51 protein-coding genes, 1 tRNA gene, 1 pseudogene and 1 riboswitch (2 of these 54 running past the window's edge) are annotated in these 56,671 nt (G+C 63.0%); of the genes and pseudogenes, 29 read left to right on the forward strand and 24 right to left on the reverse strand.

The features are described 5' to 3' along the window. From AC1DJB_RS07215 to AC1DJB_RS07275, 13 genes and pseudogenes are all read left to right on the forward strand, one after another. A protein-coding gene (locus AC1DJB_RS07215; RefSeq protein WP_476910105.1) for an FAD-binding and (Fe-S)-binding domain-containing protein crosses the window boundary here: on the forward strand, nucleotides 1-572 show its end. The gene continues 2,383 nt to the left of window position 1, outside the view; the window shows 572 of its 2,955 coding nt (coding positions 2,384-2,955); the start codon falls outside the window, past its left edge; its stop codon occupies nucleotides 570-572. Continuing rightward, nucleotides 572-772 carry a hypothetical protein gene (locus tag AC1DJB_RS07220; RefSeq protein ID WP_476910106.1) on the forward strand — a complete coding sequence of 67 codons (201 nt, stop codon included), beginning with the start codon at nucleotides 572-574 and terminating at the stop codon, nucleotides 770-772. Before AC1DJB_RS07215 ends, AC1DJB_RS07220 begins: the two co-directional genes overlap by 1 nt. A gap of 421 nt (nucleotides 773-1,193) precedes the next feature. Then, a complete protein-coding gene (locus AC1DJB_RS07225; RefSeq protein ID WP_476910107.1) occupies nucleotides 1,194-1,937 on the forward strand; it encodes a TetR/AcrR family transcriptional regulator in 744 nt (247 codons plus the stop codon). A gap of 32 nt (nucleotides 1,938-1,969) precedes the next feature. Beyond that, a complete protein-coding gene (locus AC1DJB_RS07230; RefSeq protein WP_476910108.1) occupies nucleotides 1,970-3,433 on the forward strand; it encodes an APC family permease in 1,464 nt (487 codons plus the stop codon). A gap of 221 nt (nucleotides 3,434-3,654) precedes the next feature. After that, on the forward strand, nucleotides 3,655-4,866 hold the full coding sequence (locus tag AC1DJB_RS07235; protein ID WP_476910109.1) for a D-arabinono-1,4-lactone oxidase: 1,212 nt from the start codon (nucleotides 3,655-3,657) through the stop codon (nucleotides 4,864-4,866). Nucleotides 4,867-5,694: 828 nt separating this feature from the next. Then, nucleotides 5,695-6,720, forward strand: a complete 1,026-nt coding sequence (iolG, locus tag AC1DJB_RS07240) for an inositol 2-dehydrogenase (RefSeq protein WP_476910110.1) — start codon at nucleotides 5,695-5,697, stop codon at nucleotides 6,718-6,720. Nucleotides 6,721-7,033: 313 nt separating this feature from the next. Next, nucleotides 7,034-7,529 (forward strand): annotated as a pseudogene (locus tag AC1DJB_RS07245) (PALP domain-containing protein); the annotation flags it as partial. Nucleotides 7,530-8,136: 607 nt separating this feature from the next. After that, nucleotides 8,137-9,711, forward strand: coding sequence for an APC family permease (locus AC1DJB_RS07250; RefSeq protein ID WP_476910111.1), 1,575 nt, complete (start codon nucleotides 8,137-8,139; stop codon nucleotides 9,709-9,711). Nucleotides 9,712-10,127: 416 nt separating this feature from the next. Further along, a complete protein-coding gene (locus AC1DJB_RS07255; protein WP_476910112.1) occupies nucleotides 10,128-11,012 on the forward strand; it encodes an ATP-binding cassette domain-containing protein in 885 nt (294 codons plus the stop codon). Then, entirely contained in the window at nucleotides 11,009-11,998 is a 990-nt protein-coding gene (locus AC1DJB_RS07260; protein ID WP_441429387.1) for an ABC transporter permease, read from the forward strand. Before AC1DJB_RS07255 ends, AC1DJB_RS07260 begins: the two co-directional genes overlap by 4 nt. 86 nt (nucleotides 11,999-12,084) lie before the next feature. Beyond that, nucleotides 12,085-13,053 carry a sugar ABC transporter substrate-binding protein gene (locus AC1DJB_RS07265; protein ID WP_476910113.1) on the forward strand — a complete coding sequence of 323 codons (969 nt, stop codon included), beginning with the start codon at nucleotides 12,085-12,087 and terminating at the stop codon, nucleotides 13,051-13,053. Nucleotides 13,054-13,228: 175 nt separating this feature from the next. Further along, nucleotides 13,229-13,519: a hypothetical protein gene (locus tag AC1DJB_RS07270; RefSeq protein WP_476910114.1), complete on the forward strand. Its 291-nt coding sequence runs from the start codon at nucleotides 13,229-13,231 to the stop codon at nucleotides 13,517-13,519. 29 nt (nucleotides 13,520-13,548) lie between these two features. After that, nucleotides 13,549-13,680, forward strand: a complete 132-nt coding sequence (locus AC1DJB_RS07275) for a hypothetical protein (RefSeq protein ID WP_476910115.1) — start codon at nucleotides 13,549-13,551, stop codon at nucleotides 13,678-13,680. 741 nt (nucleotides 13,681-14,421) lie between these two features. On the opposite strand, the gene AC1DJB_RS07280 is transcribed toward AC1DJB_RS07275, so the two are convergent. After that, nucleotides 14,422-14,661: a hypothetical protein gene (locus tag AC1DJB_RS07280; RefSeq protein ID WP_476910116.1), complete on the reverse strand. Its 240-nt coding sequence runs from the start codon at nucleotides 14,659-14,661 to the stop codon at nucleotides 14,422-14,424. A gap of 1,136 nt (nucleotides 14,662-15,797) precedes the next feature. Between AC1DJB_RS07280 and AC1DJB_RS07285 the strand changes: the two genes are divergently transcribed. Further along, entirely contained in the window at nucleotides 15,798-17,945 is a 2,148-nt protein-coding gene (locus tag AC1DJB_RS07285; protein ID WP_476910117.1) for an amylo-alpha-1,6-glucosidase, read from the forward strand. Between the two features lie 43 nt (nucleotides 17,946-17,988). Next, nucleotides 17,989-18,372 (forward strand): hypothetical protein, encoded by a 384-nt coding sequence (locus AC1DJB_RS07290; RefSeq protein ID WP_476910118.1) that lies wholly within the window; start codon nucleotides 17,989-17,991, stop codon nucleotides 18,370-18,372. Nucleotides 18,373-18,684: 312 nt separating this feature from the next. Here the strand turns inward: AC1DJB_RS07290 and AC1DJB_RS07295 are convergent, their stop codons facing one another. After that, nucleotides 18,685-22,332, reverse strand: coding sequence for a YobI family P-loop NTPase (locus tag AC1DJB_RS07295; protein ID WP_476910119.1), 3,648 nt, complete (start codon nucleotides 22,330-22,332; stop codon nucleotides 18,685-18,687). A 102-nt stretch (nucleotides 22,333-22,434) separates the two neighbouring features. On the opposite strand from AC1DJB_RS07295, the gene AC1DJB_RS07300 reads away from it, so the two are divergent. Next, nucleotides 22,435-22,638 (forward strand): hypothetical protein, encoded by a 204-nt coding sequence (locus AC1DJB_RS07300; protein ID WP_476910120.1) that lies wholly within the window; start codon nucleotides 22,435-22,437, stop codon nucleotides 22,636-22,638. Between the two features lie 617 nt (nucleotides 22,639-23,255). Here AC1DJB_RS07300 and AC1DJB_RS07305 read toward each other — a convergent pair. Continuing rightward, a complete protein-coding gene (locus AC1DJB_RS07305) occupies nucleotides 23,256-23,459 on the reverse strand; it encodes a helix-turn-helix transcriptional regulator (RefSeq protein WP_306962584.1) in 204 nt (67 codons plus the stop codon). Between the two features lie 92 nt (nucleotides 23,460-23,551). On the opposite strand from AC1DJB_RS07305, the gene AC1DJB_RS07310 reads away from it, so the two are divergent. Together AC1DJB_RS07310 and AC1DJB_RS07315 are read left to right on the forward strand one after the other, a co-directional pair. Then, entirely contained in the window at nucleotides 23,552-24,082 is a 531-nt protein-coding gene (locus tag AC1DJB_RS07310) for a helix-turn-helix domain-containing protein (RefSeq protein WP_476910121.1), read from the forward strand. Further along, the gene (locus tag AC1DJB_RS07315) at nucleotides 24,069-25,202 is read left to right on the forward strand and encodes a tyrosine-type recombinase/integrase (protein WP_476910122.1); all 1,134 of its coding nucleotides are present in this window, start codon (nucleotides 24,069-24,071) and stop codon (nucleotides 25,200-25,202) included. Before AC1DJB_RS07310 ends, AC1DJB_RS07315 begins: the two co-directional genes overlap by 14 nt. A 61-nt stretch (nucleotides 25,203-25,263) precedes the next feature. Here AC1DJB_RS07315 and AC1DJB_RS07320 read toward each other — a convergent pair. Further along, a tRNA-Ser gene (locus AC1DJB_RS07320) sits at nucleotides 25,264-25,353 on the reverse strand. A gap of 116 nt (nucleotides 25,354-25,469) precedes the next feature. Between AC1DJB_RS07320 and AC1DJB_RS07325 the strand changes: the two genes are divergently transcribed. The 3 genes from AC1DJB_RS07325 to AC1DJB_RS07335 are packed head-to-tail and all read left to right on the forward strand — an operon-like array spanning nucleotide 25,470 to nucleotide 28,181. Further along, a complete protein-coding gene (locus AC1DJB_RS07325) occupies nucleotides 25,470-26,522 on the forward strand; it encodes a zinc-dependent alcohol dehydrogenase (protein ID WP_441437586.1) in 1,053 nt (350 codons plus the stop codon). A gap of 2 nt (nucleotides 26,523-26,524) precedes the next feature. After that, entirely contained in the window at nucleotides 26,525-26,920 is a 396-nt protein-coding gene (locus AC1DJB_RS07330; protein ID WP_441437587.1) for a 6-pyruvoyl trahydropterin synthase family protein, read from the forward strand. A gap of 49 nt (nucleotides 26,921-26,969) precedes the next feature. Further along, nucleotides 26,970-28,181: a DNA glycosylase AlkZ-like family protein gene (locus tag AC1DJB_RS07335; RefSeq protein WP_441437588.1), complete on the forward strand. Its 1,212-nt coding sequence runs from the start codon at nucleotides 26,970-26,972 to the stop codon at nucleotides 28,179-28,181. Nucleotides 28,182-28,210: 29 nt separating this feature from the next. Here AC1DJB_RS07335 and AC1DJB_RS07340 read toward each other — a convergent pair whose 3' ends face one another. From AC1DJB_RS07340 to tadA, 3 genes are all read right to left on the reverse strand, one after another. After that, complete coding sequence (locus AC1DJB_RS07340) at nucleotides 28,211-28,489, reverse strand: acylphosphatase (RefSeq protein ID WP_441437589.1); 279 nt, start codon at nucleotides 28,487-28,489, stop codon at nucleotides 28,211-28,213. Then, the gene (locus AC1DJB_RS07345) at nucleotides 28,486-28,872 is read right to left on the reverse strand and encodes a VOC family protein (RefSeq protein ID WP_441437590.1); all 387 of its coding nucleotides are present in this window, start codon (nucleotides 28,870-28,872) and stop codon (nucleotides 28,486-28,488) included. Before AC1DJB_RS07345 ends, AC1DJB_RS07340 begins: the two co-directional genes overlap by 4 nt. Before the next feature lie 80 nt (nucleotides 28,873-28,952). Further along, on the reverse strand, nucleotides 28,953-29,462 hold the full coding sequence (gene tadA / locus AC1DJB_RS07350) for a tRNA adenosine(34) deaminase TadA (protein WP_284988734.1): 510 nt from the start codon (nucleotides 29,460-29,462) through the stop codon (nucleotides 28,953-28,955). 23 nt (nucleotides 29,463-29,485) lie between these two features. On the opposite strand from tadA, the gene upp reads away from it, so the two are divergent. Continuing rightward, complete coding sequence (gene upp / locus AC1DJB_RS07355) at nucleotides 29,486-30,121, forward strand: uracil phosphoribosyltransferase (RefSeq protein WP_059388604.1); 636 nt, start codon at nucleotides 29,486-29,488, stop codon at nucleotides 30,119-30,121. A gap of 16 nt (nucleotides 30,122-30,137) precedes the next feature. On the opposite strand, the gene AC1DJB_RS07360 is transcribed toward upp, so the two are convergent. After that, nucleotides 30,138-30,845, reverse strand: coding sequence for a TetR/AcrR family transcriptional regulator (locus tag AC1DJB_RS07360; protein WP_441437591.1), 708 nt, complete (start codon nucleotides 30,843-30,845; stop codon nucleotides 30,138-30,140). A gap of 100 nt (nucleotides 30,846-30,945) precedes the next feature. Here AC1DJB_RS07360 and AC1DJB_RS07365 point away from each other — a divergent pair, with 100 nt between their 5' ends. The 3 genes from AC1DJB_RS07365 to AC1DJB_RS07375 all read left to right on the forward strand — a co-directional run bounded on the left by AC1DJB_RS07365 (nucleotide 30,946) and on the right by AC1DJB_RS07375 (nucleotide 33,595). Continuing rightward, a complete protein-coding gene (locus AC1DJB_RS07365; protein WP_441437592.1) occupies nucleotides 30,946-32,424 on the forward strand; it encodes an MFS transporter in 1,479 nt (492 codons plus the stop codon). 61 nt (nucleotides 32,425-32,485) lie between these two features. After that, nucleotides 32,486-32,863, forward strand: a complete 378-nt coding sequence (locus AC1DJB_RS07370) for a VOC family protein (protein ID WP_441437593.1) — start codon at nucleotides 32,486-32,488, stop codon at nucleotides 32,861-32,863. Nucleotides 32,864-32,917: 54 nt separating this feature from the next. After that, complete coding sequence (locus tag AC1DJB_RS07375; protein ID WP_306962603.1) at nucleotides 32,918-33,595, forward strand: HAD-IA family hydrolase; 678 nt, start codon at nucleotides 32,918-32,920, stop codon at nucleotides 33,593-33,595. Here AC1DJB_RS07375 and AC1DJB_RS07380 read toward each other — a convergent pair. From AC1DJB_RS07380 to AC1DJB_RS07440, 13 genes are all read right to left on the reverse strand, one after another. After that, the gene (locus AC1DJB_RS07380) at nucleotides 33,530-34,597 is read right to left on the reverse strand and encodes a LacI family DNA-binding transcriptional regulator (RefSeq protein ID WP_284988738.1); all 1,068 of its coding nucleotides are present in this window, start codon (nucleotides 34,595-34,597) and stop codon (nucleotides 33,530-33,532) included. The genes AC1DJB_RS07375 and AC1DJB_RS07380 overlap by 66 nt on opposite strands. Continuing rightward, nucleotides 34,594-35,871, reverse strand: coding sequence for a neutral/alkaline non-lysosomal ceramidase N-terminal domain-containing protein (locus AC1DJB_RS07385; protein WP_441437594.1), 1,278 nt, complete (start codon nucleotides 35,869-35,871; stop codon nucleotides 34,594-34,596). The genes AC1DJB_RS07380 and AC1DJB_RS07385 overlap by 4 nt, the downstream gene beginning before the upstream one ends. Further along, entirely contained in the window at nucleotides 35,868-37,031 is a 1,164-nt protein-coding gene (locus tag AC1DJB_RS07390) for an N-acetylglucosamine-6-phosphate deacetylase (protein WP_441437595.1), read from the reverse strand. Before AC1DJB_RS07390 ends, AC1DJB_RS07385 begins: the two co-directional genes overlap by 4 nt. After that, nucleotides 37,028-37,792 carry a sugar isomerase domain-containing protein gene (locus AC1DJB_RS07395; RefSeq protein ID WP_441437596.1) on the reverse strand — a complete coding sequence of 255 codons (765 nt, stop codon included), beginning with the start codon at nucleotides 37,790-37,792 and terminating at the stop codon, nucleotides 37,028-37,030. The genes AC1DJB_RS07390 and AC1DJB_RS07395 overlap by 4 nt, the downstream gene beginning before the upstream one ends. Then, nucleotides 37,789-38,538: a 6-phosphogluconolactonase gene (locus AC1DJB_RS07400; protein ID WP_216363182.1), complete on the reverse strand. Its 750-nt coding sequence runs from the start codon at nucleotides 38,536-38,538 to the stop codon at nucleotides 37,789-37,791. Before AC1DJB_RS07400 ends, AC1DJB_RS07395 begins: the two co-directional genes overlap by 4 nt. After that, on the reverse strand, nucleotides 38,535-39,800 hold the full coding sequence (locus tag AC1DJB_RS07405) for an AGE family epimerase/isomerase (protein WP_441437597.1): 1,266 nt from the start codon (nucleotides 39,798-39,800) through the stop codon (nucleotides 38,535-38,537). The genes AC1DJB_RS07400 and AC1DJB_RS07405 overlap by 4 nt, the downstream gene beginning before the upstream one ends. Continuing rightward, the gene (locus AC1DJB_RS07410) at nucleotides 39,797-41,329 is read right to left on the reverse strand and encodes a sodium:solute symporter family protein (protein WP_059388613.1); all 1,533 of its coding nucleotides are present in this window, start codon (nucleotides 41,327-41,329) and stop codon (nucleotides 39,797-39,799) included. Before AC1DJB_RS07410 ends, AC1DJB_RS07405 begins: the two co-directional genes overlap by 4 nt. Before the next feature lie 198 nt (nucleotides 41,330-41,527). Then, on the reverse strand, nucleotides 41,528-43,621 hold the full coding sequence (locus AC1DJB_RS07415) for an ArnT family glycosyltransferase (RefSeq protein ID WP_441437598.1): 2,094 nt from the start codon (nucleotides 43,619-43,621) through the stop codon (nucleotides 41,528-41,530). Between the two features lie 6 nt (nucleotides 43,622-43,627). Continuing rightward, entirely contained in the window at nucleotides 43,628-45,709 is a 2,082-nt protein-coding gene (locus AC1DJB_RS07420) for a glycosyltransferase family 39 protein (RefSeq protein WP_441437599.1), read from the reverse strand. Next, complete coding sequence (locus AC1DJB_RS07425) at nucleotides 45,706-47,076, reverse strand: bifunctional glycosyltransferase family 2/GtrA family protein (protein WP_476910123.1); 1,371 nt, start codon at nucleotides 47,074-47,076, stop codon at nucleotides 45,706-45,708. The genes AC1DJB_RS07420 and AC1DJB_RS07425 overlap by 4 nt, the downstream gene beginning before the upstream one ends. 160 nt (nucleotides 47,077-47,236) lie before the next feature. Next, on the reverse strand, nucleotides 47,237-47,974 hold the full coding sequence (locus tag AC1DJB_RS07430; RefSeq protein ID WP_441437601.1) for an aggregation-promoting factor C-terminal-like domain-containing protein: 738 nt from the start codon (nucleotides 47,972-47,974) through the stop codon (nucleotides 47,237-47,239). 2 nt (nucleotides 47,975-47,976) lie between these two features. Continuing rightward, nucleotides 47,977-48,150, reverse strand: a riboswitch (cyclic di-AMP (ydaO/yuaA leader). Between the two features lie 164 nt (nucleotides 48,151-48,314). Beyond that, on the reverse strand, nucleotides 48,315-49,793 hold the full coding sequence (locus AC1DJB_RS07435; protein WP_284988748.1) for a sensor histidine kinase: 1,479 nt from the start codon (nucleotides 49,791-49,793) through the stop codon (nucleotides 48,315-48,317). A 12-nt stretch (nucleotides 49,794-49,805) separates the two neighbouring features. After that, nucleotides 49,806-50,546 carry a response regulator transcription factor gene (locus AC1DJB_RS07440; protein ID WP_078106594.1) on the reverse strand — a complete coding sequence of 247 codons (741 nt, stop codon included), beginning with the start codon at nucleotides 50,544-50,546 and terminating at the stop codon, nucleotides 49,806-49,808. A 215-nt stretch (nucleotides 50,547-50,761) separates the two neighbouring features. Here AC1DJB_RS07440 and AC1DJB_RS07445 point away from each other — a divergent pair, with 215 nt between their 5' ends. The 3 genes from AC1DJB_RS07445 (at nucleotide 50,762) to AC1DJB_RS07455 (ending at nucleotide 53,811) form a co-directional block, all read left to right on the forward strand. Further along, complete coding sequence (locus AC1DJB_RS07445; RefSeq protein ID WP_332602387.1) at nucleotides 50,762-51,544, forward strand: hypothetical protein; 783 nt, start codon at nucleotides 50,762-50,764, stop codon at nucleotides 51,542-51,544. 720 nt (nucleotides 51,545-52,264) lie between these two features. Next, nucleotides 52,265-53,134 carry a winged helix-turn-helix domain-containing protein gene (locus AC1DJB_RS07450; RefSeq protein WP_059388617.1) on the forward strand — a complete coding sequence of 290 codons (870 nt, stop codon included), beginning with the start codon at nucleotides 52,265-52,267 and terminating at the stop codon, nucleotides 53,132-53,134. Between the two features lie 146 nt (nucleotides 53,135-53,280). Continuing rightward, nucleotides 53,281-53,811: a SixA phosphatase family protein gene (locus AC1DJB_RS07455; protein ID WP_059388618.1), complete on the forward strand. Its 531-nt coding sequence runs from the start codon at nucleotides 53,281-53,283 to the stop codon at nucleotides 53,809-53,811. 82 nt (nucleotides 53,812-53,893) lie between these two features. Here the strand turns inward: AC1DJB_RS07455 and AC1DJB_RS07460 are convergent, their stop codons facing one another. Continuing rightward, on the reverse strand, nucleotides 53,894-54,853 hold the full coding sequence (locus tag AC1DJB_RS07460; protein WP_441437603.1) for a LysR family transcriptional regulator: 960 nt from the start codon (nucleotides 54,851-54,853) through the stop codon (nucleotides 53,894-53,896). 72 nt (nucleotides 54,854-54,925) lie between these two features. Here AC1DJB_RS07460 and AC1DJB_RS07465 point away from each other — a divergent pair, with 72 nt between their 5' ends. Further along, nucleotides 54,926-55,867 carry an EamA family transporter gene (locus AC1DJB_RS07465; protein WP_441437604.1) on the forward strand — a complete coding sequence of 314 codons (942 nt, stop codon included), beginning with the start codon at nucleotides 54,926-54,928 and terminating at the stop codon, nucleotides 55,865-55,867. Here AC1DJB_RS07465 and AC1DJB_RS07470 read toward each other — a convergent pair. Next, entirely contained in the window at nucleotides 55,840-56,430 is a 591-nt protein-coding gene (locus AC1DJB_RS07470) for a hypothetical protein (RefSeq protein ID WP_441437605.1), read from the reverse strand. The genes AC1DJB_RS07465 and AC1DJB_RS07470 overlap by 28 nt on opposite strands. Before the next feature lie 62 nt (nucleotides 56,431-56,492). Next, on the reverse strand, nucleotides 56,493-56,671 hold the 3' portion of the coding sequence (locus AC1DJB_RS07475) for a TetR/AcrR family transcriptional regulator (RefSeq protein WP_284988753.1). Its footprint extends 454 nt past the window's final position; only the last 179 of its 633 coding nucleotides appear in the window; its start codon lies beyond the right edge, outside the window; it ends in the stop codon at nucleotides 56,493-56,495.

A 56,671-nucleotide genomic window follows, 5' to 3' on the forward strand; every position in this document is an offset into this window, starting at 1 on the left:
GGCAGCGCGACGGTGCCCGACGACGGCTGGCCCGGTTGATCAGCAAGCTCGATGACGGCACGGACCGGGACATCGTCGTCCTCGAACCGAGTTGCGCGGCGACCATCCGGGACGAGGGCCCGAAGCTCGTGGGCGGCGCAGCCGCCGCCCGGGTCGCGGCAAGGGTCCGGTCGTTCTCGGTGGCCGTAGACGAAGCCATGCAACGCGGATGGAAGCCAAAGACCCTGCCGCCGGAAACAGCAGTGCTGCAAACCCACTGCCACGAGCACGCCGTTTTCGGTTCCGGCGCACAGAAACGCATCCTGGAGACCTGGGGCGTCCCGAACCTTGTGGAATCGTCCTCATGCTGCGGAGTGGCCGGCAACTTCGGCTTCGAGGCGGAGCATTTCGACATGTCGATGAAGGTCGCCAAACACTCCGTCATACCCGCCTTGGCGAAGGGTGATTCAGACGCCCTGGTCCTCACCGACGGCTTCAGCTGCGCCATGCAGGTCTCACAGATCGACCCGGAGCGCTCCGGCAAACACCTGGCTCTGGCGCTGGACCCGCACAATGCTCGTTGGGTGGATTAATGGAGTACGTCGGCCTCTTCTTGATCCTGGTGGCGGCCGGGTTGCGCCTGTTGGGCCGCCACTTCTTCGCCAGGGCCGGACGTCAGCCGCGAAGCCAGGGCACATTCTACGGAATCTACGCGGTTTCCCCGGGCGCCGCCGCCTTTTTGGTGGCCGCCGCCGGGGTTTTCATCTTCTTCACAAGCATCGGCACACGGTGAACCCCATTCCGGTGCGACCGTGTCCCGAACTGGCACGGTTGGTTTCGCGTCACGGGACGGACGCTGGAAGGGACCGAACAACCCGAATATTTTTGAGAGTTGATCTCGATGATGAACAGGAAGCTCGCACAAGGACGGCATGTCGAATGGCTGCGGGCGTCAGAAACCTTCAGTGAGACCGATCTTGGCAAACGCACCAACGTTCCGCTCAGGCGATCCGGGAAGCTCGTTCACCGACTCCTTCAGGACATGGCAGAAGGCCGCGACACACGCGACCCGTCGCCGTGGCCAACACGGGGAACATAGCCAGTCCCTAAACCGCCGCCGACGCGATTGAGCTCCTCCAGGGGAAGCTGCTTGCCATCCGGGCGGCTCCGGCTGGCTGCCCGCGACCAGTACTGCTTTGGGTGGATCACAACTGATGACTTACGAACGGTCGTTAGCTATTCTTGTGTTGATGGATAACGGGGGTGACGTTGGAATGATTCAGGTGCCGCGCGAGCAAGCGACCGCGTCAATCGCCGCCTTCTTGTTCAGTCGCGACCGACCTCCCCACACTCCTGCGCAGCAACGCATCTTGGCTGCATTCTTGCGGCTGGCCACCAGCGGCGGACTCGAATCGGTAACGATGAGGACCTTGGGGCGAGAGCTTGGAATGAAGGCTCCGAGTCTTTATTCAAGCTTTCCGCAAGGAAAGGGCGAAATTGTCGCCGCGTCACTCCTGTCGTTCACTTACGACTTCGCCCACGGTCTGCTCGCCGCAGCCAGGGATGCCGGATCAGCCGAGGAATATTGGGCGGCCCTGGTGCGCTTCCACCTTTCACATCAACTGCTGCAACCCGAGTCTGAGCTATGGGACCTCCTGATCGCCACAGATCGCGTCACGCATTTTCTCAGCGACGAGGTCCGGGATGAAGTCGGGGCGTTGGTTGGCTTCCACGAAGGCATGTTTGCCGCCGCGGCAGCAGAGATGGGCTACAGCCTCACAACCGAGACAACACGGGTGATTTTTACCCTTCTGGATGGGGTCAAGCGATGGGGTGGCCGAACGGCTGGGCAAGTGAAACTCGCAGAAGTGCTGGACCGTGCCGTCACGCTGACCCGATCGATCCTCGAACTGCCCCAGACTGGCACACCCCTGCCGGTCCAGCTGTCGATACTGTGAGTCGGCACTCATACTCTAGTGACGAGGATTACGTGAGCAATACAACAATCGACAAACCAAAGGCGACGAGCTCCGCTCCCAAAAGCCGGCTCAATGGCAACATGGGGGTGGGCGAACTAGTGATGAACGTGCTCGCCTTCTCTTCGCCGCTGGCCACGGTAGCCGGAACCCTTCCCGTCCTGCTGATGTTCAGCGGTCAGACGGCTCCGGCTATCTACGTACTGGTCACCCTCATGCTGCTGATCTTCTCCGTTGGTTTCGTGAAGATGAGCGGCAGCGTCCAGTCGCCAGGGGGTTTCTACTCGTTTGTCACAGCCGGACTCGGCAAACCAGCCGGCCTCGGCGGCGCCTTCCTTGCGCTCTTCGGCTACATCTTCATAGGATTCTTCGCTCCTTCATTCTTCGGAGTGACGCTGCAAGGGTTCGTAGTGAGCAGCTTGAACGGTCCGGAAATCCCTTGGTACTGGTACGCGCTGGCCATCACCGCAGTCACAACGGCCCTTGCCTACAACCGCATCGACCTTTCCGCGAAACTGCTCACCGCAGTAATGCTCCTTGAGGTAGCCATCGTTGTTGTCTTCGATGTGGCCTCGTTCTCAGCCAAAGGACTCGACGCGGTACAGAGCGCAGGATTCGCCCCGTCATCGGTAACCAATGCGACCGTGGGTTTGGCATTGCTGTTCGCTGTCGGCAACTTCTTCGGTTTCGAAGCCACTGTCATCTATCGTGACGAGGTCAAGAATCCGGACAAGACAATCTCCCGTGCCACATACCTCTCTGTCGCCGGAATCGGCCTCTTCTACGCCGTCGCCGCGTCGGCCTTCATCGCCTTTTTCGGCCCGGACAACGTACAGGCGGCAGCGTCAAGCGACACCGTGAATCTGTTCAACGACGCCGTAGGAGTCCTTGTGGGAAAGATCTTCGCGGATATTACAACGATTCTCCTCATTACATCCGTACTGGCATGCATGTTGTCCATCCAGAACATCGCAGCACGCTACGGCTTCTCCCTTGCAGCCGATCACGCCGTTCCCGCGTTCTTTGGACGCGTACACCCCCGGCATAAGTCACCCTATGTTGCCGCAATCGCTATCGGTCTCATCTGGGCGGTGGCGACAGTAATCTTCACGGTGTTGGATGTCTCCCCGGATGCCCTGTATCCGATTGCCAGCGGCAGCGGAACCTTCGCTGTGCTCTTGCTGATGTTCATCACCAGTTTCGCCGTCCTCGTGTACTTCCTGCGTCGCCGCAGCTTCGCCCCGGAGTCAGTATGGAAAACAATCGTTGCCCCGCTCATCAGTGTGGTCTTCCTCGGGGCCGTCACCTGCTTGGCAATCGCAAACTACCCCGAACTCATTGGCGGCTCAGCCGAGATGACGGGCATTTTTATGAGCTTCACCTTCGCGTTGTTTTTCGGAGGCGTTGTCTATGCATTCTTCCTGCGCTCCCGGCGACCGGACATCTACGTTCGGCTCGGCCGGCAAAAGATCGACTGATCCGGGCCGACCGAACTTCCTTAGCTTGGGGCGACCCTGACAGACGAACACTCGGTCGTCTTTTGACCTTTTGGAGACAGCATCAGGAAGAAGCTGCGCTAGGTGTAGAGGGGTGCCCCGGATTGTGGCTCGGGCCAACTGTCGAAGCATGAGGCGTTTCAGCAATGAACCATTCCCAAAAGCGACCGGGCTATGCGTCGCAGGACCGGAGATTGAACAACATGAGCATTCAAACGACATGGAGTAACTGGGCCGGCACTCAGGGCTGCTCGCCCGAGGCGGTCGTCAAGGCCGTTTCGGTTGAGCACGTGAGCGAGATAGTGGCCGACGCGACCAAACGGGGGATCTCGGTCCGTCCGGTGGGGTCCGGCCATTCGTTTGCCCCGCTCGTTCCCACCGATGGAATCGTCCTTGACATCTCGGCCCTATCGGGAATTGTCGACATTGACCAAACCGCGAATCGGGCATGCATCCAGGCCGGTACGAAAATCTCTGAGATCGGCGAGCCCCTGTGGGACGCAGGCTTGTCCCTGAAGAACCAGGGCGCGATTGATCTCCAGACAATCGCAGGCGCTGTCAGCACCTCAACCCACGGGTCGGGACTGCAACTCACCGCAATGTCCGGGGCAGTCGTCGGCGCAGAGCTGATAACGGCATCCGGCGAACTGGAGCGAATAGGCCCCGACGATCCACGGCTGCCGGCTCTCCGAGCCTCATCGGGGATGCTTGGGATCCTCGTCAGCATCGATCTGCAGCTTGAGCCAGCGTTCAAATTAAGAGAATCGCTGACCTTCCAGCCCTTTGCACAAGTCCTGGCCGAATGGGATGAAGCGAACCGTAGGCACCGGCACTTCAGCTTCGTTCGTGGACCGATGTACGACATGTCGGCGGTCCTGCCATCGCTGCCGGACAGCATGGATGACCCGACCTTAGTGCGCATCTACGACACAGTCCCCGCCGATGCGGAGGATGATTACACGCCGGCTGCGCGCCTCAACCGTCCGTACAGGATTTACCCTGACCACTATCCGACGCCGTGGGAAGAAGTGGAGTACTTCGTTCCCTACGAGAGGGCTCACGATGCCTTCGCAGCAGTCCTGCCCGTGATGGACCACTTCCCCGACGAATTTCCAATGGAAGCACGGACTGTGGCGCGGGACGAATCCTGGCTGTCGCCCATGTACGGCCGGGATTCCATGGCGATCGGATTCTGCCGAACGAAGGGCGGAGACAATTTGCCCTTTTTCCACACCATCGACCTCGTACTTTCCGAGTTCGATGCGCGGCCGCATTGGGGCAAACAACAGTACTTCCTTGCTCCGGACATCCTCCGGGAGCGCTACCCTCGGTGGGACGATTTCATCGGGGTCCGGAGGAAGCTCGATCCCACCGGTACGTTCCTGAACGCTCCACTGCGCACGCTGTTCGAGTAGCAGCTGGAGCGCCAGCTACTCAAGTTGAGGTTCGTCTCTGACCCGGGCCAGTCCGGTGCCGATCCACACCCAAGGGGCGCCGTCGAAACCGCCCATCTGCTGACCTAGTACCAGTTTTCAGGCAAGGACAAACGAATTGGAGTCTATTCCCGCAGCATCCGTCGCCCCCGCTCGAACGTCGACGAGAAGCTGATTCTTGACCTCGGCCACCATCGCTGGCTCGCGCAGAATCCACATGCAGTGAGCCGGGAGGACTTCGCGGCAGCCCATCGGGCTCTGCTCGGGCACCTTCACTGGGCCGCCTCCGGAGCCCGCGTGCCTCGGAGTCCTGCCAGAGCCGGACATGTCGGAGAACTCATCGCAACCCTGATGAACTACCCTGGAGAGGCGCGGGTGATGGTCGAACACCGAAGGCGCAGAACCTATGCCGGGCGCTGTGGTTCCTACCGAGGGTACCCGTATGAGGTTGCCATCGCGCCGGACAGGCATCACCAGTTGCCGCTACCGCGGTCGCCGATGCAGCCATCGAGGCAACGCGCACCGGCAACCGGCATACGGTCATGCTTGCGACGAAACCCGACTACTACCAGAACTAGCAGCAAGGAGGGGCTCGCGATGGCGCCCGTCCTTCCCGGCTTTGAGTTTCGGGCACTTCCGCGACTGGCTCGCACCCGTATCAAACTGGGACACAAGGTCTCGGTGTTGGGCTGGCAGCCTGATCTCAGTGCGAATCGGCTCGGAATGCCGACGCACCTTTTCGTTTCCCACCAGCATTTCTAAACCCGTCCTGCGGACTTTTGATATTGCGATTCTCGAAGGAGACAATTCATGAGCCACAATCCCATACGCTTCGGACTCATAGGGACCGGCCGCATCGGCCAGGTCCATGCAGCAAACATCGCCGCCAATCCGGCGGCGGAACTGGTCGGGACAGCAGACCCGTTCATCGACGGAGCGAGGTCGGTGGCTTCGCGCTTCGGTGGCACCGCGACTGACTCGCCAGAACAACTTATCCACTCCGGGCAGTTGGACGCCGTGCTCGTCGCGTCCCCAACCCCAACCCACATCGAGCTCATCGAGGCCTGCATCGACGCAGGCCTTCCCGTCTTGTGCGAGAAACCGATCGATCTGGACATCGCCCGGGTAGACGCACTGCGTCCGAAGCTCGAAGCGAGCGGGATCCCCGTAGCGCTGGGCTTCAACCAGCGCTTCGACCCCAGCTTCGCGCGCGTGCACACACGGGTACTGGCCGGGGAGATTGGAAAGCTCGAACACCTCTCGATCGTCAGCCGGGATCCGGGCCCCCCGCCTGCGTCCTACATCGGAGTGTCGGGCGGGATCTTCCGCGACATGACCATCCATGACTTCGACATGGCGCGCTTCTTCGTCGGTGACATCATCGAAGTGAGCGCTACCGGGGCCCAGCTGTTCGATACGGGCGCCCGCGAGCACGGCGACTTCGACACGGCCGTGGTGACCTTGCGTGCCGCCTCCGGCGCGATCGTCACCATCACGAACTCGAGGCACAGCGCCATCGGCTACGATCAGCGCCTCGAGGCGTTCGGGGCGCTCGGCATGTTCCAAGTTGGCAACGTCCAGTCCAGCCTCGTGAGCTATTCCTCAGCCTCATCCGTTGAAGCGAAGGAACCATACATCGAATCCTTCATCGAACGGTACGCGCAGGCATACGCACTCGAACTCGATGAATTCATCAAACTGGTGCGCGGTGAGCAGTCCAGCAGCCCAAGCTTCGAAGACGGACGCGCTGCCCTGATGATTGCCGATGCTGCACAGCGCTCGGCTGAGGAAGGGATCACTGTGTCCATCGCAAGCGGGCTGCCCATAGCCAATTAGCGGAACGCCCCGGGTTCCGGCGCGGCGTATTAGGCGACTGCAGGTGGGACCCCAGGACAAATTCCTCCAGGAGGCCACCGGGAACGCCGGTGCATGACTTGTAAAAGCCGATGTCTGGGGCCAGGCGCTGCCGGCGCGCTATTCCGGGATCCCAGAATCTTGGCTGCATCCGTCTGTGCAAGCGCGCAGGCGGATGCGGCTTGGCCTCGACAAGGAACAGCGAGAGCAGCTGGAGTAAACCTTCGAGAAGGCAAAGACCGACCCGGAATTTTACAGCGCAGGTCGCGGACCTGAACAAGAACTATACCGGCCGCCCGTCACCAACGGTTCGCGAAACCCGAAAGACCGATCACCGAAGCCCTCAGGGATTAGGTCACCAATGCAAGGAGCACCTACTACGTTCTCGGCACAGCCGCAGGTGCCCACCCATTCCCGGCCATGGTCCGCTACTTCCACGAGGTGATCGGCGAGGAGGCACGGGCCCAGATCCTCAATCAGGCCGGGCGTATCCCGGATGCGGTCTGCGCCTGCATTAGCGGCGGGTCGAACGCGATCAGCATCTTCCACGGCTTCCTCGACGATCCCTCTGTCAGGCACTATTGCTTCGAGGCTGGCTGTGAAGGCGTCGAAACCGGCCGCCATGCTGCCGCCATCACCCTCGGACGCCCGGGAGCCCGGCCCTGCCCGATGCAGGACGAGGATGGCCAGACCATCGAGTCGCATTCCATCTCCGCGGGCCTGGACTACCCAGGCGTCGGGCCTGCGCACCCGACATCGGACCCGCCAGCTACGAACCGATCACCGACAGCCTCGATCGACATGCCCATGCTGCGTCCTGGAGGAGACCAGGGAGTCGGTCCCATTGGCGTCCTCCCTCCTCGGCCTCGACGGACCGGCAGTAGAACACCCTGGCACTCTGAGGCTGGGAGGTCGCACCCCGGATCTACTTCATGATGATCGAGGAACCTTCGCCACCAAACAGCCGGGCCATTGACACAGGCGCCTCGGCGGTCAAATTCTGAGGACGCCTTTAAACGCGTTGGTGTGCCTCTCGGAACTTAGATGAATTCCTCGCTATGCAGGGCCTGATGCGAGTGTGCGCACGTTCTGGTTGGCTTGTTGATTACCTGGGTGGTGGCATTTCTGGGTGGTAGGACGTCATTGAGCCTGAAGCCGGGGCGTTCCATTCTGGCACATAGGGGTGCACGTGATGCGGGTCATAGTTGTTGGACGCGGGTGAATCCAGGCCTCCGGAGCTTCTTCCGGCACATCGACCGTAGGGCGTCGTGCTGGATCCAACGAGGAAGTTGGCCGATTTTCGCCGGCCAAATGTGATTCATCCGTTCACCCATGGTCTATCTAGCGAGGACGAAGGATAAAATGACCAAAGCAGCATCAACAGAATCGCGGAACACCATGGATAGGAATTCCGCCACAAACTCTCCGACGCCCGCGGCGGCACAGTCCGCTGAAGACCAGCAGAACCGCCTCACGGGTAACCTTGGGACCGTCTCACTCGTGCTGAGCGTGCTCGCGTTTTCCGCGCCGATCGTCACGGTCGCCGGCTATTTGGCTTTCGCCATCGGCTTCGTCGGCGAAGCCGCGCCACTGGCGTGGATTATCGCGACGATCGTCCTGATGGTCTTTTCAATCGGCTACATGACAATGACCCGCCACATTCCCAGGGCCGGCGCGTTCTACGCGTATATCTCGCTCGGCCTCGGTCGAGTGACCGGCGTCGGGAGCGCCTACCTCGCCACCATCTCCTACCTCGTCAACTGCGCCGGAATCTACGGCTTCGCGGGTGTGACAATCGGATCCCTGGTGACGAGCTTCGGCGGCCCCGCCCTGCCATGGTGGGCATGCGGCGCCGCAGTGTGGATCATCGTCACCACCCTTGGACACTTCCACATCGACCTGTCGGCGAAGGTTCTGGGCACCGTCATGGTTCTTGAGGTAATCCTCGTCGGCATCTTCAACGTCGTCACCCTTGCAAAGGGCGGCTCGGACGGACTGTCCCTTGCACCGCTCAACCCGGCCCACTTCATCAACGGCGGCACCGGCATCGCGCTCCTATTCGCACTCGGCAACTTCTTCGGCTTTGAAGCGACCGCCCTCTACCGGGACGAAGTCCGCAAGCCGAACAGGACGATTCCCCGGGCTACGTACCTCGCAGTCGTCCTCATCGGACTGTTCTACGCGCTGTCCGCGTACACCCTGATCGTAGCGTTCGGATCGAAGGCGCAGGCTGCCGCCACCGACGGCGCCGGCACCATGTTCAATGATGCGCTCACCCGGTTCGTCGGTCCAGGCGTCCTGCAGATCACGATGGTCCTGATTACGACGTCGGCAGTCGCTTCGGTGCTGTCCGTTCACAACGTCTCAGCGCGCTACTTGTACAACCTCAGCGCAGACCACGCTCTCCCGAAGTACCTCTCGGTCGTGCACCCGCGGCACAAGTCCCCGTACCGCGCGTCCTTGACTGCTGCGATCGCGGTTGCAGTCATGCTGGCGCCGTTCGCTATTGCCTCGGTCGATCCGGCCTTCGTGATGGGTGCGGGCAGCGGAATCGGAACTGCGGGCGTGCTTATCCTCATGGTCCTCGTCAGCCTCGCCGTTTTCACGTGGTTCAAGCGGACGGGTGTTCCCGCCGGAGAATCCCCATGGAAAGTGTTCGTTGCGCCGATCGTATCGCTCGTGATCCTTGGTGCGGTGGTGGCCTTCGCGATCGCGCGCTTCGACCTGCTCGTCGGCGGCGAACCAGGCCAGAACCTCTGGATGCTCCTCGTGCTTGTCGCGTTCGTCATCGCCGGTTCCTCGGTTGCGCTCTACTTCAAGCGATTCCGTCCCGCTTGGTATGCCCGTCTTGGCCGGGCCACAGACGCCGAGGTGGAAGCCGCTGCTTCGAGCGCGTCACCGCATGATGCAAGCCTCGCTATCGCTTCTGTCGCTGAGACCGAGAGCGAGATCGAGAACGTACTCGAAGCTTAAGGCGCGCACGGGGTTCTTCGGCGGAATTGTTTACGCATTCTTCCTCCGCTCCAAGCGACCCGATGTGTATGCCCGCCTTGGTCGTCAGAAGATCCGAGCGAGGAGCACCGCTTCTTTGGACTGCTCCCCGGAGCTGGACTGAAAAATCAGTTCGGGCTTCCGGGGAGCAGTTCTGTGTTTAAGCGTTCGTCGCCTGAGGCGCATTCGCCATCGGGGCGAGATGTTCCAAACTGGCACACGCGAGTATGACCGCCGTCACTCATAGTTTCTTACATGAAAGCGGTGAGACTCCGGAGTGCTGGAGCAGACGCTAGGGCGTCGTGCCGTATCTGCACATGCTGAATCGGCTAACCGCTGGCGAATCTGCTTCACCAGTTCAAATTCATGGCCATAGATCTATCAATCACGAGGATGAGATGACCGAAGCACCACCTGTGACCGCTCCTTTGGTCGCACTCAAAGATATACAGAAGACCTTCGGCGCAGTGTCTGCCTTGCGCGGAGTGAGTATCGACGTTCAGCCAGGCGAGACATTTGCACTTCTGGGCGACAACGCCGCGGGCAAGTCAACGCTCATGAAGGTACTCACCGGCGTGTATCAGCCGGATAAGGGCACCATCGAGATGGATGGCAAACCCACTGAGTTCCACACCCCGTCGGCATCCCGAGACAAAGGGATCGAGATGGTGTATCAGGACTTCGCCCTCGCGGACAACCTTGATGTTCGTACGAACATCTTCCTTGGACGCGAGCCGCAGAAGAATATTCTCGGTCCGCTGCTCCGAATCATCGACAGGAAGAAGATGGAGGCCGAGACCAATCGCGTGCTTGCGCGATTGGACATACCGATCAATCCGCGTCTCAAGGTGAAGCGACTGTCGGGTGGGCAACGCCAAGCCGTCGCGATCGGACGCGCCCTCGCCTTCGACGCCCGACTCATCATCATGGATGAACCCACTGCGAACCTTTCAGTCGCCAAGGTGGACAAGCTCATCGAGGTCACCCAGAAGCTCAAGGACCTGGGCATCGCGGTCATCATCATCACCCACCGGCTCGACGAGGCGTTCGCAGTCGCCGACCGGTTTGCGGTCATGCGACAGGGCCAGATTGTCGGTAGGTTCCGCACCGGAGAGATCTCGGAGACACAAGTTGCGCATCTGATCTCACATGGCACACTCGACGGCTACACCGACGTAGAAGTCCCCGTGGAGCGCCGCAAGATCGGGAGCACTTCGCTTGCCGCGGTCAGCGAGCCACCGGCCGATGAGTTCGACTACTCAACGAACAGGAGCGACTCGTGACAAACACGATTGCAGTCATGCTGGGCAAGCCGAAACTGGAGGAAGGCTCACGATCTACCAAGATCAAGCGCTTCATCGGTGACTATGGAATCCTGGTATTTTTCGCCCTCATTCTGGTTTTCCTCGCCATGGCGGCCCCCAACTTCCTGACGCTTAATAACCTGGTCAACGTGGTTCGGCAGTCCTCGATTATCGGACTCATCGCCCTTGGCATGACATTCATCATGATCACTTCAGGCATCGACCTTTCCGTCGGATCGGTCGTCGGTCTGGCCGGAATGGTGTTCGCACTCTTCGCTCCATCAACCGGCGAAGCATTCTGGTGGCCTCTGATCGCGGGACTGGGGGTGGGCGTCCTCGTCGGTTTCCTGAGTGCAGCACTAGTCGTTTGGGGAAAGATCCTTCCTTTCCTCGCGACACTTGCAACAATGGCGATTGCTCGCACCGCGGCCCTCGTCATCACGGGCGGCCAGGTCGTCTCCGGGCTGAGCGGTCCGGCCGAATGGATCGGATCGGGTTTCATCGGCCCGATTCCGGTCCCCGTGGTCATTTTCGTACTTGCCGCCGTCGTGTGCGAGTTCGTGCTGGGCAGGACGAAATTCGGCTCGCACGTTTACGCGGTCGGCGGTAACGAAGAGTCCGCGAAGAAGGTGGGGATCTCGACGAATCGGGTGCTCTTCACGGTGTACGTCATCGGCGGAGTTACTGCCGCCCTCGGCGGCTTGGTGCTCACTGCACGTCTCAACGGTGCGGCGCCGGTCGCCGGAACAGGGTACGAGCTTCAAGTGATTGCCGCCGTCGTGATTGGCGGAACCAGTCTCTTCGGCGGCGTCGGCACGATCCGCGGAACAGTGGTCGGCGTGCTCCTGTTGGGCGTTGTGATGAACGGCATGAACCTGCTCGGCGTCTCCTCGTACTACCAACAGGGCATGCAGGGCATCATCTTGGTGCTTGCGGTGCTTCTCAACCGTTGGAAGTCGGATTAGTTCCCTCATTAACTCACCCTTGCTATCTCCCGAAAATGAACAACTGAATCCCCCACCACAGATTCAAAACAACGAAAGGAACACCTATGAGAATGCAGCGACGATTCTCTGCTGTGGCCGCAATGTTGGCGGCAGGCGCACTCACCCTTACCGCCTGTTCTGGCGGCGCTACTGCAGGTAGCAACAATTCGAGCAGCAAGACCTTCAACATCGGAGTCGTGGTTCTCGACCTGCAGGACCCTGACCTTGCACAAATGACGAAAGCAATGCAACAGACGGCCAAGGATGAAGGCGTCACGCTTCACGTTACCGATGCGAAGAAGGACGTCGGAACTGAGCTCAACCAGGTTGAGGACTTGCTCACTCAGCAGGTCGATGCGATCATCCTGCAGCCCCTCGACGGCGAAGCCAGCCAGACCGCGGCCAAGAGGGTTACCGACGCGAAAATCCCGCTCTTCATCCTCTCGACTGAATTCTCTCAAGGGGCGAAGATCGACTACAAGAGCTACATCGGCGTCGACGATACGCTCGCGGGGGAAATGCAAGCCGAGTACATCAATAAGCTGTTCCCCAACGGCGCCAATATCGTTTTCGCCGCGGGTACTTATGGTGCCTCATGGACGGACCGTCGAAAGAACGGCTACGAAAGCAAGATTGCCAGCAACATCAAGACCGTTGCCGAATTCCAAGCTCAAGGCAGCCGAGACGTGGCGAAGCGAAACATGGAGGACACGCTGTCGCGATTCGGCTCCGGCCAGATCGACGCCGTGGTCGCAAACAATGACGAAATGGCCCTCGGCGCAGCCTCAGCTATTTCAGACGCACACCGCACCGCGGAAATCAAGGCTGTGCTCGGCGTCGATGGTACCGAGCCGGCTTTCGAAGCCATCAAAGCCGGAACCATGACCGCTACCGTTCGCCAGGATTCAGCCGGGCAGGGTGTCAAGGCCGTTCAGGTCGTCACTGACTTCCTCAAGGGCGGGAAGGTCGAGAACCGTTATACCCTCCCGTTCACGCTGATCACGAAGGACAATTTGGCTGATTTCATGAAATAGCGTCGGCGGCCCGGATTCGTGCGGGAGTTCTGCTCTGGCAATCGGACCCACACGAATCCGGGACCAACCTCGGGCACAGCGATATTTAGGTCGCTGTGCCCGAGTCGTTTGGGACAGATCAACGGCGACGGCACCCGCCTAAAATTCCCAAAAATGAAATGAATGAGAACGGAACATGTCGAGTGCCGATGTCGGAGCCGCCGAAATTGCTCAGCTACTTCGGGAGATCCGGGAACGTGGTATCGAGATTGACGACTCGACCCGTCGGCGCTCGGAGTACCCCCGCGACGCATCAAACTATCGGATACGACCAGAGGCAGTCGCATTCCCCAAGACCGTTGGCGACGCCGAGTCCCGAACGGTCTGGGTCGACGCCGGCGTCGTACTCGGCGAACTGTGCTTCTACGATGAGGCGGCGACTTCGGGAGAGCTTACCTTTGCTCCGGATCCTCCATCGCTGACGTGAGCCCACGATCGGCGGGTCCATCAGGAAAGATGCCTGCGGAAACCACTCGGTTGGCCTACGGGCGGATGACCCACCACGTGCGGGAGGTCGAACTCGTCACTGCCGACGGCGCCTACCTTCGGGCCGGTCGCGACGGCATTTGCGCATTTCGGTTGCGGTAAGCGCGGCGCTCGGACGGGGGATGGGTTCCAAAAACCGATGCCCCCGGAAACAGCCGCCTTGCAAACACTGCCACGAGCAGGCGTCCTTGGCTCGGGTTCGCAAATGCAGGTGCTTCAGGCCTGGGAGTGGCAACCATTGTCGAGTCATCGTCGTGCTTCGGTGTCGCTGGGAATTCGGCTCCGAGGCGGATCATTTCGATATGTCGATGACGGTCGCAGGGCGCTCGATTGCTCTCGCGCTGGATAGAGGCGCCGAAGCGAGCCTCGTGCGCACCGATGGCTTCAGTTGTGCGATGCAGGTTTCTCAGATCGGTCCGGACCGTGCGAGCACGAATTTGGCAATCGTACTGGGTCCCGATGCCGCCAGGGCCGGCGACGCGGATCAGTGACGTAAAGACGGTTGCTTGTTATGTTCAATGTAGAGGGTGATCAGATGGTCTACTTCGGTATTTTCCTTGTTCTCATAGCCGCTGGACTGTGGTGGGCAGGCATCCGCTTCGACTCTTTGCGGTCCGCTGCGTCACAGACGGAACCCGGGTCCACACGCTTCATCCCCGTCATTTCTGCGAGCGCGGCTGCGGTCATGGTGGCGGTGGTTGGTATTTTCCTTATCGCGACGAATCTGACTGGCATGTAATGAGAAATTTGTTTCGGCTGGTCTACCGGCGAACAGTCTACTGTTGCGCGTCCTTGCCGCAGTCCTCAGCCAAAGGTCCGCGCTTTCTCGTTGGCGGGTTCCCTTCAAGCTTTGTTGGGCGAGTTTTCTGCGAGGCACTCGTAGATGATTCCGACGGGTATCTCGTCGCTTAGTTCGATGCTGTAGGAAGCTGCGTCATGCCATGTGACTTTGACCCCACGTGATCCGCCGCGTGATGCTTCTGCCTGGACGTGCCACATGGCCTCCGTGGTGACCGACCTTCCCTTGTTTTCGTACTCCGGCGATTGAACCGGGATCCGAGTGGACTGCAACTTAGAAACCATGAGAAATAGCTTCCCTCTTGCATTTGGTCAGGACGTCGAACCTGGAGCCTTCAAAGAGCTGCTGCTGCAAGGCTCCATAGTTCTGCAGCCAGAGCACGGGGTCCTCCCCGGTGACGCCCTTTAAATGGTCGTGACGCGCCGGTCTCCACCGTGTCATGTCTCGATATCGAGGCCTACGAGCGACCCACCATTCGTGGTGGACTTCCATCCCTAGGTTTCCTTCAAGGTAATTGCGCGGGTTTGGGGTTCAATGGTGGAGGCGAGCATCAGCGCCTCCGAACAGAGACACCATCCGACTTGAGGAATGTCTGTGTTTCGGATTCTTCATTGCCGATCCACAAGACGCCGCCGCTCCCGGATACTTCCTCAACGCGACCGTGAGCGATCACTTTTGCGTTCCTCACAATGTTGACGAACTCACCGCTTTGGAGCTCACGCCAATCGGATAGTACAGCGTGCATTCTGCGTTCCTTGACTGCTTCTCGAGCCTTCATTTCCCTTACCTTGCTCTTGCTTTAGGCGACTGCTGCCGCGATGTCCGGCCAGATGCCAGCAACGTTTAGATCTGCAACGGGAGACTTCGAATCGGGCAAACTGCGCAACGATGGGCTGAAACGCGCGCTCGACTCTGAGCTTGGTTTGTCCTGCACCGATTCGCAGTTTGACCGCTCCCCCGGAACTGTTCGTCCGCAATCGGTGATCGCCCGCACCCAATCATCGTGCCGACCGTGCGCGAGCTTCCGGTTCATCATTGCAATCAACTCACTAAACTGAATGGCCTATTCGATCCCTTCCAGAATCGGCCTTAGGCAACGGGACAAAGCGTGTCAGTTTGATACACAGTTGCGAACTGCGTGGCCGTGGATGAATGGACTGCCAACGGTCAGCCGTCACCTTCTCAGCCGCCGGTAGCTCCCGGCCGGACAAGGAATCCTGATCCGATAGTTGTCCTCTGGGGACCGGACGGAACTCGCGACACCTGGTTGGAATTGCCCGGGCACGGGAGTTTCGGTGAGTAGTCACGGGTCTGGAGCCAGCACGCCGAGAAGCGTAGAGTCGGTTGATCCAATGAAGGGGCCCCGTATCGGGGCTTGAATCGTCAGAAGTGACGGTGTAACTCCGCGAAGGAGCCTGATATGGCTGGATGGAACGCAGACACGGCGGCCGCGCCTTTGAGTGCAGCGGTGACGCTAGTGGAAGGTTCAAATTTCTGCATCTCCTCGGCTAACGGGGACATCATCCCGGAATACCCTCACGGCGTCTTTTTCGAGGACACCCGGATCCTGTCCCGGTGGATCCTGACCGTAAACGGTCAACTGGTTGAACCGCTGGCGACCGAGATCAAAGAGCCCTACCGTGCGCTTTTCGCCGGTCGGGTGCCGCGATCCGAAGGCGTTACGGAGAGCCCCCTGATCGTTGAGAGACTGCGGGAGGTCGGTGCGGGCATCCAGGAGCGGATTACGGTTCGCAACTATTCGGGGCAACCGGTCGAATGCATTGTCGGCATAACCGTGGAAACAGATTTCGCCGACCTTTTCGAGGTCAAGGAAGCGCGTATCCAGCGGCGCTGGAACGAAACCCGGGAGTTGGACAGGGATTCACTGGTCATCCGGGGCACGTGGCGGGACGTCAGCAAAGGCGTGGTAATCACGGCTGGCCGCGACGCCGTCGTCACTGAAGCGTTAACCTACAGAACGACAATCGAGCCGCGCGGACATTGGAGTGCGCTGCTCAGCGTGGCGCCTCTCGTGAATGGCGCTGTCGCTCCGGCGCCTCATGCCCGTCCGGAGACCGACGCGCTAACACCGCGTGACCGTCGTCGACGGGAGTGGGTGGCCAAGATCCCAGTCCTGCAAATGGGCAACCGCTCAATCGAGCGGACCCTGCGACGTAGCTACGACGATTTGGGCTCGTTGCGGATTGAGGATCCCGGACACCCGAACCGGGTAGTGGTGGCGGCCGGGGCGCCATGGTTCATGACTCTGTTTGGACGGGATTCGCTGTGGGCTTCGGCGATGGCGCTCCCCGTGGACCCCTCCCTGGCTCTCGGCACGCTGCAGACACTTGGCGACCGTCAAGGAAGAGTAGTGGATCCGATGAGCGAGGAAGAGCCCGGCAAGATTTTGCACGAGGTCAGGCTAGACGTTTCAAGCGCACTGGCTCTCGGTGGTAAATCCACCTACTACGGCAGCATTGACGCCACTCCGTTGTTTCTTATGGTGCTCGGGGAGGTGAGCCGTTGGGGCTTTGCCAAGGAAACCATTGCCGCATTGCAGCCTAACGCGGACCGCGCGTTGGGCTGGATCGTGGACTACGGGGACAAGGACGGGGACGGTTTCGTCGAGTATGAGCGACTTAACGAACGGGGATTGATAAACCAAGGCTGGAAAGACTCCTGGGACGGAATCAATTTCGCTGACGGAACCTTGGCTGAGCCTCCAATCGCTCTTTGCGAGGTGCAGGGGTACGTCTATGGTGCCTTCCTAGCATCTGCCTGGATGGCGTACGAAACCGGTGACTTGGCCAAGGCGGCCGAGCTGCGGGATCGTGCCGCGCGTCTCAAACGACAGTTCAACGAACAGTTTTGGCTGCCGGACAAGGGCTACTACGCAGTCGCGCTGGACAAGGATAAGCGACCGGTCGATGCATGCGCCTCTAACATGGGCCACTGCTTGACAACGGGCATCGTTGATAAGGACAAGGCGCCGTCAGTGGTCGAGCGACTAATGTCCCCGGAGATGTTCAGCGGTTGGGGAGTGCGCACACTTGCTACCGATATGAGGGCCTACCACCCGGCTAGCTACCACAACGGTTCGGTCTGGCCGCATGACAACGCGATCATCCAGGTCGGACTAATGCGCTATGGTTTCGTGGCGGAGGCCCAGCGGATCTCCACGGCGTTGCTTGAAGCGGCGGAATTCTCGGACGGGCGACTTCCCGAATTGTTCTGCGGATTCAGTCGGGAGGACTTCACCGAGCCCGTAGCGTATCCTACGGCGTGCTCACCGCAGGCCTGGGCAGCGACCGCACCGATCATGCTTGTAACAACGTTGATGCGATACGACCCGGACGTATCCCTGCGCGGAATATGGATGGATCCGGTACTCCCGGAGTCCTATGGAGATCTGCACATCACCAACGCACCGGTGGGCGACTCCCGGATCACTATCGACATTTCCGGGTCCGGATTTTCTGTCAAGGGATTGCCAGACGGAATGACAGCTCGCCGAGGTTACCTGCCATGGGTGGGAGATCTTATGGAACAGGGGCGGTCTCAGCTATAGGTTATCTAGCTTGGGCTGCGGGCCCTAGGGTGTTGCGGTGCTAGTGGCGGCGACGGTAGGCCATCTGAACGGCCACGAGCGCTGGAGGGTTAGCCGACTTCACGTCGAGGGCCGGATCCTGATTGCCGCCCTCGCCCGCGAGACCAGCGTCAGTCTCCGCACACTTGAACACTGGCCTCAGCTCGACCGCATTGGCGGCGCCAGCGCACTCAATCCCCATCCACGGGCCGACACCGACGTCTTACGAACCAACGGCGACGGCGCGTTCACGCTCTTTGGGGTGGTAGCCGCGCTTGGCGTGAGGAGGATGCACAACCCGCAGTCCGTGCTTCTCCTCCAGCTCGCACCGACATCTTGGGCGCGCTTAAAATCCTTGTGCTGGCTCCACCGGGTGCCGTCCTCGCGGACCATCGACATAGCAAGGTGAATGTGGTCATTGCCCGACTTGCTGGACCCGTGGTGGATGGCAACCCACCGGCACCGCGGCTTCCCGTCGCTGCCGGTAAATCCCATCTTCTCCGCGAAAGGGTTGTTGCTGCTTCCGAGTCAATCATCAGCGAGCTGGACATTCCCAGGTCTGTCTTCGGTGCGGGCAAGGAGGGCAGTAAGCATGTCTTCCACGTCTCGCTGAGCCGTCCGGCCGGTGAGGGACAGCTCAGCGACGAGACGCGGGGGAAATCGCCTATGATTGCTGCTGGCATGCCGGAGAAAAACCATTCGACTCTCGTCGGCGTGCTGGCTAGCTGTGGAACCGATGGACCCTCCGGCGGCCCCCCTCTTGGGGGTAGCTGCTGACAACTCCGGCGTCTTTCAGGCGCCTGAGAATCGTCAGGTGGGCTGAATCGTCCGGCAAGAGGGGGCGTTCCCTGCCAGGGTCGGCGATGAGGGGGTAGTCTCCGCCCATCCCGCGGAGGAGGTCGCGCATCTCTGCTTCCGTGAGGGCGGGAGAATGAGCCATCAGCCGCACCAAAGTGTTGTCCTCCACCCCAGACCGGGTGGCCAGTTGGATCTGCGGGTAGTCGAGCTGGATATCCTCATACTGTTCCGCATATCGAGCAGCAGCGCGGACCCCTGTGCCGTCATCGCCCACTGCATACTCAACAAGACTTTCGAGTACAGCAGCCTTCACCTTCGGCGAGATCCGGGCACTGGCGAAAAGCGAAGGCAGGTCGGCGGCGGGGAGTATCGCGGGGCTCATGTAATCAGCGAAATGCTCCGAGCCTTCGATCGCGGACTCACGAGTTGACCAGTCGAGCATTAATGCACTGGAGAACGCCGATGGTCCGTCGGCGATGACGCCTCGTTCAAGGAGATGGCCGATCAGTTCTCCTGATTCGGGCTGGATGTTATCTGCCGGGACGTGAAGACTTGGATCGACAAGACTACCCGCGAGCCCTACGCGCAGCTCGGGATCCGAAAGGGCCTTCCGCGACGCCAGCAGCGTGATGGCCAGAGCAATTCGCTTGGAGCCGTCTGTGCCGTCAACCGCGGCAATCGCCATATCCTTTCGAAGAAGGATCGCGAGCCCGGGACCGACTTCGCCCAGATTGTCGATGGAGGCGGTGACGTTCTCGAAAGTTGCCGTGGTCCTGTGATCCCCGGCCAGGGCGTCCCAGGCCGCTGCCGGCACGGTCTTCAAGTCCGGAACGAAGCAGTCTTCCGCGGCACCTTGGATGACTGCCGCGAGAAGGTCCTGGTCTATCTGGGCCGCGTAGACGTCCTGAATGATCTGCGCGAATGCTTCCGGGTGCGAAACGGTCCGATCTCCGTCGTGGACGACTGCGAGGTACTGGTCGAGCTCCTCCAACACGTGTCGGTAGACCTTCTCTGCGGTTTCGCGGAGGCGGTCCAACGCAATGTCCTGACCGCCGGCGAGGAACCGGAGGTTCTCGGCAGTGATCCTGTAGCAACTTAAGTCGGCGGCGACCTCGAGCGCTGCAGGGTTCAGCGCCCTCAGTGATGGCAGTGCGGCTCCGCTCTCAGCGATCAGCGCCATGGCCTTTACGGCGTCTTCCTGTGTTTTGTCGGCGGTGAGGGAGGCGATTTCTGCGGCGTGATCTTCGAAGTAGGAGCGGACTGCTCCACCGAGGTTGTAGGTGAGGCCTGGGCTCCAGTTGCGCAGAGCTTCATCGATCAGGACGGCGGTCAGCTCGCCTTCCTCGGCGACCAGCCATTCGAAGATCGCCGGCACGAGGGGCACTAGCCCCTCGATGAACTTTCGGCGCTGTTGTCCGTGGGCGAGGTATTCGCTACAAAAGGCTTTTTCGGCCTCTCCCCCGGCGGCCATTTGGCCGAACAGATGCTTGACGAGGTTTGGCTTATTCTCGAGAAGGTGGTCCATCACGGAGCAGTTATACATGCTCGGATCGCGGAGGACCCCCTCTCCCTTCTCGGAGATGATGGCATCCACATCATCTCCGAGAAGGACATATACAGGGTCGGCCTGTCCTTTGTCGATGTGCTGGACGATGTAGTTCTGAGCATCGAGGCGTAGGTGCTTGCCGTAGTAGACCGAGACATAGAGGGCGAAGTAGTCGTTGATGTAGCCGTTGGCGACGAGCTGGCGGGCGAGTTCTGATCCGAGCAGCCGCTTGCTGATGCCGCGGAAGGTCTCCCCTTCATTCGAACGGGCGGGAAGAGTAAACTCTGGACGCGCTGCGAGTTCCTGCCACGTGTTGTGGCGGAGGAAGTCAGTTCGTTGAATCGCATCATCTTTGATGCGATTCAACTCGGTCCGGTCCGCTTCGTTCCAGGCTTCAGGGGCGATCTCGATCCCGAGGAAGGAGGAGAGTTGTTCGAAGGGCACGGAGTATGCGGGGTAGCCAGGGTTGAATTGGATCCCCACCGGGCCGCGTTCGGTGATCAGTCTTGTCCATGTTGATCCGTCACGGATGCCGGCGCTGTCTACTACGAGTCCACCCATCGAGACCGTCGCCCGCGCCTCCCCGTTCGGGTGGCGCCGGCCCAACACATGGGCGAGCTGTTCCAGTCGCTCGCCCAACTGTTCGCTCCGAGCAGCAATGGCGTTGAGGGTTTCCAGCCGTGAAGCGGCGTCGCGGGCCGTGCTCGTCTCGTGCGCGATGTTCTCCCTGACCAGCTTCCGCCATTCCCCGTGCAGCATATCGAGTTGACTGTCGCCGAAGCGGATCTTCTCGAAATCGGCCATGTGTACGTTCTTATACACGATCATGGAAAAGAGTCGATCCGCGTCGAGACCGCTGAGGCGCTTGTCCTCAGGGGAGCTCAGGAGCTTGCTGGCGAACACGTCGTATTCGTTGCGCATATTGTGGATGAGGCGCATATCTGCAACGTGCCGCGCAGCCAGGTCGATTAGGTTTCGGGAGACGCCGGTGCCCTTCATGTCATCTGCCATGAGGTCGCGGGCGTTTCGGTGGGTGATGAACGGTACAACGGGTACGACCAGGTCGAAAAACTTCGTCCGGTTGGCCCGCTCGATTTCTTCCCTCGCTTCGTCCGCTTGACCTTCGTCCCCGGAGCTTTCACCGATCTTCTCGAAGACACTGTCCCGCAAAGCGTAGATGAACTTCAGCGGCCGCCGGCGTTTGACCTGCTTTGCGCCGTTAAGGAGAGTGTTCAGCGCCTTGAGTGCTTCGAAGATATGCACATCGTTGAACCTGTCGATGTCCTCGAAGACCACGATGTCTCGCTTGCTCACCTCGAAGTAATAGACGATCTCATCGAGGTACTGGTCAAAATAGCTGGATGATTGAGACGACAGAGAGACCGTGGCTGGCCCTGCGGTGAACTTATCGAGGAACACCCTGTTGTGGGTGAGCCAACGGATGACTACCACCGACCCGGACAGGAGGAGGAAGAGCATGCCGTGGTCGAGCCACAGCAGGGCAGTGTCGGCGCCCGCCATTGTCATGAACGGTTTGTCGAGGCCCGTCAGGAACAGCACACCCAGGGCAAGTAACCCGACCGTCAGCCCGAACACTACTTGCCGTCCCCACTGGAAACGGGTGATACGGCGGAATCTCGACCCCCGGGTCCTGGACGGATCCTCCTTGTAGAGGATCTGCTTCACGATCTCCTTCTCGATCCGGTTTGTCGGTGTTGCGTCCGCTGTTTTCGCAGCATTAGCCGCCGGCGCTCCAGCGGGTTCGTTAGCGGGCTCCTTGACTGGTACCTTGCCAACCGTGGAGAACGAAAGTTCGACAACCCGTTTCGGGTATTTTCTGGCAACCTCGCCCAAGATGCTGCTCTTGCCAGTACCGTATGGGCCGGTCAAAGCGATGTTCCGTACCGCGGGCATTTTCTCGATCGCATCGACCAGCAGATCGACATACAGCTTGTGCTGGTCCTCAAACTCCGGAGCTAGACTCCGCAGTGCTAGCGTCCCATCCGCAAAGGTGTCACTATTCAACTAAATTCCTTCCCCATTCATGGCTGATGCTACCCGGGGTCACGACATACAGCATGAAGAAGCGGCGGACGAGCGGACACGGATCAGGACGGATCGAATGTCTTGCTGCAGGACATTGGCGCCCATGAGTTCCTGCACGCGCTGACGAGCTCGGTCCAAAGCTGTCGTTCCTTCACCGCAGCGCCATCAGCCTCAGCTCGGGCCGCACGCTTTCGGCACGTTCAGCCATCCGCGCGGATCGCCACCCTCGACGAATACGAACGCGAACTCATCACCGAGCGGGTCCACGCCGGCGTCGGGCAGTGAAACAGATCGGCACGCTCTGTGGCCGGCTAGCCTCCGATCCGCTGGTCATCGCGGACAAACTGGCTATCGCGCAGGCCGCTCCGCTCGGATCCGGTTGTACGCCCCGCTAGACCATTTCAGTCTTGCCCGCATCCCGATAAAGGCCGGTTATGTCCGTCCTTGACGCACCGTCAAGGGTGGGCCGTAGGCCCATCACGCAGTGACGCGGACGCGCCCTTGACTGAGCGGCGGGGACGGCGAGCATGGGAGGCCGGGATGCGATACCAACCCAAGGAGGCCTGTTCATCCAGCTAAACGTCGACGACGTGTGTACACGGTGACGCCGTTCGTGGTGGTACCCACACGGGCATTCATGTCCGCATCCATGGCGCGCCCACCGATGGACGGCGCGCGGCGCCAGGATTCTCCGCGTCATTGTCAGTGCTGGTCGAAAGGTGTTCGCGTCAGAATGGATCACTCTTCGACCGTCACCGCCAAGGTCCCGACGAGCCGCATACCAAAGGCGGGGACGGCTAGTTGAGGCCGACTGCGTCCACAGGTAACGGCCGCCTCAGTAGGCACTGAGGGCCGACATGCTGAACGGCCGTTGGTTGAAGATCTGATCAGGAATCCCGGCTCTAGACGCTAGGAAGTACCTGGCCCGTCTGAGAGCGTGTCTGTGCGTCAAGCCATGCCTCTACATCGCTGGCGCGATAGCGGACGCCGCTGCCTAATTTTACGAACTTAGGGCCCATCCCTCTATAGCGCCATTGCGCCAGTGCGGGCGCCGTCTTGTGAAGCTTGGCTGCCAGCTCTGCCGGGGTCAGCAGTTCCGATTCCATGAAGCCTCATTCCCTTCCGTGAACGCCTCGTCATATTAGATGCAAAGTTGCCAATTACGCTTGTTGTCTATATAGCGTGTATCGTTTCTTATATGGTACATAGCGGAGAACGGCTGCGAGGACATGACATTGGCCCAACCGGCAAGACCGTCGCTCGGAACCTGAAGCGTTTGCGGGGTAATGTCACCCTGCGGGAGCTTCAGCAAAGGCTCAGAGGCGTCGGGCACGAAATTTCCGCAAGTGGAATACAGAAGATCGAGGCCGGCGTCAGGCGGGTTGATGTTGATGATCTCGTGGCCCTGGCGGTAGCCCTGGGCGCGAACCCAAACGCACTCCTGTTTCCCAAGTCGCTTGACGAGCCGGTGGCCGTCACCGGAGCCGATCCGGCTGACCTAATACGGGTTTGGGAATGGGCGGATGGCATAACGCCGATCGACGGCGACGTGAGCAGTGATGACTACGTACGGGGGCTGCGCCCCGACTTCATCCCGGCAGGGAATACGAAAATTGGTCCCGTGACATTCGAAGACCTCAATTTACGAGTGGACGAGCTCAGCGCGATTATCAAGACCCTGGTTGATCAGAACGCAGCGAAAGAACAATCCGGCTATGGCAACGATTGAACCCTATGAGACACGGGCCGGGCGCCGGTATCAGGTTCGCTACCGGAAACCTGACCGGGTGCAGACCAAGAAACGTGGATTCAGGACAAAGAGGGATGCCGAGCTTTTCCTCGCCAGCGTTGAGGTATCCAAGGCCCGCGGGGAGTTCATAGATGCGGCAGCCGCAAAGGCCCTGATCGGTCCCCTTGGGGAAGCGTGGTTGTCGCGGCAGACTCATTTGAAACCATCTTCATTGCGCCCCGTGGAGTCGGCTTGGCGTAATCATGTGCTGCCGGTGTGGGGCGGTACGGCAGTCTCTGATATTCGAAAGACCGATGTGCAGCAGTGGGTCTCGGGTTTGACGAAGGGGGATCAGAGTGCTGTCCCGACCCGGAAACCGAAGGGGGCAACGCTTGTAATCCGCGCTTACGGAGTCTTGGCGGCCATCTTGGATGACGCCGTGAGTGACCGTCGAACATTGAGTAATCCAGCTCGGGGCGTAACCTTGCCGCGCAAGATCAAGAAGCCGCACGTCTACCTGAGTCACGAGCAAGTGCATGCACTCGCCGCAGCCAGTAAATATCCGACACTGGTTCTCGTGCTTGCCTACTGCGGGTTGCGATGGGGTGAGGCGACTGGACTGCGAGTCAAACATCTGGACATGTTGCGGCGGCGTTTCGTGATCGAAGAAAACGCGGTCCAGGTCGGTTCGATCATCGAAGTAGGTACGCCCAAGAACCACAAGAAACGAACCGTGCCGTTTCCGCGATTCCTCGTTGAGCCCCTGGCGCAGCAGTGTGAGAACAAGGACAGAAATGATCTGGTGTTTCCTGGCGAGAATGGCCGTCACCTTCGCCTCGCACGCGTGCACGATGACAACATGAGCTGGTTCGCAGGGGCCGTGAAGAGGGCGGGAGTGCCACGAATCACGCCTCATGATCTCAGGCATTCCGCCGCGAGCTTTGCCGTATCGGCCGGTGCGAACGTCAAAGCGGTGCAAAGAATGCTCGGTCACAGCTCGGCGGCGATGACCCTGGACATCTATGCGGACCTGTTTGACGGGGACTTGGACAGCGTTTCGGACGCCCTGGACCTTGCAGTGTCCCTGGCGAATGTGCCCAAAATGTGCCCAAAACCCTGATTTCGCCAAAGCAAAAGGCCCCCGATCCCTTGTAAACAAAGGGATCCAGGGGCCTTTCAAGTGGCGGTGACGGTGGGATTTGAACCCACGTTGGCTTTTACACCAAACAACATTTCGAGTGTTGCACCTTCGGCCGCTCGGACACGTCACCAACTGAAATAGGGTACCGGAGTGGAGGCCCGTTCCCCAAAACGGCCGGGCGACGCCCACTTAGTAAGTAGCCTTCCCTTTCGTAATCGCAGCCGCAGGACTAGATTCGCAAGCACGATGACTCTTCCACGAAACGCACCGCAGAACACGGACACCCAGAACACGCACCCCCAAACGGCCCTGGCCTACTGGACGGTCGGCCCGTGCCAAGGCGAGCTCCGGAGCGAGGACCTTCCGGCGCCGGCGCAGGGCGAGGCTGTGGTCCGTGCTTTGTACTCGGGAATCAGCAGGGGCACAGAGCTCGTGGTCCATGAAGCGCACGTGCCCACACGAACCGCGAAAGCGATGCGGGCCCCCCATCAAACCGGGGACTTTCCCGCGCCGGTCAAGTTCGGTTATCTATCGGTCGGAATAGTTGAACAAGGCCCCGAGGACTGGATCGGCCAGAATGTGTTTTGCCTGCACCCGCATCAAGACCGCTACGTCGTGCCGCTCACCTCACTCACCCGAATACCCGACGGCGTGCCGGAACGCCGCGCTGTGCTCACTGGCATCGCCGAAATCGCCCTCAACGCCCTTTGGGAGGCGGGGCCCCGCCTGGGTGACAGGATCGCCGTCGTCGGCGCCGGATTGGTGGGCGGCATGACCGCGGCGCTCCTGCGCGGTTTCCCGCTGGAGCGCTTGCAACTGGTGGAGACGGACCCGGCGAAGCGCGGGTTCGTGGAATCCCTGGGCGTGGAGTTCGTGCTCCCGGACGACGCGCATCAGGATTGCGACATCGTGTTCCACTGCTCGGCCACGGATGAAGGACTGGCCCGTAGCCTGCAATTAGCCGGGGACGAGGGCGAGATCATTGAGATGTCCTGGTACGGGGACCGGAAGGTCTCCTTGCCGCTGGGGGAGGACTTCCACGCCCGGCGCCTCACCATCCGAGCCAGCCAGGTGGGAGTGGTGGCACGTTCGCGCCGGCATAGCCGTACCTCAAGAGAGCGGCTGGAACTGGCGGTCTCTCTGCTGCGGGACCCCATTTTCGACGCGTTCCTCACGGGGGAGTCGCAATTCGAGGAACTGCCGGAGGTCTTCAATGGCATGGAAAACGGCGAACTGGACGATCTTTGCCGAGTCATCAACTACCCCGGGACCCCGCAGCGGGAAGGAAACGAGGCATAACGATGTTCAGCCTCACCGTCCGCCGGCACTTCATGATCGCCCACAGCCTTCCGCGGGAATCGTTCGGCCCGGCCCAAGGACTCCACGGAGCCACTTTCGTGGCCGAGGTGACATTCCGTCGGGCCAAACTGAACGACGACGCGATCGTCCTGGACATCGGCGCCGCTGGAACCATCGTGGACGAGGTGCTGGCCGGCCTCAACTACAAGAACCTCGACGAACACCCGGACTTCGCCGGACAGCTCACGACGACGGAAGTGCTGGCCCGCTTCATCGCTGAGGCGGTTGCAGCGAAAGTCCGCGAGAGCGACGACGGCGGTGCGCTCGCCGGCGTCGACGTCCTCCTCCGGGAACATCCCGACGCCTGGGCAGGCTTCTCGCTGGATTTCGAGTGGTAGCTCGCGCGGGACCGCCCCGGATGGCGGATAAACGGTGCAGAATGGGGCCATGACGTCCGCCGTGCTTTCCGCTCAAACGCTCACCCCGGAACTCCTCCGCGCCTGGGCGTGGCACAGACAGGGCCTGGACGGTTCCCTCTCCGGCAAGACGTCCGAGGAAGTCCTGGATCGCGCCGGCTGGGCCCGCTCGGTGGGCGGTGCCAACCCCTACCTGACGCTCTTCGCCCGGGCCGGGATCCGGCGCGAACAGGTCGATCGCGACGTCGCCGAGTTGAGGATCCACGAGCTCCCCACGGCCCGCGGTTGCACCTACGTCCTGGGCCGGAACGACTTCGCGTGGGGCCTCCACGTCGGCCGGGACGCCGCGGTGGCGCCGTTCAAGGTCCTGGCCCGCCTCGGCGTCGAACGCGGTGAGATCACCCTCCTCGAAGAGCAAGTACTCCACACCCTCCTGGAATCCAGCGACCCCATGGATCCCAAGCAGCTCAGGGACGAGCTCGGCGAATCCGTCCGCAGCCTCGGCGAAGAAGGCAAGAAGAAAGGTGCGTCAACCACCCTGCCCACGGCGCTAGGGCTCCTCCAAGCCGATGGCCGCATCCGTCGCGTCCCCGTCAACGGCCGCCTCGACCAGCAGCGCTACGCCTACACGTCGTGGGTGCTGCCGCCCAGTGGCCTCGACGACGACGCCGCCCGGGCGCTTTTGATCGAACGGTACCTGCGCTGGACTGGCGGAGCGACGTTCAAGCAGAGCCAATGGCTTACCGGATTCACAGTCGCGCAGAGCAAGGCGGCGCTGGCCGCCGTCGGCGCCGTCGAAGTGACGACGGCGGCAGGCGAGCCGCTCTGGATGCTGCCCGACGACGTCGAGCACCTTTCCGCGTTCACGGCGCCGCAGGAGGAACAGATCCAGCTTCTGGCCGGGACGGATTCTTTGGTACTGCTGCGCAGGAATTCGGCGGACATGCTGGCCGAAGGAGATCGGGGCCGGAAGATCCTGGACACCACGCTGGCACTGCAGGCGGACCTGTCCGACCACCCGATCCTGGACCGGGGACGGATCATCGGGCTGTGGCAATACGATCCGGGCAAGGAACGGATCGCGGCATGGACGTTCGACAAGCCCACTGCGGCCGTCACCCAGCGGATCAGTGAGGTGGAGAGCTGGATCCGCGAGGACCTCGGCGATTTCCGCTCGTTCAGCCTGGACTCGCCGGCATCGCGGCAGAAACGCATCGACGCCCTTGACAGTGCCAATTCATAAGGCGAACGCTGGTCTCAGGTTGGAGTGCTTCAGTCCACCCAGAATCCGGAGAACTCGCCGGTGGCTTGCGTGTAGGTGGCGTCCACGTGTTTTACGCGGCCGGGGGCGTCCCGGGACTGCAGCCATTCCAGCAGGGAATCGACGGCTTCACGGTCACCCTCAGCGATGACCTGCACTGAGCCGTCCAACTGGTTGGCAGCTTCCCCGGTCAATCCCAATAGCCGGGCTTGGTGCATCGTGGAGTACCGGAAACCCACGCCCTGGACGCGGCCGGTCACCATGGCCGTGACGCGCACTGGGGAACTCATGCGGCACCCGATCCATACGGCCTCGTGATCGCCTCGAGGAAATGACCGTCCGGATCGGCGAAGTAGACGCCGCGTCCGCCGTCGTTGTGGTTGATCTGCTGGGGGCGTGAGCGTGCAGGATCGGCCCAGTAGGGGATGCCCTCGGCCTGGATCCGGGCGAAGATCCCGTCGAAGTCGTCCTCGCTGACCAGGAAGGCATAGTGCTGGGGAGAGATGGGCCGGTCCGCCGTGGCGAAATCGAGGGCGACTCCATGGTCAAAGGCCACGGTCATGAAGGACCACACGGCTTGCGGCTTCGGAAGCCCAAACACGCTGGCGAGGAACTCCGCGGATCGGCGTTTGTCCGTTGCGTAGACGATGGTGTGGTTGAACGAGACGGTCATGAGGTCCTCCCCAGCTGTGCTGCCTGAGACCATCTGACGTCCAACACCTCACAATTTCAAGGGCGATCCGGAGGCAGCTGCTATTTCCGGTGGGCTGCGAAGAAATCGCGCAACAGAGCCGAGCATTCCTCTTCGCGCACGCCTGCGTACACCTCCACCCAGTGGTTGAGCCTGCGTTCGCGCAAGATATCGAATACCGATCCGGCGGCACCGGCCTTCTCATCCCAGGCGCCGAAGACCACCCGCGGAATCCGGGCCAGCACAATGGCTCCGGCGCACATCGCGCACGGCTCCAGCGTCACCACAAGGGTGCAGTCCTCGAGGCGCCAGCCGTCTCCGCCTTCGCCGAGCTCAAGGGCGTGGCGTTGCAGGGCTGCGGCCGCCTCGCGGATGGCGACAATCTCGGCGTGCGCCGTCGGGTCGCCGTGCGCTTCCCGTTCGTTCCGCCCGGCACCCAGCACGCCGCCGTCGGGCCCCAGGACGACGGCGCCGATCGGCACGTCCTCCGTATGCAGCGCCCGCCGGGCCTCGTCCAGGGCCAGACCCATCCAGGCCGCGTGCTCTGCGTGATAAGGCTCGTTGGTGCTCATGCCTCAATGATAGTTTTGGAGTCATGCGCACACTCGTCGTGGACCACCCGCTGGTCGCTCACAAGCTCACCGTTCTGCGGGATAAGAACACTCCTTCACCGGTCTTCCGGCAACTCACCGAAGAACTCGTCACTTTGCTGGCCTACGAGGCCACCCGCGAAGTACGGACCGAAGCGGTAGAGATCGAAACCCCCGTCACCAAGGCGATCGGCACTGCCTTCACGAAGCCGACGCCGCTGGTGGTCCCCATCCTGCGCGCAGGCCTCGGCATGCTTGAGGGCATGACCAAGTTGGTCCCCACCGCCGAAGTGGGCTTCCTGGGGATGGCCCGCGACGAAGAGACCCTGGACATCATCACCTACGCCGAACGCCTCCCCGAGGACCTCACCGGCCGCCAGATCTTCGTCCTGGACCCCATGCTCGCCACCGGCGGCACACTGCGCGAAGCCATCAAGTTCCTCTTCAAGCGTGGCGCTTCGGACGTCACGTGCATCTGCTTGCTCGCAGCCCCGGAGGGCCTGGCCAAGCTGGAAGAAGAGCTTTCCGAGGCCAACGTCAAGATCGTCCTGGCATCGATTGACGAGAGGCTGAACGAGAAGGCCTACATCGTTCCGGGCCTGGGCGACGCCGGAGACCGCCTCTACGGCGTGGCCGGCTAGCGAGTCCGGCTAGCTACTAACCCGCGCGGCGCTGGGCCTTGCTTGCCTTGAGCACCATGGGCAGCTTGGACCGAAGGGTGCACTCAAGCAACTCCTCGGCGGTCTCGTCCTGCTCGTAGACTTCCGGCAGGCGGATGCCGATCAGGGTGTTCATGAGCATGCCCTGCGCAAGGAAGTCGCGGGAGGTTTCGGGGGACAGGCCGGCTTCGTCGCGCACCAGGCGGTAAATATCCAGGAATCCTTCCCTGGCGCGTGCCCCGATGGCGGGTTCATGGCCGGCGACGAAGGCCTGCATCAGCATCATGAGAATGCCGCGATCCTCGATCAGGTCGGCGTAGGCGATGGCCATGAGCTGCTTGAGCTGTTCCGGGCGGCCGCTCCCGGCGGCAGGATCGAGGTGCCGCAATTCTTCGGCGAGTTCTCCGGCGTCGTACGCCGCGATGACGTCGCGGAACGCGCGCAGCAGCTTGCCCTGGGCGCGATCCAGGGCCTCCAGGAACAGTGTCTCCTTGGTGCCGAACATCCGCACGACATACGGCTGGCTGATGCCCGCGGCCTTTGCCACTTGGTCCGTGGTGGAACCAGCGTAGCCACGCTCGGCGAACACGCCGGTGGCAGCTTCCAGGATCAGTTCGCGCCGCTGCGCCGCAGGTATGCGTTCGGCAGTTGCCTTGCTGCTTGAGCCCGATTCCCGGGCGCCTGTGCCCCCTGTTTTCTTCGCCACACTTGACATGTTATCAGTCGATAACTAACTTTGGCCCTTAAGTAATCATTCGATTACAACAACCCGATTTAGCGCCACCTCAGCGACCCGTGGAGTCATCATGAAACGCACCATTCCCGTTTGGCTGGCCATTGTGGCGGCCTCTCTCCCCGTCTTCATGGCCACACTGGACAACCTCGTGGTCACCAACGCACTGCCCGTCATGCACAAGGCCCTCGGTGCGAGCGTCGAGGAACTGCAGTGGATCGTCAACGCCTACTCCCTGAGCTTCGCGGCGTTCATGCTCCTCGCTGTCGGCCTGGGGGACCGCTTCGGCCGCCGTCACGTGTTCATTGCGGGCCTTGCCATCTTCACCCTCGCGTCCGCAGCGGCAGCCGTCAGCACGGATCCGGTGCAGCTCATCGCCGCCCGCGCGGTCCAGGGCGTTGGCTCCGCGGCGCTCATGCCGCTATCGCTCACCCTGCTGGTGGGCTCGGTCAGCGACAAGCTGCGCCCGCTCGCCATCGGCATCTGGGGCGGAGTCTCCGGCCTGGGTGTCGCACTGGGGCCGCTGATCGGCGGCGCAGTCGTGGAAGGCTGGAGCTGGGAAGCGATCTTCTGGCTCAACGTGCCCATCGGCATCCTGTCGATTCCTCTGGCGCTCTTCGCGCTGCCGAACAGCTTCGGCGCCCGTGTCCGCGCCGACGTCGTAGGCCTTCTTCTTTCCGGACTTGGCCTCCTGGGGCTCGTCTTCGGCATTGTCCGGGGGAACGACGCCGGCTGGTCCAGTGCCGAAGTCCTCGTAGGCTTGATCGGTGGCGGCGTCCTGCTGCTTGCCTTCGTTCTGTGGGAATCCCGGGTCGCTGCGCCACTGCTTCCGCTCCGGCTGTTCCGCGACCGCAGCTTCACCGTGGCAAACCTGATCGGCTTGACCTTCAGCTTCGGGATCTTCGGGTCTGTCTTCATCCTCATCCAGTTCCTGCAGGTAGTGCAGGGCCACGGACCCCTCGCAGCAGGCGTCATGACGATGCCCTGGACCTTGGCGCCCATGTTCGTGGCACCGCTTGCCGGCCTGTTGGCCCCGCGGCTTGGCACCAAGACCCTGATGATTGCGGGCCTCGTGCTGCTGACAGCGGGCATGTTCTGGCTGGCCGGAGTCCTTTCCGCGACCGTCCCTTATGAAACCCTGGTGCCGGGCTTTGTTGCGGCGGGAATCGGCATGGGGTTGGTTTTCGCCCCGATGTCGACGGCGGTGCTCGCCAACATGCGCGCCGAGGACCACGCGAAGGCGAGCGGGACCAACTCCACTCTCCGGGAGATCGGTGTGGCACTGGGCGTGGCCGTCCTGACGGCAGTCTTCACGGGAGCCGGCGGCAAACTCACTCCCACCGGCTATGTGGACGCAGCCATTCCCGCCGTCTATGTTGGTGCGGCTGTGCTGGTCCTTGCCACGTTGGCGGCGTGGCTCCTTCCGTCCCGAGCCCGAGCCCGCGCGCAAGCTGAAACAGAAGTCGGCGTGGGCACCTGGGGAGGCGCCGCCGTCGAACTCGTCAACGCGGGGTCACTTACGGCCCAATTCGAGCAGCAACATGGGCCGTAAGTGACCCAGCGTTGTGCTCCGCCCCTACCGGTTTTCGGGCTCCGCCGATAGCCTTTGGCGCATGGACTGGAAACTTGAACTTGTGTTTGTCCCCGTGTCCGATGTGGACCGCGCCAAGGATTTCTACGTCAACAAAGTGGGCTTCAACGCCGACTACGACGAGCGGCCCATGGACGGTATTCGCTTCGTCCAACTGACTCCGCCCGGCTCGGCCTGCTCCATCTGCATCGGCGAGGGCCTCAACGACGCCCCTCCAGGCACCGCTCCCAGCCTGCAAATGGTGGTGGGGGATATCCAGGAGGCCCACAGCCAGCTCAAGGCCAACGGCGTGGAAGTCAGCGACATCGACATCCAGGATTGGGGCCACTTTGTGTACTTCACCGATCCGGACGGCAACAAATGGGCCGTTCAGTACATCCCCCACCGGCCCAACGGCTAGGACTCACACCGTAAGAGTTGGGCCGCAGACCGGCTTCAGCGGCAGGATGGATGCATGAACCTGCCTGCTGAAGCCGTGAAAACCCTGACCGTCCGGGCTGTCCTCTTCGATATGGACGGAACCTTGGTGGACTCCACCGCGATCGTGGAGGAAGTCTGGAGCGAATTCGCGGGCCGGTACGGACTGGACATCGAGGAGATCCTGCGGACTTCACACGGTGTCCAAGCCAAGGACACGGTGCGCCGTTTCGCACCCGCCGGAGCTGACATCGACGCGCTCGCGGAGGAACTCGGCGAGATGGAACGGACCCGGACGGACGGGATCGTTGCGTTGCCCGGAGCCGCGGAACTGTTGCGGTCCTTGCCTGCCGACGCCGTCGCCATGGTCACCTCGGCCGATCGGATCCTTGCCGGGGTGCGCATGCAGGCAGCCGGACTCGAGATGCCCGCGACCACTGTTACCTCCGAGGCCGTGACCCGTGGCAAACCGCACCCGGAAGGCTACCTCAGGGCCGCAGCGCTGCTGGGTGCCGAGCCGGCCGACGTCGTCGTCTTCGAAGATGCCCCCGCGGGCATCGCTTCCGCCCGTGCGGCCGGAATGCGGACCGTGGTGGTGGGCGACGCCGGCGGCGAGGCGGCGGATGGGCTGTGGCAGATCGCGGACTATTCAGCTGTCACTGCCACGGCGAGCCTGGACGCTTCCGGTCGATGGGTGATCGAGCTCCGGTTCTAGCGTCAGCGGGCTGGATGCGGGACGGACCGGTCCTGTTGTTCCCCTGAGGACGAGGGTTCCCTCGAAGATGATCCTTGCGCCCGTCAGGCTGGTTGAGCCTGGGTTCTCGGAGAGGGCGGCGACGGCGCGCCGGGCTGCAGCACCGACGTTGACCGCGATCGTCGAAAGGGCAGGAAACGTTTCGGTCGCGAGGGTGTCGTCGCATCCGATGACGCTCAAGTCCTTCGGGACGTCAACGCCCGCGGCAGCGAACCCGCCCATCAAGCCGTGCGCGATCACGTCGTCGAAAGCGATGACTGCGGTGACTCCGGACGCTGCCACCGAATCGCTCAGAGCCTTCGCGGCGTCATAGGTGCCCGGGTCCGCACTGAAGTGCATGACCTCGAGGGCGTGGGCCTTCGAGAAGTTGTCCACGGCCGAGCGGCGCTGCTTGTTTGCCCATGATTGTGGTGGCCCGCCGACGTAGGCGATGCGGCGGTGGCCGAGCCCGGACAGGTGCGTCAGACCGGAGCGGATGGCGGCCGCGGTGTCCAGGAGGATCCGGTACGTCTCCGGAACATCGCGGTTGATGAAGGCTACCCGCTGGGAATCGGCGATTTGCCGGATGCGGGACGAAGCGAGCCGGGAGGATACGACGATCAACCCTTCGACCTGGGGCGCCATCCGTGAGATGAGGCGGTCTTCCCGGGTGGGGTCTTCATCCGTGTCCGCCAAGAAGACGGACAGTCCGAGGTCGCTCGCGTAGTTTTGGGCCGCGCGGACCAGTGGAGGGAAGAACGGGTTGGCGATGTCCGGCACGATGAGTCCGATCGCGCCGGCGCGTCCTGTCGAGAGGGCGCGAGCGTGATGGTTCGGTACGTAGCCGGCGGCTTCGGCAGCCTTTTGAACCATTGCCACCGTCTCGGGCTTGAGCAGGTTTGGCCGGGTAAAGGCCCTGGACACGGTTGAGGGGGCTATGCCGAGTTCGGCCGCCAATTGCGTGATGGTTGGACGGCCCGTCATTGGGGCTCACCCGCGAGCTCCAATGCGGCACGGACCAGGGCTTCCGCGCTGCCAGGCGCGAAGGGGGCAGGCATACCGTAATAGCGGTGCGCGTCCTCCACTTCGTATCCTCCGAAGTCATATTCGTCCGCGCTCGGGAAGTATCCGGGGCACCCGTTGGTGTAGCCCGTGACGAATACGGGCCCTTCGAGCTCGGAGGCGATGGCTTCCGTTGCGGCCAAGAATGGTTCTCCGGGTAGTCCTACGAGGGTCAGGCCCTGCCAGTTGAAGACGCTCACTGGCGCGCGCCAGGACATTTTGTCGTCGGGACCGCGGTCCATCGCCCACTGCATCCACGTGTTGAGAAGGGATCGCCGGCCCGGTTCGGCAGAAACCGCTTCGGCCTCCCACTGCCGGCCCAACGCCGAGGGGGAAACCGCGTCGCGCGCATTCATTGCGACGCCGACGGTCCTCCGGGCCGCCGAGGTCTCCCGGGAACCGAAGACCGGCAATAGCGGGGTCCCCAACGCGGATGCCGCCACATGTTCTCCGATCTTTCGCGCCTGCTCCATCGTCCTGCCGGTTGAGCCGGAAAGCGAGTACGACGCGTCGGCACGATGGCCCGAGTTGATGTCACCGGCGGTCCCGGGCAGGAAAAGGGCCACTGAGCCTGGGGAACGTTCCTCCAGGACGCTCCTGGTGAACGCCGGATAGTCGCCGCTGATGAGCCGGTTTTCCGGACCCAGGACCACCGGGTGGCACGGATAGAGCAGGATCCAGGCAAGCACTTGTCCGGCTTCGTCGCTGAATGTGGCGACTTGGACGGGCGGGTCCACGGCACGTTCGGGATGGCGTCGGTTCCTGGCAATGTCCACTCCGCGCGATTCGCCGTAATGCAAGGTGGCAGGCTGCTGGGAGGCCAACGCGGTCTCGGCGGCCTCGTGGCAAGCCACGACGATCTCCTCCAGGAGACCCGGGTCATGGCCTCCGAGTCGGCCCGGCATAACGCACGGACCTGCGTGGGTATGCGTCGCGGTGATCGCGACACGTTCCGGCATGAAGGGCAGGCCGCGTGCGATGCGGGTGCATGTGTCTTCGTGCAGGCCGCACACATCCACGGTGATCCAGCACGTGTCATCGACAGCCAACGCCCGGACGGTCAGGGGATCGTGGACACCGGTGCTCGGGTTAGTCCTCGCCGCGAATCCGGCCATTGGGGTACCTGCGGGCGGCGAGATCCCGACGACGGCGGCGCCCACCCTCAGGACGCCCTGCTCGGCTTGGGGGGTGCTCATTCCGGTCCGCCGGATACTTTCCGGCCGGACTGGATGACCTCGGTAATGGTCCCGGCTCCGGGTCCCTCCCCGGTGATCAGGACGAAATCTGCCGGGGAACCGACTCGAAGGTGGCCGAGCCCCGGCCGGGTGCCCGGAATCACCCGGGCGGGAGTGGACGTCACCATTTTGAGGGCTTCCGGTAGCTCCAGGCCGACGTTGCGGATCACGTTGCGGAATCCGTCCGGGAGGGTAGCGGCGGCCCCTGCGAGCAGGTCCGTACCCACGTGGGAGAGCCTCCCGCCAGGAGCGAGATCCACGAGGCCGCCCACGGAAGTGCGGTGGCGGCCAGGCGCGCTACCGGCCAGTGCGGTGCTGTCAGACACCAGATAAGCGCGGTCGGGGGTCTTTGCCCTGATCATGACTTTGAGCGTATCGCTGGGCAAGTGGTGGCCGTCCGCTATGAGTCCCGCCGTGAGCCGGTCGTCAGCGAGTTGAGTCCACAGGGCATTCGGATGCCTTGGCAGGGTGGTGGCGATGCCGTTGCCCAGATGGGTGGCCAGACGGGCTCCCGCGGTGATGGCAGCCGTGATTTGTTCAGGACTCGCGTGCGTATGTCCAATGGCCACTTCGACGCCGAGTTCGCGGATCCGGGCGATCTGGGCCGGCGCATCGGGCGTATGTGGGGAGACGGTGACGATGCCGACCATTCCGCTTGCGCGAAGCCAGCGCCGAATCTCATCTGCGTCCAAGGGACGGACGAAGGCCACGTCGTGGACGCCGCGGGGACCGTCCTGGTCCGAGATGAAAGGACCCTCGATGTGCACGCAGGGGATGGCTGCCCTGGTGGTCGGATCAATGTCGCAGGCACGCTTGATCTGTTCGAGCGCGCCGATGATTGCCTCCTCCGACGCTGTCACAATGGTCGGGACCCACGTGGTGACGCCCAGTTTCGCAAGCTCCGCGCTCAGGTTGATGATGGTTTGCGGCGAGACGTCGGCGGAGTTGACGTCCAGGCCGCCGTAACCGTTGACCTGGCCGTCGATAAATCCCGGCGCGATCACGGGCACCCCTTGGTCAGGGCCGATCTCCCGCTCCGACAGGATGGTCGTGTCGTAGGCGATTTCTATGTTGATCCCCCGGTGGGGGTCTTTGCCCACGATCGTTTTGGGGTGTGTCACAGCTTGTGTACCCGTCCTTTGAAACGTGAAATGAACTGCTGGTTGGCTTCGTCCCCGCCTGGAGCATTTCCCGATCGCCACAATGGCGGCTCAATGCCGATTTCGTTCAGCTTGCCGATGGTGGACATCATGAGCCAGTTGAGGGTGAAGGCGTTGGCGAAGGTGGACACTGCGGCCGTTTTTTCCTTTGCCCCGGGGACCTCCATGACGGCGTCTCCGACCGGAACCTTCGTGTCGATGTGGTGGTCGACGACGTCGTGCAGGTTCAGTTTTTGCGGATGCCGTGCGGGGTGGTCACCGGCTGTTTCCTCCGCGTGCTCGCGCGAGGAAACGCCGATGGTCGTGACCGATAGTTCGCATGCCGTCAGCGCCGCGTCAATGAGCGCGCTATTGATGCCGTAGGCGTTGACCAGGATGAGGACATCCCCGGGTCCGAGGCCCGCGTCTTCGATGACGATCCGGCCGTAACCCGGAGTCCGTTCCATGGCCATAGAGCGGAGGGCGCCGCCGGAGAGCAAGGTGCCTTCGTCCAAAATGGCCGAGACGTGCATCAACCCGCCTGCCCGGAAGAACACTTCCTGGCTTGCCAGGTTCGAATGACCGCCCGGGCCGTAGATGTGTACCAGTTCGTCCTTGGCTACCTGGGCCGCGAGAATGTCCGCGGCGACTCTGATGTTTTCGGCTTCCTCCAGGCGGATCCGCCCGAGGAGCTCGGTGATTTTTCCAAGGTAGTCGCCCGAGAGCTGCTCATTTGAGTTCATCGCGGATCGGATTCGGCGTCGAGGTAGATGGTGACGTTGGGGTGCGTGCGCAGCGCAGTACCCGGATGGTCTCCGCTGATCGGCTGGTTCAGGGTGTTGTGGACGGCAGTCCTTTTGGCACGGCCTGGCACGGAGGCGATGATTTCGGAGGCATGCAGCAAACGCGGGATGGAGACGGTGATGGCGCGCTGCGGAACGTCGTCGAAACCGGCGAAATGCCCTTCGTCCACCTGTTGCTGGCGGCTTACTTGGTCCAGGTTGATGACGCGGGCGGGCAGCGGGTCGGCGAGGTCGGCCGGGGGATCGTTGAAGGCAAGATGGCCGTTGACCCCCAATCCGAGCAAGACGAGGTCAAAGGGATCTTGGCCCATCAACGTGCCATAGCGCTCCGCTTCGTCTTGGGCAGGGTTCCCCGGGTTGATGCGGTGAAAGGTGGTGGGCGGAAGGAAGCTGAAGAACGTACGTTGCAGCCAGTTTCCGAATCCTTGGGGTGCGTCCGGCTCGAGCGCGAGGTAGTCGTCCATGTGGAAACACGTTATGCGGCTCCAATCGATGCCGGGCTCCTGGACGAGCGCCTGAAGCGTTGCCTCCTGGCTGGGAGCTGCTGCGAGCATCAGCCGGACCTCCCGCTGGTTCCGGAGCGCCTTGCGCAGCGTTTCCGCTGCATGCGCGCCGGCGTGTTCCCCCAGTGCGGCCCGGTCCGGGTGTGTGGAAACGACAGGGCTGTAAGTGGTCAGTGCTGTCACGTGTGTGTCCTTCGGGTTTCTAGTTCAGTAGTCAGGAGGAGGGATCGGGCTATATGGAAGGGGTCCTTGACGGGCAGCGCCACCACCTTGTCGAGGGGCTTCCCCTCGCGGTCGCGGATTTGCAGCCACTCCTGGCCGGAGGGATCCGGAAAGGTGCCGAGGGTGTAGGACCAGATCCGCTCATGCCACTCCAGGAGGTCGGGCCGCCCGAAACGCTCGGCGAGCAGCCTGGTTGCGTAGAGGGCCTCAACCTGGACCCACCACAGCTTGGTGTCCCACGTTTGGGTCACCAACGTTTCGTAGGGGTCGTTGCCGAAAAGCCTGCCCCGCGGTTCATCCCCGGTGCTGTCGACGTATCGGAAGATGCCGCCATGCTGGTCATCCCAACCCGCTTCCAGGGCACGGATGGCAAGGTCCGGTAGCCAATCCGGAATACGTGGTGCAAGTCCGGGCACTATTTCGGCGGCTTCCATGACCATCCAGAGCATCTCCAACAAGTGGCCGGGGGTGCGGTGGCGGGCCAGGAGCGTGTCCAGGTCATCGCTACTGTCAGGCCGGTATTCCCACCAGGTGTCGGCCTTCCACATGCCTTCGGCGGATCCGTCGCCGAGCAGCTGGGAAAGCGCGGCACCGGCTGTTTCGGCGCTTTCAACAGAGCCGCAGGCCAAATGGAGTTGGGCGCCCACATTCAGAAGCAGCATCAGCCCGGCCGCGTCCTTGAATCCGGCGCGGACGGGGTAGGGCTCGGACGGAGCCTTCCGGGCCTCGATTCTTTCTTCGGCGTGGGCGAGAAGCGCATGGGCTGATTGGAGCCACTCGCCACGTTCGCGGCCAGCCGCTTCGGGAAGCCGGGCTGCACCCGCCAGGCCCAAGGCCGCAAAGAGGTCGGCCAGTACGCTGACGGCGATCTCGCCTTGCGGTCCGGACGGTAGCGCCTGCCCCTCAGCCGATGTGCGGTATGCCGTCACGCTGCCGTCCAAGATGGCGTGTTCTTGGATGAACCTGGCCGTTTCAATCGACAAGGCAGCCCACAACTGGGGATTTTCCGCGATGATCCCGTCCCCGCTGTCAAGCGCAATCCTTGAACAGAGCCAAGCCCAGCGGCCTTGGGACCACGTATATTTCTCGTTCGAAAGCAACCGCCCTGCGTTGGAAAAGCAGGTGAAAACCCCTCCGTTTTCCCTGTCCACCCCGTTCTCGAGCCACCAGGGGAGGACTCCCTTGAGCAGCTGATCCCGTATTTCGGATCCAGTTGCGCTCATGCCACGGTGCTTTCGACTGGAATCGATGTGGCCGGCTCAAGGTCCCGGTCAAGGGACTCGACAAGGGCGTCGGATGCTTCGTTGTGCCACGGGCGCAGCCAGCCGAAGACGCAATAGACGATCGCCGAGGCAAGCACCGGAGCGGCCACGTTGATTGTCTGCGCACTGGCCGTGCCCAGGCTCGCGATGGGAGCGGCCAGAGCGTACTTTGCGAGTGCGAAAACGAGCAAACCGGTGGCCCAGGAGAACAGGGCTGCCGATGGGCCGCAGCGCCGGAACGGGCGCAACATCCCCAACAGCATGGGAACGGCGATCGGCCCCACCAAGGCACCGAACCAGAGGATGATCAGGCCCAGGACCCCGCCGAATGAATCCGCGCTCAGGGCAATGACCATCGACAATCCGATGAACAGGAACGTGGAAATCCGGCCACCCAGTAGTTCCGCCCGCGACGTCAGGGGCTGCCGGGAACCGCGCAACGCAGGGATGATGTCCCGGATGACGACGGCGGAAATCGCGTTGGCGTCCGAAGACGTCATGGCCATGGTGTGTGAGAACATTCCGGCGACGACCAACCCCACCAGGCCGGCCGGCAGCAGTTGCTGGGTCAGGAGCGCATAAGCCTGATCCGGGTGCGTCAGATTGGGCAGGATCAGCGGCGCGGCCCACATCGGGAAGAAAAGCACCAGAGGCCACACGAGATACAGTGCGCCCGAAAGCAGGACTGATTTGCGGGCCGCTGAGCCGGACGGAGCGGCGATGAAGCGTTGAGCCAGGTTCCAGGTTCCGCCGTTGTAGGAAATAGTGCTGATCAGGCAATAGGCGAGGAAGAATCCGATGGTGTAGTCCCCCGCGAATGGCTGTGAGTGCGAGGCCGGCAGACGGGACCAGATTCCCGCGATCGAGGAAACGCCCCCGAGCTTGGCCACGGCGAAGATAAGCATCGCAATGCCCGCTACGGACTGGATGATGAACTGGCCCATATCCGTCAATGCGTCCGCCCACAAACCGCCAATGGTCGAATAGATGAGCGTGACCCCGCCAACGATCAGGATGCCAACGGCGATCGGAACCCCGGCGAACACGTTCAGCAGGATCGCGCTGGCCGCCCATTTGGCCGCAACATCGAAGACTTTCAATGCGGCACCGGACCAAGCCAGTACTTGCTGCGCGGGCAGGTTGTAGCGCGTAGCCAGGTATTCGAGCGGGGAGATGATTCCCAAACGCTGCCTCAGGCGCGGCCAGCGCGGGGCGAAGAAGACAGCGCCAACAAGGCAGGCGATGGTGATGGTGAGCGCCCACCAGACATACAGTGCGAATCCGGTGGTGTAGGCGATGGCGGCGTAGGCCACGAAGACAGCTGCCGAATAGCCGGACATGTGGTGGGAGATTCCCGCCAGCCACCACGGCATCTTCCCGCCGGCTGTGAAGAAGTCCGCGGCGTTTTTCACTCGGCTCTTGGCCCACCAGCCGATCCCTATCATGACGACGAAGTAGGCCCCTAAAACGAGCCAGTCGGCGAAATACATACATCCTCCTTGATGCAACGAAAGCTTGGAAATGGGATCTGCAGTGGCGTCCACTTTTCTCTGCAAACGTTTGCAAAACAAGGGTCTTTTTGAAAGTTTTCTTGCGGGGCCTGGAGGGCGACAGAAAGGCTGTGGCTGTGACCTCGGATTACTCCGCGGTCACCGCCACAACCCGTTTGGGTGCTTCAGCCAGCCGGCTCACCCCGCCAGTGCGTACACCGTGGTCCCGCCGATGGTCTGTGACTGGAAGTTCGCAGCCACCCATTGCGCGATCTGGGCGGGGGCTTCCGATCCGCTGTTCGCCTGCATGGTCCCGCCGGCGATGAAGTAGTGGATCTTGCCCTGTGCCACGAGCTGCTGGAACTGCTCAAGGGTGGGAGACGGGTCCGTGCCGTTGAAACCGCCCACCGCCATGACCGGCAGTTCGGTGGCCAGCTGGTAGCCGGCGGCGTTGTTCGAGCCCACGACGGCGGCCGCCCACGTGTAGTTCGAGGCGCCGGATTTCAGTGCGGCAACCATTTCCGACGACGGCGTGGTGGCGCCGAGCAGGCCGCCCAGGCCGCCGCCTTGCCGGTTCCCTCCGAAGCCGCCGGCCTGGGCGCCCGGCTGTTGGAGGGTCTGCGGGGGAGTGTTCTGGGCTGCGTTGTTTTGCCCGAAGCCGCCCCGGGCTCCAAAGCCGCCGAAGCCACCGAACGTAGTCGCGGGACCGGCGCTGGGGATTGCGCCACTGTGCGTCACGGAGGCGGTAGAGATCGAGTACGCCAGCGGACCGGCAAGGGAGGCCGCGAGGGCGAGCGCCGCCGTCGTGCGGTGGAGGATGCGGACCGGGAAACGTCCCGAGAGCAGCAAGCCGGCCGCAGCCGCCAATGCGCCCAGCAGCACGGCCCAGCGCAGCAACGGACCATAAGCGGTGGTGCCGCCCAGGAGGCCGAAGGCCGTAAATCCAGCTGCGGCCACTGCCACAGCGAGCACGACCGCGGCGACGAGCTGTGCGCGGTGCTGCCACAAAAGCGCCCCGCCCAGGCCCGCGAGCCCGGCGATGCCCGGGGCCAGCGCCACCGCGTAGTAGGGGTGGATGATGCCTGCCATGAAGCTGAACACGAGCCCGGTGACCAGCACCCACGAGCCCCACACGATCACCGAGGCGCGGACGCTATCCGTGCGCGGGGCACGCCGGCCCAGCCACAGCAGCCCGGCCCCGAGGACCAGCACCGAAGGGAGCAGCCACGCGATCTGGCCGCCGAATTCGTTGTTGAACATCCGGAACAGCCCGGGAACTCCCCAACCGTTGCCGCCCCCCACGCTGCCGGTCTCCTGGCCGCTCAGCCGGCCGAGGCCGTTGTAACCGAGCGTCAGTTCCAGGATCGAGTTGTTCTGTGAGCCGCCGATGTATGGCCGCATGTTCGCCGGAACGAGTTCGACGACGGCGAGCCACCAGCCGGCCGCGACCACCATGGCCGCCCCCGCGCCGAGCAGATGAAGCAGGCGACGCCCCACTCCACCCGGCGCGGCAACCAAGTACGCCACCGCAAATCCAGGAACCACCAGCAGGACCTGGAGTTGCTTGGTGAGGAAGCCGAAGCCAAGGAACACTCCGGCCAGCAGGAGCCAGCGCAGTTTGTTGTCCTGCATGGACCGCAGGGTGGCGTAGCCGGCGGCCGTCATGAGTAGCACCAGCAGGGCGTCCGGGTTGTTGAACCGGAACATGAGGGTGGCTACCGGGGTGATGGCCATGACGACGGCGGCGAGCAGCCCGGCCCGGTGGGCGAGCTGTGGATCGCCGGAAGCGGGGGCCGCGGCTCGCCTGACTGCCAGATACAGCAGCCAGGCCGTGGCCACGCCCATGAGCGCCTGGGGAACCAGGATGCTCCAGGAGCTCAGCCCGAAGATCCGTACCGAGAGGTCCATGATCCAGAGCGACGCCGGCGGCTTGTCCACCGTGATGGAGTTGGCGGCGTCGGACGATCCGAAGAACCATGCGGCCCAATTCTGCGAACCGGCCTGGGCCGCCGCGGAATAGAACGCGTTGGCCCAGCCGGAAGCGCCGAGATTCCAGAGATAAAGGACCGCCGTTGCCAGGAGCACGAAACCGAGCTCCACGCGGTGCCGCAGGGCATGCGGGCCGCGGGTGCGGCGGGGCTGGCGGGACCGGCGGGGCGAACCGGCCCGGGCGCGGCCGCCCCCTCCGTGGGGAACGGCCGCTTCCTGCGGCGCAGTCGGCCCCACCAACAGCGGCGGCGGAGCCGGCTGCCTTGCCTCGGAGTCCGTGCCTGTGGAATAGGAAGTGGTCATCGGAATCTACTTTGTCAGCTTGTAGACCGTGGAGTTGCCCACCGTCTGGGCTTGGAAGTTCGCCTGTACCCAGGAGGCTACCTCGGAATTGCCGCCTTGGCCTCCGAACCCGCCGCCACCCATGCCGCCTCCTGCGATGTAGTAGCCGATCTGTCCCTTGGCCACCATGTCCTGGAACTCTGCCAGCGTGGGGTAGGGATCGCCGCCGTTCCAGCCACCGAGCGCGATCACGTTGGTGTTCGTGGCGAGCTCAAGGCTTGCGGCTTGGGTCGCACCGGAGACGATCGCCGACCACTTCGTGGTGGTGGATTTCAGCAGGGCGGTCAGTCCGGCGTCGGACGTTCCCTCGGAACCGGGCCCTCCCGCCTGACCCGCGCCACCAGCTGCGCCGAACCCACCGGCGCGGTTTCCGAAGCCGCCCATGGCGGAACCGCTGGGTCCCGACGTCGGGATGGAACCGGAGTGTGCTGTAGCCGCCGTCGCGAGCGTCCACGCCGCTGTTCCGAGGCCGCCGGCCAGAAGGGAAACGACGACGACGGCCGCGGCCGCTGCGTTCCGGAACCGCCCCGCCGTGTTTTGGCCGGCAAAGCGCAACGAGTCGAGGCGGAGCAGGATTGCCGCTGCCGCCACCACGCCGAAAACGACGATCACGATGCGCAACCACGGAAGCCAGGAGGCGTCGCGTCCCAGGAGAACCGCGGACCAGGCCGAACTACCGAGGATGACCACGGCCAGGACGATCCTGGCCGGCCAATATCCACGGCCACGCCACAGCTCAACGCTGCCAATGCCTACCAAGGCTGCAATTGCCGGTGCGAGCGCTACCGCGTAGTAGGGGTGGACAATGCCGCTCATGAAGCTGAAGACGCCCGCCGTCACCAGAAGCCAGCCACCCCACAGGATGAGCGCGGCACGGGTGCGGGAAGCCCGCGCTTCCCGGCGGGTGAACCATAGGCCGGCTGCCAGCAGAATCAGTGCAGCAGGGAGAAGCCAGGAGACCTCAGCGCCGAAGCTCGTGCCAAACATGCGGGTGATCCCGGCAGCGCCACCGAATCCGGCGTTGCCGCCGCCACCGCCGCCGCCGCCGAAGGCGCCGAGGCCACCGAGATTGCCTCCAGCAGGGGCGCCCGCTCCGCCGCCGCCGGGCGTGCCTTCGCCCGAACCCGTGATGCGGGACAGCCCGTTGTAGCCAAAGGTCAGCTCGAGGAAGCTGTTGGTTTGCGAACCCGCCATGTAAGGCCGTGCCGATGCCGGGGTCAGCTGGAAGAGGGCGACATAACTGCCGGCTACTACTGCGATTCCGGCCAGCGCGCCGAGCAGGTGCAGCAGCCTCCGCCGCAACGGGGTCGGGGCGGCCCAGAGGTACGCGAGTCCCAGGCCTGGAACAATCAGGAAACCCTGCAGCATCTTGCTCAGGAACGCGAGGCCCACTACAGCGCCGGCAGCGGCGAGCCACTTCCAGCCCGCCCGTTCGATGGCGCGGGTAGTGAAGTAGGCCGCCAGGACCAGGCAGAGAGTCAGCATGGCGTCGGGATTGTTGAAGCGGAACATGAGCGCGGCCACCGGGGTCAGTGCCAATGCCCCACCGGCCAACAAGCCAGCGCCTGGTCCGGAAACCCGCTTGACCGTCAAGTAAAGGAATCCAACGGCGGCCACGCCCATCAGCGCCTCGGGAACCAGCATGCTCAGGGGAGAGAAGCCGAAGATCCGGCCCGCCAAAGCAGGGATCCACAAGGAGGCCGGAGGCTTGTCCACGGTGATGGCGTTGCCGGCGTCGAGTGATCCGAACAGGAACGCCGTCCAGTCCTTGGTGCCGGCTTGAATGGCCGCTGTGTAGAAGGAGTTTCCGTAGCCGGTGGCCGCGAGGTTCCAGAGATACAGGAACGCGGTGGCTACGAGGAGCCCGGCGGCGGACGGCCGTACCCAACGGGGCTGCCGGCCAAAGGCGTATCGGGTCCAGCGGGGCGTGGCGTCCGGGGTTGATGGGCCTGCCGAGTGGCGCGGTGCGTCGGCAATCCCGACGGCGGGGCCGGCGTCAGCATTTCCGGCGGCGGGTCCTGTGCTTGCGGGAGTGATCGTGGAGGTCATGATGCTGCCGTTTCTGTGCGCGTTTTGGCTTGTGTCGTGGGTTCAGCCGACGGCGCCGCAGGCTGCCGGAAGACCCAAAGGCGGAACAACAGGAAGCGGACTGCCGTCGCGGCGAGGTTCGCTGCGACCACGGTGAGGAGCTCGCCCCAGCGGTCCGGCGTCGTCGTACTGTGCACCAAGGCGAGTGCCCCGGAGGTGAGTGCGAGGCCGATCCCGAAGACGATCAACCCCTCGAAGTGGTGCCGAACGGGATTGCCGCCCTGGATGCCGAAGGTGAAGCGACGGTTGGCGCCGGTGTTGGCGATGGCCGTAACGAGCAGCGCCAGGAAGTTCGCCAGCTGCGGGTCCATGAAGCCTCGGCAGAACAGGAAGATGAGCACATAGGCGAGGGTGGACGCAGCCCCAATCGCGGCGAACCGGACCAATTGCCCGAATAGGCTGCTGCGCGGGCTCTGCTCGGCAGTGCGGGACGACGCCGGGAGAGGCCCGCGTGCAAGTGCCGCCCGCAGTTCCGGAATCGGGATGCGTCCCGAGACGAGATCCCGGGTAAGCCGGACCATGCCGCGGATGTCGGCGAGGGCGGTCCGCACCACGTCGACGCTGGAATTGGGATCGTCGATCCAGTCGACGGGAACTTCGTGGACCCGGAGCCCGCAGCGTTCGGCGAGGACCAGGAGTTCGGTGTCGAAGAACCACGAGTTATCCATGGTGTGCGGGAGGATCTGCTGGGCGACGTCTGCCCGGATCGCTTTGAAGCCGCATTGGGCATCGCTGAAGCGGGCACCCATGAACGAGTGCAGCATCAAGTTGTAGCTGCGCGAAATGAACTCGCGTTTGGGGCCGCGGACGACCCGCGAGTTACGGGTCAGTCGGGTGCCGATGGCGAGGTCCGAATGGCCGGAGATCAGCGGCGCCAAAAGGGGCGCCAGTGCGGCGAGGTCAGTGGAAAGGTCAACGTCCATGTAAGCCAGAACGGGCGACGGCGATGCAAGCCACACCTTGCGAAGGGCGTTGCCGCGTCCCTTCTCGTCAAGGTGGACAACCGCGAGCTCAGGCAGTTCCCGGGCTACGCGCTCCGCGATTTTCAACGTGCCGTCCGTGCTCGCGTTGTCCGCCACGGTGATGCGGAAGCCATGCGGGAAGGATTCGCGCAAGTGGCCGTGAAGCCTGCGCAGGCACTCTTCGAGATCGCGTTCCTCGTTGAAGACGGGGATGGTGACGTCGAGGACGGGGATGGCGGTGTGGGTGTCCACGGGGGCGCGCCGCCCCGTGCCGCGCTGGATGGGAGTGCTGGGTTGGATGGGAAGGCCCGGCGGCACCACCGCGGGGTCCTTCAGGGTTCCGGAGGTGGATTCGATGAGCGTCATGTATCCAGAGTGCCGTTGCCGAATATGAAGGCTTTAGGCGGAACCTGTGACGTGGCTGTGGATGTGTGACCAGCGTGGCGCATCACTTGCCTGGCCAAGAAACGGAGAGGCCCGCCCCGGAAGGGACGGACCTCGACGTACTTTGTGGTTGGCTCTTGGCTTAGTACCAGTTGTGGGCCAAGTGGAAGGACCATGCCGCGGACGGCGATCCGTAGCGTTCCTTGATGTAGTTCAGGCCCCAGCGGATTTGCGTCTGGTAGTTGGTCTGCCAGTCGGCGCCTTCGGACGCCATCTTTTCGGCCGGCAGCGACTGCCCAATGCCGTAAGCGCCACTGGAGGCGTTGGTGGCAGTGGTGCGCCAATCCGATTCCTTGTTCCACAAGGTGATCAGGGCCGACATTTCGCCCTGGCCCCAACCGTAGGAGGGAAGGATGCTTGCGGCGTAGGCCTGGGCGCCGGAGGGATCATCGACGGCGACTGGTGCAGCCGGTGCCGCTGGAGCAGGGGGTGCAGCGGGTACGGCCGGTGCGGCAGCCTGGGGCGCGACGGCGGCTGGAGCGGGCGCGGCCGCCTGGCTTGGCGTCGACGCAGCGCTCGGCTTGGGGCTCGCGCTTGCGCTCGCCGACGGCGTGGCGGTGGCCGAAGGCGTGGCTGAGTGATCCACCGTGCGGGATTCGGACGTGCGGCTCATGTCCTGGGCGTTGATGGCTTGTCCGGCGGCCTGGGTGGCAGCGCCTGCGCCTAGGAACACGGCAACGACGCCGGCAACAACTGCCATGCGCTGGCCGGTGCCGAGGTTCGAGGCGGCTCGCCTCAGCGTGGAACGTGACTTGTTTCTCCGGGCAGGTTCGCCGCGGTGGCGCGCAACAGGGCGCGACTGATCCTTGGAATCAGACATGGTGATTGCCTCTCGACGCCTGCGGAGTTAGCTGTCGGATTCGGATGAGGTCATCCGGCCGTGGCCACAGCGGAACGTGGCGGCACGGCTTCACCCCTAGGGCTGGCTCAACATGAGCGCTTGCCCGGAGACCTGGGTCCCCCGTCTCTGCCTGGACTGTTGGGCACCGGGGAGTGGCAGAGCTCGGCGCCTACCCGGCGGTGGCCGGAATGATCCAGCGCACCTATTCGACGGTACAGGAGGATCCAGCTTAAGTCACATTTAGGTAACGGAGATCACGACGCCGGTGCGTCGACTTGCGCGCGCCGGGCACCGGCGTCGTACTCTTCTGGTTCGCCCGTCAGGCCGGGGCAGTCCTGAGCGCCGGGAGCCGCACCGCGAACTCCGTCCGGCCAGGCCGCGACGCCACTTCGACCGTGCCGCCGTGCGCCTGAACGATGGATTCCACAATGGACAAGCCGAGGCCGGAGGTGCCCTCGGAGCCGGACCGGGCGGCGTCGGCACGGGCAAAGCGGGAGAAGATCCTGCCCTGGAATTCAGGCGGGATGCCCGGGCCGTTGTCGGTCACGGTCACCACGGCGCTGCCATCGGCGGAGCGCATCACGCCCGTGACCACGGTGGTTCCCGCCTCGGTGTGCTTGCGGGCGTTGGAGAGCAGATTCGCCAAAACCTGGTGGAGTTGGGTGGTGTCGCCGCGGACCGTGAGGGGCTCATCCGGGAGCTTGAGCTGCCAGATGTGCTCGGGGGCCATGACTTTCTCGTCGCTGACGGTCTCGATCACCAACTGCGTGAGGTCCACATCGGTGAATTCCGGGGCCTTCCCTTCGTCCAACCGGGCCAAGAGAAGGAGGTCCTCCACGAGGGTGGTCATGCGTTCGGACTGGCTCTGCACCCGGCCCAGCGACTTGCGCCCGTCTTCGGTGAACGTCTCGGTCATGCGCAAGAGTTCGGTGTAGCCGCGGATGGCGGTCAGCGGAGTGCGTAGTTCGTGCGACGCATCCGCGACGAACTGGCGCACCTTGGTTTCGCTTTGCTGGCGGGCCTCGAGGGCGCTCGAGACGTTGTCCAGCATCAGGTTCAAAGCATGGCCGACGCTTCCCACTTCGGTGCTCGGATGGGCCGCCGACGCCGGAACACGCACCGCGAGGGCCACTTCACCGGCGTCGAGCGGAAGTTTCGACACCTTGGTGGCGACGTCGGAGAGTTGCTCCAAAGGCCGCATGGTACGGCGGATCAGCACGGTTCCGGCCAGCCCGATCAGGACCAGTCCGCCCAAGGAGACCAGCACCATGGTCCAGACGAGGGAGGCCTCGGTGTCCTCTTTCGAGGCGAGAGGGAGACCTGTGATGACAACATCGCCGTATGGAGTTTCGGTGGCCACCAGCCGGTAGCCGCCAGTGGACAGCGTGCGATCAACCGGGCGGCCATCGGACGGGAGCGCCGACAGGATTCGGGCGTCGCTGGGCGACAACGGCGCACGTGTGGCATCGGAGGACAAGAAGCCGGCATCGCTGCTCACCTGGCCTGCAAGGATGCGTGCATTGAGCGTGCCGATGCTCTGGCCGCGGGGGTCCAGCGGGTCCGGACGGCCGCCAGGGTTGCCTTGCGGCGGGCGGCCGTGGGAGGCCTGCATCAATTGCTGATCGAGCTGCTTCGTGAGGAACACATCCATGGAGGCATAGCTGACCACCCCGACTGCACCGCAGATGGCCACAAGGAGTGCCATGGAGAGAAGGATCAAGCGCGTGCGCAAGTGCCAGGTTGAAGGATTGAACCAGCTATGGTCGGTCTGGCGGGGGATACCCGAGAGTGCGGACATTCGGCGCCCCGGCTATTCGGCAGGCTTGATGACGTAGCCTGCTCCGCGCACCGTGTGGATCATGGGCGGGTGGTTGGCCTCGATCTTCTTGCGCAGGTATGAGATGTAAAGCTCCACGATGTTGGCTTGGCCGCCGAAATCGTAGTCCCACACGCGGTCCAGGATCTGGGCCTTGCTGACCACGCGCTTGGGGTTCTCCATGAGGTAGCGCAGGAGCTCGAACTGGGTCGCCGTGAGCGGGATGTCCTCGCCGCCGCGGGTAACTTCACGCGTGTCGACGTTCAGGGTCAAGTCGCCCACCACCAGCTCGGCGGTGTCCATCGCGGCCACCCCCGAGCGTTGGACCAGACGGTGCAGGCGCAACAGGACTTCCTCCATGCTGAAGGGCTTGGTGACATAATCGTCGCCGCCGGCGGCCAACCCGACGATGCGGTCCTGTACGTCGTCCTTGGCGGTGAGGAAGAGCGCAGGCACCTCCGGCGCAAAGGCGCGGATCCTGCCGAGCAGCTCGACGCCGTCGAACCCTGGAAGCATCACATCCAGCACCAGGACGTCCGGTCGGAAGTCCTTGGCGAGCTTTACCGCGGCGGGACCGTCGCCCGCCACCGCCACCGACCAGCCCGCCATGCGGAGGCCCATGCTCATGAGCTCGGCGAGGCTGGGTTCGTCGTCAACCACAAGGGCACGGATGGGGGAACCGTCCGGGTGGCTGAGTTGCGGAAGGTTGTTGGTCATGGAGTGCGAGGATGCCATGGGACAACTCTCCAATCTGCCGGTTTGCCAGTGCTTTGCCGTTGCTGTGAGCACCCTGTGAGTCCCAGCCTAGCCACCTGTCCGGAGGTTGTGGCGGTTCTGCAGGTCACAGGGAAGCCTTCAGTTCGACACAGCCAACGCACAGCAAAGCGGCTGACGCTGTTTGGGACAAGAACAATCACGACCAAACAGTCTCGATTTCGATGGAGAACACCATGGATCAGCAAAACAACCCCTCCGTACCTGGTTCCGAGCCGGAGAACGGACACCCGCAGCCGGTGATCCGCCCCCTTGATGATTCTGCGCAGGCTGGTGCCGGGCAGCCGGCCGCCGGGTGGGGTGCTCCGCAGCCGCCGGCGAACCAGCAGCCGGCCGCCGGGTGGGGTGCTCCGCAGCAATACAACGCCGGACAGCCCCGACCTTCCTTTTTCAAGAATTGGAGCCTGAAGAAGGGGCTCATTGTTGGCGGCGTCGCGGTGGTGGTCGCTGCTGCGGCAGGAGCCGGTGCATATGCCGCCGGCAACGGGACCGCGGCCGCGGATACCACCAACGCGCAGGGACCTGGGGCCGGGCAGAACGGCCAGGGCGGATTCGGTGGCCCGGGCGGCACGAACGCAGGCCCTGGCGGGCTCGGCGTCGGCATGGGCGGCCTGAACGCCGCGGTCCACTCGGAATACGTGGTCCTCCAGAACGGCAGCTATGTCACCATGGCGGGTCAGTTGGGTACGGTCACCGACATCTCAGCGAGTTCCATGACCGTCAAGAGCGAGGACGGGTTCACGAAAACCTATGCGCTGGGAACGGACGTCGTGGTAGCTGAAGGCCTGCGGCAACGTGGAAGCGGAAGCGGCGGCACCACCCTGACCCTCGCCGATGTGAAATCCGGATCCAGCGTGAGGGTCACTGCGCTCAAGGAATCGGACAAGTACACGGCCCAGTCCATCCAGATCGTTACTGCCACCACATCAAGTACCCAAGGAACCGGCACCACCAACTAGTCCCCACCGCCACCCTCGCCTCGCAAGTCCCCACCGGGTCCCGGCCTTCGCAAGCTCAGGCAGGGACCCTCGCCGGCGTGGCCCCACGGCCAGGGAACCCTAGCGGCGTGGGCCCACGGAGCTGATGTCGTTACGGGCCTTCAAAACGACATCCAGTGCGAGCGCGGCGTGAGGCTAGGGCCATTGCGGGGGTCCTAGCAGACGATTTGCCAAAGAATTTTCACGAGATGCCGATCCAGGATTGGACAAGGGTTGTTTCATATCTCGAGATTCAAAGGCAAGCGCGTGACGTGGCTTGAGATTCAGAAAACGGCAAATCCATCAAATTTTATTCGAATATTGCGCCAAGAATAGCCAGTGTGACGAACGAGAATGGGTCACATTTGGACATGTGTGAATTGTGATGTGCGGCACAATAGTCCGATTCGTCTCAAAATGTGGACGGTCCGGCCCTTTGTTACTTGCAAGTTCCCTTTGTTACGTTGCACACTTCAAATGTGAACAAGAACTCAACAGCATCTGCAGCCGCAGCGATCGAGCCCAGCGCACCCGCTGGTACTTCGATGAGCTGTTGTCGAATGCATGCCTAACTTAAGACCCCAACAAGTTTCAGGCATTCGCCCCCTGCCCAGCGTCGGGCGCCCCTCCCCATCTCATTGCGGGGACCAGACCAGCATTCGAAGCCGCGATGACGGCTATTCACTTTGAGGTAAGCACTCCATGTCAGTTGCATCCGGATACGTCCACATCTCCGTCCGTAACGCCAATAAGGCCGCGTCGAACGCCGGCCTGCGTCCCGGCTTCGGCAACCGCCCGGCCTACGCCCAGCCCGCACCGCAGGGTGGCAGCCAGGCACCCGGCTACGTCCCCCAGGGCTATAACCCCAACTCCTACGGCCAGCTCCGCGCTGTTCCCGCCAACGAGGCCTCGCCGATGACTGCGCCCACGCCGGTCTTGGCTCCAGCGGACCGCTCTATCCGTCCCGTTGCTAATGACAATGTGGCCCGCGGTTTCGTGCTCTACATGGGCATTGACGAGGACACGGCCGCGGCCGCCGGAACGTCCATTGCCAAGTTGGCCCAGGAAATCCGGGCCTACGCGCAGTCCCTCGTTTCCGGCGCCGAGAGCTATGCCGCCGTCGCAGTAGCCCCGGCCAGCGCGCCCGGTTCCGCGCTCGACGTCGTCCGTTCGACTTTCGGTGACCCCACCGTTGGCAACCGCCAGCGCTCCGAGGCGCTCCGCCCGCAGCCTGCACAGGAAGCCCGCCCGTCCGGCGTCTTGATCGACCTCGCCCGTCGTGAGGTGCACCTCGACGGCGATTCCCTGAACCTCACGTTCAAGGAATTCGAGCTCCTCAACTACCTCGTCGAGAACGGCACCCGCACCGTGGGCCGCGACGAACTCCTCGAGGGCCTGTGGCGCAACGCCGAAGAGGTCCCCAACGAGCGCACCATCGACGTCCACATCCGGCGCCTACGCTCCAAGCTCGGCCGCCTGGCAAACACGGTCCGCACCGTGCGCGGCCAGGGCTACCGTTTCTACGAGCACCCCGAGGTTATCGTCTGGGCCGCTCCGGAATACTCGATCTAGTCCCCACGCGCTCAAAGCGCCCGCTCCGTTCTTTGGGGGCGGGCGCTTTCGCTTCCGCGGCCAACTCAACTAACTCGCATTTGTTGTCGTTTACAGGCGTCAAAACGACAACAAATGCGAGTCAGTTGGGATAGTAGGGTGGGGGGATGAGCGAGCATCACATCAAGCGGCTGGTGATCATGCGGCATGCGAAGTCGGACTGGCCCCTTGGTGTGCCGGATCATGAGCGACCCCTTGCCGAACGCGGCCACAAGGAAGCCCCTCTTGCCGGGAAATGGCTCCTTAAGCACCACGTGATTCCGGATTTCATCCTGTGTTCGTCCGCGCTCCGGACCCGGCAGACCTGCACGTGGGTGTGCAGCGAGCTGGGGGACAAGGCCCCGACGCCGAAACTCGAGGACGGCCTGTACGCCGCCTCCGCGCAACGCATGTTGACCGTCATCAACCATGTGCCGGAAACCGTCACCACTCTCATGATCTTTTCGCACATGCCCGGCGTGCAGGACCTCGCGATGCACTTGGCTTCCCGCGACTCGGACCATGACGCCTACATGGACGCCGCAACGCGCTACCCCACGAGCGCCATGACAGTCATGGAACTTGAAAAGCCGTGGGCAGAACTCGATGGGCAGGATGCCCGGCTGACCCACTTCGCAGTTCCGCGCCCAAAGAAGTAGCTCCCTCGCGCGAACTGGCAGCTAATACCCTTTTTTGCGCGGCCAGAGGGCATCTGCCGCCAGCTCGCGCGGATGGTCCGAGCTAGCCCACGTCGAGTTCTGCCGCCACATCCTGCAGCAAGCGGACCACGTGGCGGATGCTGGGGCTCGCCGTCATGGTCTTCCGGTACACGATTCCCACTTGGCGTTGCTGCATCGGATTGACCACGGGCACCGCCACCACTCCAGCGGGGAGCTCGGGCCTACCGAGCCGTGGCACGAGCGCCACCGCCACGCCCTGCTGGACCATGGCGATATGGGTGGAAAAGTCGGGGTCGTAGATGCGGATGTCCGGCACGCGCCCCAGGCCTGCCAGGATCGCCAGCAACGCCTCATTGCAGATGGCCCCAGCTGGCGTGCTGATCCAGCTTTCGTCCACCAGGTCGGAAGGCTCGACGGCGGTCCGGCCAGCCAGCGGGTGGGCTGAGTTCAGCAAGACGTCGGCGGTATCCAGGCAGAGGTCCTCGTGGACCATGTTCTCCGGAATGACCAAGGGTACGGAGTGCCAATTGTGGACGACGCCGAGATCGGCTTCCCCGGTGGCGACCCTCTGGACGGCCTCGCGCGGGTCTTCGGCCACCACACGGACCTCAAGCCCGGATGCGCCAAGCCCGGAGCCCGCCGCGGCCGAAGATCCGGCGGCAACGGCTTGGGCCGTGCCGAGTTTCGCCAGCATCGGCCCCACAAGACCCCGGCAAGCGGTGGAGAATGCCACGAGCCGCAGCACGCCGCTCGGCTTCGTTGGGTCGGCGAGCAGCGTGGCCTGCAGCTCCTCCAACTCGCCCAGGATCCGGCGTCCGTACTCTGCCAACGCCATGCCGCGGTCGGTCAGTAGTACGCCGCGGCCGTGGCGTTCCAGGACCGTCACGCCACTTTGCTTCTCGAGCTTCTTGATCTGCTGGGAAACCGCCGAGGGGCTGAAGCCCATGGCCTCCGAGGCAGCCACCACCGAGCCTTGCTGTTCCACTGCTACGAGGGCCCGCAGCGCCGCAATCTCAATCATGAAGCAAACGTACATGATCCGATGCAGAATTCAACGCTGGTGCTTCATTGGCTTGGCTGTCAGAGTTGAATCGTGAATATCCGCCACTCAGCACTCGCCGTCCTTGTCGCCGTCCTTTGGGGCCTGAATTTCGTCGCGATCGACTTTGGATTGCACCCCGGTAACGGGAGCGGTGGCGCGGCCGACGTGCCGCCTCTACTGTTCGTGGCCATCCGCTTTGTGCTGGTGGTGTTCCCCTGCATCTTCTTCGTCCGCAAACCGGACGTCAGCTGGAAGGCGATCATCGGCGTCGGGCTCTTCATGAGCGCCGGGCAGTTTGGCCTCCTCTACCTGGGCATGGCGCTCGGCATGCCTGCAGGACTTGCCTCGCTGGTCCTGCAGGCTCAAGTGCTCCTGACGGTGCTGTTGGCAGCCCGCTTCCTGGGGGAGCGGCCGAGCAAGCGGCAACTGACAGGGGTTGTGCTGGGTGTCGCCGGGCTAGCGCTGGTGGCGGTGGGTCGAAGCTTGGTGGCCCCCGTGGTGCCGCTCATGATCGTGCTCGCCGCCGCCTTGTCCTGGGCCGCGGGCAACGTCATCGCCCGCAAAGCCAAGGCGGCCTCGGGACTGGGGCTGGTGGTCTGGTCCGGGGCCGTGGTCCCCTTGCCCCTCGCGGCCCTGTCGCTCATCGTCGACGGCCCGGCAGCCGTCGTCGGGACCCTCACCAACCTTCAGCCGGCCACCATCCTGAGCGCCTTGTATACCGCCATTTTCGCGTCGTTGGTGGGCTACGGCATCTGGAACCGGCTGCTCAGCCTGTACCCGAGCTCGGCCGTGGTGCCTTTCACGTTGTTGGTCCCGGTGGTGGGAATGACCGCCGCGTGGCTGCTCATCTCAGAGGTCCCTACGACGGCGGAACTGGCCGGCGGGCTCCTCCTGCTGGGCGGCGTCGCGACTGCCGTGCTGCAACGGCGCGAGAAGCCTGGGGATCTGGCGGCGGCCGAAGTGCGTCAGCGCTTGGGGGCCGGCTTGCGCTGAGGGGCGGATCCCGACGTCGGGCGCTTGGCGGGGGTGCGTGGTGCAGGGCGCTTCGCAGTTCCCGAGGCCGGACGGGCCGCCGGTCGCTGGGCGGTCCTGCCGGGTGCCGGGGAAGGCCGCGAAGCAGGCCGGGGCGCGGGCCGCCGGGCAGCCGGACGGGCCACTGCCTTCGCACGGCGCGATGGCCATACCGCCCCCACGAACAAGATCAGCAGGGAGCTGCAGCCGGCAAGCGCGGCGAGGTAGAAATAGATGTCCGAGTCCTTGGTGCTCACCGCGCTGCCCAGGGCGTTCTCGTCCTGGTTGAAGGCGAGGCCCCACATGCGCAGGAACGCGATTCCGAACGCGATGAACAGGATCGTCGAGATGGCCCCGAGAACCAGCATGAAGTACCTGCGACGGGTGAAAACCTCGGCGACGCACGCCAGGTAGCCGATCGCCAGGGCCCCCAGGAAGATGTACATCACGGTTTCGTCAAGGGTGATGGCCAGGAGCACCAGCAAACCAGCAGACACCACAGCAGAGATGATCGCAAGCTTTCCGCTGTTCCCCATGTGACGCATGGGATTAATCATCCCTGACCCGCGGCAGCGCCGCGCCCCAAGACGCGGCAGTTGCCATACCGTTACCGCAGTACGTAGCCCCGCATGATGGTCATGAGGGCCGCTATGCTCTGCTCGCGGGTGCGCTCGGGGTTGTACGTCTGCCGGTCAAGGCCCACCACGAAGATCGCTCCGAACATCGCCGCCTCGAGGCTGCCCCGGGCAATGCCCGTATCCACCGTGTACGTGGTGGCGACCTTTT

It is taken from the genome of Arthrobacter sp. 01T428 (assembly GCF_056398685.1).

Excerpts from the sequence above, each read along its gene's own strand:
- AC1DJB_RS07285 (WP_476910117.1), top strand. The coding sequence starts at position 15,798 with ATGGCTGGATGGAACGCAGACACGGCGGCCGCGCCTTTGAGTGCAGCG.
- AC1DJB_RS07315 (WP_476910122.1), top strand. The coding sequence starts at position 24,069 with ATGGCAACGATTGAACCCTATGAGACACGGGCCGGGCGCCGGTATCAG.
- AC1DJB_RS07450 (WP_059388617.1), top strand. The coding sequence starts at position 52,265 with ATGTCAGTTGCATCCGGATACGTCCACATCTCCGTCCGTAACGCCAAT.
- AC1DJB_RS07270 (WP_476910114.1), top strand. The coding sequence starts at position 13,229 with ATGTCGAGTGCCGATGTCGGAGCCGCCGAAATTGCTCAGCTACTTCGG.
- AC1DJB_RS07420 (WP_441437599.1), bottom strand. The coding sequence starts at position 45,709 with ATGACCTCCACGATCACTCCCGCAAGCACAGGACCCGCCGCCGGAAAT.
- AC1DJB_RS07430 (WP_441437601.1), bottom strand. The coding sequence starts at position 47,974 with ATGTCTGATTCCAAGGATCAGTCGCGCCCTGTTGCGCGCCACCGCGGC.
- AC1DJB_RS07385 (WP_441437594.1), bottom strand. The coding sequence starts at position 35,871 with ATGAGCACCCCCCAAGCCGAGCAGGGCGTCCTGAGGGTGGGCGCCGCC.
- AC1DJB_RS07455 (WP_059388618.1), top strand. The coding sequence starts at position 53,281 with ATGAGCGAGCATCACATCAAGCGGCTGGTGATCATGCGGCATGCGAAG.
- AC1DJB_RS07235 (WP_476910109.1), top strand. The coding sequence starts at position 3,655 with ATGAGCATTCAAACGACATGGAGTAACTGGGCCGGCACTCAGGGCTGC.
- AC1DJB_RS07415 (WP_441437598.1), bottom strand. The coding sequence starts at position 43,621 with ATGACCACTTCCTATTCCACAGGCACGGACTCCGAGGCAAGGCAGCCG.
- AC1DJB_RS07395 (WP_441437596.1), bottom strand. The coding sequence starts at position 37,792 with ATGAACTCAAATGAGCAGCTCTCGGGCGACTACCTTGGAAAAATCACC.
- iolG (WP_476910110.1), top strand. The coding sequence starts at position 5,695 with ATGAGCCACAATCCCATACGCTTCGGACTCATAGGGACCGGCCGCATC.
- AC1DJB_RS07340 (WP_441437589.1), bottom strand. The coding sequence starts at position 28,489 with ATGAGTTCCCCAGTGCGCGTCACGGCCATGGTGACCGGCCGCGTCCAG.
- AC1DJB_RS07460 (WP_441437603.1), bottom strand. The coding sequence starts at position 54,853 with ATGATTGAGATTGCGGCGCTGCGGGCCCTCGTAGCAGTGGAACAGCAA.
- AC1DJB_RS07405 (WP_441437597.1), bottom strand. The coding sequence starts at position 39,800 with ATGAGCGCAACTGGATCCGAAATACGGGATCAGCTGCTCAAGGGAGTC.
- AC1DJB_RS07365 (WP_441437592.1), top strand. The coding sequence starts at position 30,946 with ATGAAACGCACCATTCCCGTTTGGCTGGCCATTGTGGCGGCCTCTCTC.
- AC1DJB_RS07375 (WP_306962603.1), top strand. The coding sequence starts at position 32,918 with ATGAACCTGCCTGCTGAAGCCGTGAAAACCCTGACCGTCCGGGCTGTC.
- AC1DJB_RS07445 (WP_332602387.1), top strand. The coding sequence starts at position 50,762 with ATGGATCAGCAAAACAACCCCTCCGTACCTGGTTCCGAGCCGGAGAAC.
- AC1DJB_RS07310 (WP_476910121.1), top strand. The coding sequence starts at position 23,552 with ATGGTACATAGCGGAGAACGGCTGCGAGGACATGACATTGGCCCAACC.
- AC1DJB_RS07280 (WP_476910116.1), bottom strand. The coding sequence starts at position 14,661 with ATGGTTTCTAAGTTGCAGTCCACTCGGATCCCGGTTCAATCGCCGGAG.
- AC1DJB_RS07275 (WP_476910115.1), top strand. The coding sequence starts at position 13,549 with ATGCCTGCGGAAACCACTCGGTTGGCCTACGGGCGGATGACCCACCAC.
- AC1DJB_RS07440 (WP_078106594.1), bottom strand. The coding sequence starts at position 50,546 with ATGGCATCCTCGCACTCCATGACCAACAACCTTCCGCAACTCAGCCAC.
- AC1DJB_RS07255 (WP_476910112.1), top strand. The coding sequence starts at position 10,128 with ATGACCGAAGCACCACCTGTGACCGCTCCTTTGGTCGCACTCAAAGAT.
- AC1DJB_RS07220 (WP_476910106.1), top strand. The coding sequence starts at position 572 with ATGGAGTACGTCGGCCTCTTCTTGATCCTGGTGGCGGCCGGGTTGCGC.
- AC1DJB_RS07325 (WP_441437586.1), top strand. The coding sequence starts at position 25,470 with ATGACTCTTCCACGAAACGCACCGCAGAACACGGACACCCAGAACACG.
- AC1DJB_RS07435 (WP_284988748.1), bottom strand. The coding sequence starts at position 49,793 with ATGTCCGCACTCTCGGGTATCCCCCGCCAGACCGACCATAGCTGGTTC.
- AC1DJB_RS07335 (WP_441437588.1), top strand. The coding sequence starts at position 26,970 with ATGACGTCCGCCGTGCTTTCCGCTCAAACGCTCACCCCGGAACTCCTC.
- AC1DJB_RS07330 (WP_441437587.1), top strand. The coding sequence starts at position 26,525 with ATGTTCAGCCTCACCGTCCGCCGGCACTTCATGATCGCCCACAGCCTT.
- AC1DJB_RS07470 (WP_441437605.1), bottom strand. The coding sequence starts at position 56,430 with ATGCGTCACATGGGGAACAGCGGAAAGCTTGCGATCATCTCTGCTGTG.
- AC1DJB_RS07345 (WP_441437590.1), bottom strand. The coding sequence starts at position 28,872 with ATGACCGTCTCGTTCAACCACACCATCGTCTACGCAACGGACAAACGC.
- AC1DJB_RS07410 (WP_059388613.1), bottom strand. The coding sequence starts at position 41,329 with ATGTATTTCGCCGACTGGCTCGTTTTAGGGGCCTACTTCGTCGTCATG.
- AC1DJB_RS07425 (WP_476910123.1), bottom strand. The coding sequence starts at position 47,076 with ATGACGCTCATCGAATCCACCTCCGGAACCCTGAAGGACCCCGCGGTG.
- upp (WP_059388604.1), top strand. The coding sequence starts at position 29,486 with ATGCGCACACTCGTCGTGGACCACCCGCTGGTCGCTCACAAGCTCACC.
- AC1DJB_RS07225 (WP_476910107.1), top strand. The coding sequence starts at position 1,194 with ATGACTTACGAACGGTCGTTAGCTATTCTTGTGTTGATGGATAACGGG.
- AC1DJB_RS07370 (WP_441437593.1), top strand. The coding sequence starts at position 32,486 with ATGGACTGGAAACTTGAACTTGTGTTTGTCCCCGTGTCCGATGTGGAC.
- tadA (WP_284988734.1), bottom strand. The coding sequence starts at position 29,462 with ATGAGCACCAACGAGCCTTATCACGCAGAGCACGCGGCCTGGATGGGT.
- AC1DJB_RS07250 (WP_476910111.1), top strand. The coding sequence starts at position 8,137 with ATGGATAGGAATTCCGCCACAAACTCTCCGACGCCCGCGGCGGCACAG.
- AC1DJB_RS07380 (WP_284988738.1), bottom strand. The coding sequence starts at position 34,597 with ATGACGGGCCGTCCAACCATCACGCAATTGGCGGCCGAACTCGGCATA.
- AC1DJB_RS07265 (WP_476910113.1), top strand. The coding sequence starts at position 12,085 with ATGAGAATGCAGCGACGATTCTCTGCTGTGGCCGCAATGTTGGCGGCA.
- AC1DJB_RS07305 (WP_306962584.1), bottom strand. The coding sequence starts at position 23,459 with ATGGAATCGGAACTGCTGACCCCGGCAGAGCTGGCAGCCAAGCTTCAC.